This is a genomic window from Larkinella humicola, from assembly GCF_008727875.1.
Classification (GTDB): Bacteria; Bacteroidota; Bacteroidia; order Cytophagales; family Spirosomataceae; genus Larkinella; species Larkinella humicola.
This window is the reverse complement of record NZ_VTWS01000001.1, coordinates 1,844,627-1,887,790: the sequence shown is the minus strand read 5'-3', so window position 1 is coordinate 1,887,790 and position 43,164 is coordinate 1,844,627. Positions and strand designations below refer to the sequence as shown.

34 protein-coding genes (1 of these 34 running past the window's edge) are annotated in these 43,164 nt (G+C 51.4%); 16 read left to right on the top strand and 18 right to left on the bottom strand.

Annotated elements, in window-relative coordinates; translation table 11 throughout:
• Window positions 1-113 precede the first annotated feature (113 nt).
• The 3 genes from F0P93_RS08045 to F0P93_RS08035 are packed head-to-tail and all read right to left on the bottom strand — an operon-like array spanning window position 114 to window position 4,855.
• Window positions 114-1,763 carry a M1 family metallopeptidase gene (locus F0P93_RS08045; protein ID WP_150875799.1) on the bottom strand — a complete coding sequence of 550 codons (1,650 nt, stop codon included), beginning with the start codon at window positions 1,761-1,763 and terminating at the stop codon, window positions 114-116.
• A 39-nt stretch (window positions 1,764-1,802) separates the two neighbouring features.
• The gene (locus F0P93_RS08040; protein WP_150875798.1) at window positions 1,803-3,986 is read right to left on the bottom strand and encodes a S9 family peptidase; all 2,184 of its coding nucleotides are present in this window, start codon (window positions 3,984-3,986) and stop codon (window positions 1,803-1,805) included.
• Window positions 3,987-3,991: 5 nt separating this feature from the next.
• Window positions 3,992-4,855 carry an AraC family transcriptional regulator gene (locus F0P93_RS08035; RefSeq protein ID WP_150875797.1) on the bottom strand — a complete coding sequence of 288 codons (864 nt, stop codon included), beginning with the start codon at window positions 4,853-4,855 and terminating at the stop codon, window positions 3,992-3,994.
• Between the two features lie 326 nt (window positions 4,856-5,181).
• Between F0P93_RS08035 and F0P93_RS08030 the strand changes: the two genes are divergently transcribed.
• The 12 genes from F0P93_RS08030 to F0P93_RS07975 all read left to right on the top strand — a co-directional run bounded on the left by F0P93_RS08030 (window position 5,182) and on the right by F0P93_RS07975 (window position 20,955).
• Complete coding sequence (locus F0P93_RS08030; RefSeq protein WP_150875796.1) at window positions 5,182-6,093, top strand: dihydrodipicolinate synthase family protein; 912 nt, start codon at window positions 5,182-5,184, stop codon at window positions 6,091-6,093.
• Window positions 6,094-6,105: 12 nt separating this feature from the next.
• Window positions 6,106-7,107, top strand: coding sequence for a 4-hydroxyproline epimerase (locus F0P93_RS08025; RefSeq protein ID WP_150875795.1), 1,002 nt, complete (start codon window positions 6,106-6,108; stop codon window positions 7,105-7,107).
• On the top strand, window positions 7,104-8,351 hold the full coding sequence (locus F0P93_RS08020) for an NAD(P)/FAD-dependent oxidoreductase (protein ID WP_150875794.1): 1,248 nt from the start codon (window positions 7,104-7,106) through the stop codon (window positions 8,349-8,351). The genes F0P93_RS08025 and F0P93_RS08020 overlap by 4 nt, the downstream gene beginning before the upstream one ends.
• Window positions 8,352-8,574: 223 nt before the next feature.
• Window positions 8,575-8,895 carry a hypothetical protein gene (locus F0P93_RS08015; RefSeq protein ID WP_150875793.1) on the top strand — a complete coding sequence of 107 codons (321 nt, stop codon included), beginning with the start codon at window positions 8,575-8,577 and terminating at the stop codon, window positions 8,893-8,895.
• A gap of 426 nt (window positions 8,896-9,321) precedes the next feature.
• Complete coding sequence (locus tag F0P93_RS08010; protein WP_150875792.1) at window positions 9,322-10,461, top strand: FIST signal transduction protein; 1,140 nt, start codon at window positions 9,322-9,324, stop codon at window positions 10,459-10,461.
• A 4-nt stretch (window positions 10,462-10,465) separates the two neighbouring features.
• Window positions 10,466-11,989: an ATP-binding protein gene (locus tag F0P93_RS08005; RefSeq protein ID WP_150875791.1), complete on the top strand. Its 1,524-nt coding sequence runs from the start codon at window positions 10,466-10,468 to the stop codon at window positions 11,987-11,989.
• A gap of 49 nt (window positions 11,990-12,038) precedes the next feature.
• On the top strand, window positions 12,039-12,413 hold the full coding sequence (locus F0P93_RS08000) for an Hpt domain-containing protein (protein WP_150875790.1): 375 nt from the start codon (window positions 12,039-12,041) through the stop codon (window positions 12,411-12,413).
• Window positions 12,414-12,727: 314 nt separating this feature from the next.
• Complete coding sequence (locus F0P93_RS07995) at window positions 12,728-13,150, top strand: response regulator transcription factor (protein ID WP_150875789.1); 423 nt, start codon at window positions 12,728-12,730, stop codon at window positions 13,148-13,150.
• A gap of 23 nt (window positions 13,151-13,173) precedes the next feature.
• Window positions 13,174-14,343: a sugar transferase gene (locus tag F0P93_RS07990; protein ID WP_150875788.1), complete on the top strand. Its 1,170-nt coding sequence runs from the start codon at window positions 13,174-13,176 to the stop codon at window positions 14,341-14,343.
• Complete coding sequence (locus F0P93_RS07985; protein WP_150875787.1) at window positions 14,322-15,275, top strand: glycosyltransferase family 2 protein; 954 nt, start codon at window positions 14,322-14,324, stop codon at window positions 15,273-15,275. Before F0P93_RS07990 ends, F0P93_RS07985 begins: the two co-directional genes overlap by 22 nt.
• 9 nt (window positions 15,276-15,284) lie before the next feature.
• Window positions 15,285-16,496, top strand: a complete 1,212-nt coding sequence (locus tag F0P93_RS07980; RefSeq protein ID WP_150875786.1) for a glycosyltransferase family 2 protein — start codon at window positions 15,285-15,287, stop codon at window positions 16,494-16,496.
• 637 nt (window positions 16,497-17,133) lie between these two features.
• The gene (locus F0P93_RS07975) at window positions 17,134-20,955 is read left to right on the top strand and encodes a carbohydrate-binding protein (protein ID WP_150875785.1); all 3,822 of its coding nucleotides are present in this window, start codon (window positions 17,134-17,136) and stop codon (window positions 20,953-20,955) included.
• Between the two features lie 110 nt (window positions 20,956-21,065).
• Here the strand turns inward: F0P93_RS07975 and F0P93_RS07970 are convergent, their stop codons facing one another.
• The 10 genes from F0P93_RS07970 to F0P93_RS07925 form a co-directional block, all read right to left on the bottom strand.
• Complete coding sequence (locus tag F0P93_RS07970) at window positions 21,066-22,190, bottom strand: NHL repeat-containing protein (protein WP_150875784.1); 1,125 nt, start codon at window positions 22,188-22,190, stop codon at window positions 21,066-21,068.
• Window positions 22,191-22,321: 131 nt separating this feature from the next.
• Window positions 22,322-23,098, bottom strand: coding sequence for a glycosyltransferase (locus F0P93_RS07965; protein WP_150875783.1), 777 nt, complete (start codon window positions 23,096-23,098; stop codon window positions 22,322-22,324).
• A gap of 49 nt (window positions 23,099-23,147) precedes the next feature.
• Window positions 23,148-23,933 (bottom strand): glycosyltransferase, encoded by a 786-nt coding sequence (locus F0P93_RS07960; protein WP_150875782.1) that lies wholly within the window; start codon window positions 23,931-23,933, stop codon window positions 23,148-23,150.
• A gap of 51 nt (window positions 23,934-23,984) precedes the next feature.
• Window positions 23,985-25,292 carry a T9SS type B sorting domain-containing protein gene (locus F0P93_RS07955; RefSeq protein WP_150875781.1) on the bottom strand — a complete coding sequence of 436 codons (1,308 nt, stop codon included), beginning with the start codon at window positions 25,290-25,292 and terminating at the stop codon, window positions 23,985-23,987.
• A 15-nt stretch (window positions 25,293-25,307) separates the two neighbouring features.
• Window positions 25,308-26,213, bottom strand: a complete 906-nt coding sequence (locus F0P93_RS07950; RefSeq protein ID WP_150875780.1) for a glycosyltransferase family 2 protein — start codon at window positions 26,211-26,213, stop codon at window positions 25,308-25,310.
• 24 nt (window positions 26,214-26,237) lie between these two features.
• Window positions 26,238-27,074: a PKD domain-containing protein gene (locus tag F0P93_RS07945; RefSeq protein WP_150875779.1), complete on the bottom strand. Its 837-nt coding sequence runs from the start codon at window positions 27,072-27,074 to the stop codon at window positions 26,238-26,240.
• Between the two features lie 41 nt (window positions 27,075-27,115).
• A complete protein-coding gene (locus F0P93_RS07940; protein WP_150875778.1) occupies window positions 27,116-28,240 on the bottom strand; it encodes an acyltransferase family protein in 1,125 nt (374 codons plus the stop codon).
• Window positions 28,241-28,259: 19 nt separating this feature from the next.
• Window positions 28,260-29,696: an MOP flippase family protein gene (locus F0P93_RS07935; RefSeq protein ID WP_150875777.1), complete on the bottom strand. Its 1,437-nt coding sequence runs from the start codon at window positions 29,694-29,696 to the stop codon at window positions 28,260-28,262.
• A gap of 16 nt (window positions 29,697-29,712) precedes the next feature.
• Window positions 29,713-31,941, bottom strand: coding sequence for a GumC family protein (locus F0P93_RS07930; protein WP_150875776.1), 2,229 nt, complete (start codon window positions 31,939-31,941; stop codon window positions 29,713-29,715).
• A gap of 14 nt (window positions 31,942-31,955) precedes the next feature.
• Entirely contained in the window at window positions 31,956-32,717 is a 762-nt protein-coding gene (locus F0P93_RS07925; RefSeq protein ID WP_225309399.1) for a TolC family protein, read from the bottom strand.
• Between the two features lie 548 nt (window positions 32,718-33,265).
• On the opposite strand from F0P93_RS07925, the gene F0P93_RS07920 reads away from it, so the two are divergent.
• Entirely contained in the window at window positions 33,266-34,489 is a 1,224-nt protein-coding gene (locus tag F0P93_RS07920) for a glycosyltransferase (protein WP_150875775.1), read from the top strand.
• 18 nt (window positions 34,490-34,507) lie between these two features.
• Window positions 34,508-35,128, top strand: a complete 621-nt coding sequence (locus F0P93_RS07915; RefSeq protein WP_150875774.1) for an acyltransferase — start codon at window positions 34,508-34,510, stop codon at window positions 35,126-35,128.
• Between the two features lie 5 nt (window positions 35,129-35,133).
• On the opposite strand, the gene F0P93_RS07910 is transcribed toward F0P93_RS07915, so the two are convergent.
• From F0P93_RS07910 to F0P93_RS07890, 5 genes are all read right to left on the bottom strand, one after another.
• Window positions 35,134-36,000: a beta-1,6-N-acetylglucosaminyltransferase gene (locus F0P93_RS07910; protein WP_225309398.1), complete on the bottom strand. Its 867-nt coding sequence runs from the start codon at window positions 35,998-36,000 to the stop codon at window positions 35,134-35,136.
• Window positions 36,001-37,716 carry a GMC oxidoreductase gene (locus F0P93_RS07905; RefSeq protein WP_150875773.1) on the bottom strand — a complete coding sequence of 572 codons (1,716 nt, stop codon included), beginning with the start codon at window positions 37,714-37,716 and terminating at the stop codon, window positions 36,001-36,003. It abuts the gene before it with no gap.
• Between the two features lie 13 nt (window positions 37,717-37,729).
• On the bottom strand, window positions 37,730-38,302 hold the full coding sequence (locus F0P93_RS07900; protein ID WP_150875772.1) for a gluconate 2-dehydrogenase subunit 3 family protein: 573 nt from the start codon (window positions 38,300-38,302) through the stop codon (window positions 37,730-37,732).
• A 129-nt stretch (window positions 38,303-38,431) separates the two neighbouring features.
• On the bottom strand, window positions 38,432-39,865 hold the full coding sequence (locus F0P93_RS07895) for an O-antigen ligase family protein (protein WP_150875771.1): 1,434 nt from the start codon (window positions 39,863-39,865) through the stop codon (window positions 38,432-38,434).
• A gap of 41 nt (window positions 39,866-39,906) precedes the next feature.
• Window positions 39,907-41,085, bottom strand: coding sequence for an acyltransferase family protein (locus F0P93_RS07890; protein WP_150875770.1), 1,179 nt, complete (start codon window positions 41,083-41,085; stop codon window positions 39,907-39,909).
• A gap of 550 nt (window positions 41,086-41,635) precedes the next feature.
• Between F0P93_RS07890 and F0P93_RS07885 the strand changes: the two genes are divergently transcribed.
• Window positions 41,636-42,085: a response regulator transcription factor gene (locus F0P93_RS07885; RefSeq protein ID WP_150875769.1), complete on the top strand. Its 450-nt coding sequence runs from the start codon at window positions 41,636-41,638 to the stop codon at window positions 42,083-42,085.
• Window positions 42,086-42,360: 275 nt separating this feature from the next.
• On the top strand, window positions 42,361-43,164 hold the 5' portion of the coding sequence (locus tag F0P93_RS07880) for a glycosyltransferase family 2 protein (protein ID WP_150875768.1). The gene runs 384 nt beyond the window's last position; the window shows 804 of its 1,188 coding nt (coding positions 1-804); it begins with the start codon at window positions 42,361-42,363; its stop codon lies off the right edge, out of view.

The window sequence follows — 43,164 nt, the reverse complement described above, 5'->3', positions numbered from 1 at the left end:
CGATGGTACTGGAGTCACTTCCGGGAGAGTAGGTTGCCGCCACCACAGATTACAAAAGCTCCCCGCACCAGCGGGGAGCTTTTTTTATGACCTATGTATCGTTTTTTTAGGCGTCATTTTGATTGCTGGACAAACACATAATAAGCAGGATCACTGGTTAACAAATTGATTCCTGAAATGGGTAATGTCTGCCATTGCGTAGTCGGGTTGAGCTTCTCAATAGGGCCAGCATTATTTAAACACACTTTTAACGGCATATTAAATCCTTGGATACAATTTGTCCAGCGGTATTGGATCTTGTTTTTAATCAATTTATACTCCAACGTGGGAATACGTTTATCGCGCAGGTATTGGTCAAATACCTTCTGTAAATCGATACCGGATTGTTGGATAATGTATTCCTCGATTTGTTTCCCATCAACCGTCTGGTGGTAAAATCGCTGGTTAAGACCCCTCAGAATTCCCCGCCACTTCGTATCATCACCGATAATTTGCCGGATTGTATGCAACATATTTCCGCCCTTATAGTACATATCCCCTGAACCTGAGTGGTTTACATGGTAGGTTCCAACGATGGGTCGGTCATTTCGAATGAGCGCCCGGGTACCCATTACATAGGCCGATCCTGCCTCTTTTCCATAATAAAATTCCGTATAGAGGTTCTCGGAGTAATTGGTAAAACTCTCGTGTACCCACATGTCGGCAACATCCCGGTAAGTAATGTTATTGGCAAACCACTCGTGACCAGATTCGTGGATGATGATGAAATCCCAGAGAAGTCCAAAACCGGTTCCCGACAAATCGCGTCCTAAATACCCGTTCCGAAAACGATTGCCGTACGTCACCGAACTTTGATGCTCCATTCCTAAATACGGTGTTTCGACAAGTTTGTAACCATCTTCGTAAAATGGGTACGGTCCAAACCAATGCTCAAATGCTATCAGCATGGGTTTCGCTTGTTGGAATTGCCGACGGGCCGAATCGGCATGTTCGGGCAGGGCGTAAAAATCCAGGGTCAATCGCCCCTTTTCACCCTGAAGCGTATCCGCCCAGTGCACATAATTGCCAATGTTGACGTTGACACCGTAATTACTGATCGGGTTACTCACAAACCAGTCGAAAGTGCGGCTCCCATCTTCGTGGTCGGTCACCCGGCGCAAACGGCCATTGGAAATATCCTGTAATCCGTTGGGTACGGTGATGCTGATAAGCATGCTGTCGGGTTCGTCGTACATGTGATCTTTGCAGGGCCACCACGCACTGGCACCCAATCCCTGGCAAGCTGTGGCAATAAACCATTGCCCGGTTTTATCCCGTTTCCAGACAAAGCCGCCATCCCAGGGCGCGCGTTTGGCTACCCGCGGTTTTCCGGCATAGTGAACCACCAGCGACTCGGTTTGCCCAATTTCCTGCTTTTTCTGAAGCGTTATAAAGTAGGCATTTCCATCTTGCCTGAAAGCCAATTCCTTCCCTTCCTGAACAATTTTCTGAATTTTAAGGGGACGTTGTAAATCAACTTGCAGCGTCTGGTCGGGTTTTAAAACCCGGTAATAAATGGTTGTGCTGCCACTGATCGCACTGTCCGCCGGATTGATTTTTACCTGAAGATGATAATACGCCAGGTCCCACCAGATCCGTTCCGGGGTAATGGAACCGCGTAAGGTGTCATCGTGTGTAAACGCATATTTTTGGGCTTGAACCGCTAAGGAAAAAAACAGAGCTGCCAGCAGGAGCCCAGTGGATTTAGAGAGTTGATGAATCATGTCGTATTCCATTCGGAGTTAAATCATTTATATCCGCACTCAGTGTGGCCCCGGAGGGCAGTGTTCTAGCAAATACCGGGTGTATAGACTGCGGAGGTGACGGCTGGTGCCTTCGCCTTCCGAAATACTATGCGTCCGGTTTGGATAGGGCATCACCTGAAAGTATTTGTTGTGTTTAATGAGTTCATTGATAAGGACTTCGGCGTTGGAATAATGCACATTGTCGTCACCCGTTCCGTGAATATAAAGGAGATTCCCGCGTAGATTTTTGGCGTAGGTGATGGGTGAACCGGCCACAAAATCTTCCCGGTTTTCCTGGGGTAAGCCCATATACCGCTCCTGGTAGATGTTATCGTAGAACAATTGATTGCCCACAGCCGCCACGGCAATGCCGGTTTTATAGATGTCGGGATACTGAAACAGCAGGTGAAGCGTGGTTGCGCCACCGCCACTCCAACCCCAGACGGCGACCCGGCTGGTATCCAGATAGGCGTGTTGTTCGAATAGTTTTTTAGCCCCCATCGCCTGATCCCGAACGTTGATCCGCCCGATCTGCCGGTAGATGGCTTTACGCCAGGCGGCTCCCTTCAGAGCCGGAGTTCCCCGGTTATCCAGGGCAACGTAGCAATAGCCTGCTTTGGCCATATCGCCGTCAAACTGCGCATTGCTGCCCGCCGAAAAGACGTCGCTGGTCGTGGTGGTTGCCGGTTCGCCATAGACATAAAAAACAACCGGATATTTTTTGGTACTGTCGAAATTTTCGGGTTTTCGCATCCAGCCGTCCAGCGAAATGCCGTCGGCGGTTTGAACTTTGAAAAACTCCACATTCCGGGGTGATTGGGGGCTGGAAGCGGAGCTGGGAGACGCACGAACGACCTGATTGTCGGACAAGCGAATCCAGTTTGTTACCATCGGTGTCTGGTGACTATTGAACGTATGCTGGGCATATCGACCACCGGGGGCGATGTCGTAGGCATGGGTTCCCGGCTCATTGGCGGGCGAAATCCGCTCCGGTTTTCCTTTGCCATCCATCTTCGCACGGTACAAATACCGCTGAGTGGGATTGGTGGGGGAAGCCATGAAATAGATGTATTGGTTTCGCTCGTCGATGTAATTGAGGTTGGCAATGTCATAGGAACCGGGCGTGAGCAACAGTTCTTTTTTGCCGTCGCGACTGATCCGATACAGATGCCGCCAGCCGTCTTTTTCGGAAACCCAAATATACGATTTTCCACCGTCCAGCCACTCCCAACCGGCGGGATTGCCCCGGTTCCAACTCTCCTTCGTATCAATCCAGGTGTCACTGGTTTCGCGGTGAATCGGCGTTACAGAGCCATTGTCGGGTTGCGCTACAAAAAGAATACTCTGGTTTTGTTTTCGGGTTAATTGCTGGATAATCAGCTCGTTCGAGTAGGGAAACCACTCCATTCGGACGAGGTAATGCTGCCGGGGATCGCCCGGAATGGGCAGCCAGCGCGTTGGCCCGCCGGTGGCCGTAACGACTCCGATGCGAACCGGAGAGGGTGACTCCCCGACTTTTGGGTACTCGACCGGAATGACACGGGAGTAAACCGAATCCGTCGTATTGAGCATCAAATAGTCGCGAATCGTGCTGGCGTCGACCTGCCAATAGGCAATTTGCTTGCTGTCCGGGCTCCATCGAAAACCGTCGCGGCAGCCGAACTCCTCTTCGTACGCCCAGTCAAACGTGCCGTTGATGCGTTTGCGGGTGCCGTCGGTGGTCAGTGGGGTGGTTTGTCCAGTCGCCACATCTTCCACGAACAGATTGTTTTTGCTTACATATGCTACCTTGGTTCCGTCAGGCGACAGCTTGGCGTAGAGCAGCGATTGACCCGGCTGGACTTTTCCCACCTGCCGCAATCGATTACTATTCCGATCGAGCAGATAATAATCGCCCCGGGTGTTGTAGCGCCAGACCCGGGCGGTATTGGTGAAAATAAGCACCTGTGAAGAATCGCGGCTGAACGCCAACTGGGCCACTGTCAGCGGTTTCGATGCGCCGGTTGGGGTGAGTTGTACCCTGGAAATCAGGGGGATTGCCTTCCCGGAAACCACGTCGGTTTGCAGAACCGCTTCCGGGGTAACGGTCAGATAGGCGTTTCCGTCGGAAGTCCATCGAACGCCCTGAAACTGCGCCCTTGCAGCTTGAAAACTGGTAAAGAAAAAGAGAATAAGGAGAAGTTTTCTGAAAATCAGTCTCATATTTTTTAGAAAATGGCTTTGATGTATTGGCCCGGCGTCAGGCTCGTAATGAGCTTAAATTGACGGTTAAAATTCGACAAATTCGTGTAGCCACACGAAAAAGCAATCTGGCTGATCGGAAGTTTCGATTCCTGCAACAAACGGCAGGCGTGTTCGATCCGGACTTCATTCAGCAATTGCGAAAACGTTTTTCGGGTATGAAGACGAAAAAACCGGCAAAACGCGCTTTCGGTCAGGTGAGCCTGAGCCGCCACTTCTTCCAGGGTGATAGGCGAAGCGTAGTGGTTTAGAATGTAGGTAAATACATTGTCGAGCCGCTGGTGATCGTCGGGACGGCGGGGTTGTTCGTAGGCCGTCATCGACAGCATTTCCCGTCTCGAATCGGTCGCCATGCAATCCAAAACCGTTAAAAGCGCCATCAGTTGCTCGAAAGGACGAAGGGTGTGCAGTTCTTCCATGCAATGCGTGGTTGAAACCGGCTCGTTAAAACGAATCCGAACGCCATGTCGGGCTTCCTGAAAAAGCTGGCTGAGGTGGTTCAATTCGGGCATACCGAAAAACGGTTCTTTCAGGTGCTCCGGACGAAGATAGACAGAATACGACAAGGCCCGTTGAGCGGTTTTTGCGGAAAAATAAGCCGGATCGTTGCGAAATACATGCGGTAGATTGGCCCCCAAAAGCAATAAATCGTAGGGGCGGAATCGGTCGATGCGGTCGCCGATAACCTGTGTACCCACGCTTTCCTTGATTAACGTCAATTGCAGTTCGGGATGGAAATGAAGCCGGTCGTAAAAATGAGACCCATCATCGACCTGAACCCGAAACGAGCGATCGGCCACGGTGGGGATTCGGAACAGCAGCGGTTTCATTGGAAAGCCGGGAAAAAAAGATGGCAGGAGTGAAAACGGGGGCGCGGTGACGGCTGCTTCTGCGTGGAGAGGAGTGTCGAAAGCATAGCGATTTAAAATGGATTAAGTGATGAATAGAGACGGTGATGCAAAACAAAGTAGCGATAATTTTCGAAATTGATACAGAATTGGTTGGTTAATTTCTAATTGTACCATAAAGTGGAAAAAAAAGTATCAGAATCAATCAATCTCTATGAAGTGAGCCATTCGTTATTTTGCCAAATTTGTTCTATCTGAAGCGTGCAGGTGGCACGTATTCCATTCAAGTCCGATCAATCCCTGATATTATGGCTATCTCCGTACCCTGGAAAGGGGTTTATCCCGCCCTGCTCACGCCTTTTACGGCCGACGACGAACTCGACTTGCCGCTGTTCGCCAGAAACATCCTGGCTCATCTCGATGCCGGTGTTCACGGTTTGATCATCGCCGGTTCACTGGGCGAGGTCAGTACGCTGACCGGCCCCGAGAAGCTTTCTTTGCTCGAAAAGGCGCTGGAAACTACCAATAACCGGGTTCCGGTGATTATGAATGTGGCAGAAGCCTCCACGCGCGAAGCGGTTCGGGGGGCGCGGGAAGCCGAAGCCAACGGAGCCGATGGCCTGATGCTGTTGCCGCCGATGCGGTATTTTGCGGATTCCCGCGAAACCGTTGCGTTTTTCAAAACCATCGCGCAGGAAACTTCGCTGCCGATCATGATTTACAACAATCCGGTCGATTACAAAATCATGACCACTGTGGCCATGTTTGAGGAACTGGCGGTTTTGCCGAACATTCGGGCCGTGAAAGAATCGACGCGCGACCTGACCAACATCGCCCGGATGCGGAATGCCTTTGGCGACCGCTACAGTTTGCTGGGTGGGGTAGACACGCTGGCACTGGAAGCGCTGGTGTCGGGTGCCGATGGCTGGGTGGCCGGTTTGGTCGATGCCTTCCCGCAGGAAACGGTGGCCATTTATGAGCTGGTGAAAGCCGGTCGAATCGACGAAGCGATCCGGATTTACCGGTGGTTTATGCCCCTGCTGGAGCTGGATATTCAGCCGAAACTGGTGCAATACATCAAACTTGCCGCTACGGCCACCGGCATTGGTTCGGAATACGTTCGTGCCCCGCGGCTGACACTGGAGGGAGAAGAACGGGAACGGGTGCTGGGCATTATTGAAGCCGCTCTGGCGATCCGCCCCGAACTGCAAACGGTGTAGTCGTCTCTCCGTATGAGCTATAATTTTTATTGCATCGACGCCCACACCTGCGGGAATCCCGTTCGGGTGGTCACCGGTGGGAGTATTCCGCACCTTGTAGGGGCGACGATGAGTGCAAAACGGCAGCATTTTCTGCGCGATTACGACTGGATTCGGAAGAGTCTGATGTTCGAACCGCGTGGCCACGATATGATGTCAGGCAGCATTCTGTATCCGCCCAGCGACCCCGCCAACGATGTGGGTGTGCTGTTTATCGAAACGTCGGGCTGTTTGCCGATGTGTGGTCACGGCACCATCGGAACCGTGACAGTGGCCATCGAGCAGGGGCTGGTTGTGCCGAAAACACCGGGCGTCCTGAACCTGGAAGTTCCCGCCGGGCTGGTTCGGGCCGAATACCGGCAGGAGGGGCGAAAGGTAAAATCGGTCAAAATTACCAACGTCAAGTCGTATCTGGCGGCCGAAGGGCTGACGGTCGATTGTCCGGATTTGGGAACCCTGACGGTCGATGTCGCGTACGGCGGTAACTTTTACGCCATTGTGGACCCACAGCCCAATTTCGCCGGTTTACAGCATTTCAAGGCAGAACAACTCATTGCCTGGGCGCGGGTGATGCGGGAACGGATGAACGAACAGTATGCGTTTGTGCATCCCGAAAACCCGACCATCAACGGGCTGAGCCACGTTCTGTGGACGGGCGAACCGCTGGCGGCAACATCCACGGCCCGCAATGCGGTTTTCTACGGCGACAAAGCCATCGACCGCTCGCCCTGCGGCACCGGCACGTCGGCCCGGCTGGCGCAGTGGCATGCCAAAGGCTGGCTGAAACCGGATCAGGATTTTGTGCACGAGAGTATTATCGGCTCCATTTTTACGGGCCGAATCGAGCAGGAAACGGAGTTGTCCGGAAAAACCGCCATTGTGCCGAGCATTGAAGGCTGGGCCATTATTCACGGCTTCAATCATATTATTCTGGATGAAGACGATCCTTACGTTCATGGTTTTCAGGTAATATGAGACACATTGGTATTATTGGTGGTGGCATAATCGGCTTATGTTCAGCGTATTATCTGGACAAGGCGGGTTATAAGGTAACGGTTTTCGACCAGAACACGCTGACGGACGGCTGTTCGTTCGGCAATGCCGGGATGATTGTGCCGAGTCACATCATCCCGCTGGCGCAGCCGGGCATGATGGCCAAAGGCATGCGGATGCTGCTGCGGTCGACCAGTCCGTTTTACATCAAACCCCGTCTGAGTGCCGATCTTCTGCGCTGGGGCTGGCTCTTCTACAAACATTCGACGCCCGAACACGTCGAGCGGGCGATTCCGGCGCTGCGTGACATTAGCTTGCTGAGCAAAAAACTGTATCAGGAACTCGCCCGGACCGATGGCCTGTCGTTTGGCTGGAAGGAAGACGGGCTCCTGATGTTGTATAAAACCGCTGCTGCTGAACACGAGATGGCGGAGGAAGCGGAGGTGGCCAACCGCGCCGGCATCGAAGCACTGCAGTTATCGGGCGCGCAGGTTCAGGACCTGGAGCCGGAAGCCCGGGTGGACGTCCGGGGGGCGGTGTATTACCCCGGCGATGCCCATTTGAACCCCGGTCAGTTCATTCGCTCGCTGGTGGCGTATTTAAAAACGAGGGGCGTCACGCTGCTGGAAAACCAATCGGTGAGCGGTTTTGGCCGGTCGGGTTCCCGGATTACTTCCGTCAAAACGGTTACAGCCGAACACCCCGTTGACGAAGTGGTCCTTGCCGCCGGTGCCTGGTCACCGTCTTTGATGCGGTTGCTGGGGATTTCGCTGCCGCTGCAGGGTGGCAAAGGCTACAGTTTCATGCTGCGAAACCAGCGTCCGAACATCCGGGTTCCGGCCATTATGCTGGAAGCCCGCGCCACGGCCACGCCGATGGGCGCGGACCTGCGGTTTGCCGGTACGCTCGAAGTAGCCGGGACTGATTTGTCTGTTAACATGAATCGGGTGCGGGGCATTGTCAATTCCATCCAAAACTACTACCCCGACCTGCCGGCCCAACTGCCGGACGTGTCGAAGGTCTGGAGCGGACTGCGGCCCTGTTCGCCCGACGGATTGCCGTATATTGGCCGGGTGTCGGGCTTTGAAAATCTGACCTTAGCGACCGGACATGGAATGATGGGGGTGAGTCTGGGACCCGCTTCGGGTAAACTGGTGGCCGATTGTCTCGGCAACCGCACACCGGCGATGGAACTGCATCCATTCAATCCGGACCGGTTTCGTTAAAAAAGTGGGGGCAGAAGCAAAAGGGGCATCTGTTTCTGCCCAAATTGGTTCGACACAGAATAAAAAAGGTCAAAATCATAGATAAATAGGTGGGTTTATACCGTTAGTGAATAAATGGTGACAAAGACGGTAAAAAAAAGTAACTTTCACGATCCAATTCACTTGCCGTATTTGAAATAAACCCTCTACTTTTGTGTGTTCGTGATTTTACCGATCCCATACCATGAAAATCAGCCCGCCACAAGTTGGCCGATACTATTACGTCGGAAATGAACCGACGCTGTTTACTGAAAAATTGTTGCGGGAAATCCTGCCGCACCACCGTCCTCAACCCATTCGGTTGACCAAGCAATGGTTGACCTCATTCGGTTTTCGTCCCGATGCCGCCCGTCACTTCTGGTTTTTTCAGGATCTGAAATTAGTCCCTGGTCTCAATTGCTGGCTGTGCGTCAGCAGCCGTCGGTATCTGCACTATGTTCACGAATTGCAGGAATGTTTTGCCGACATCTACCAGACCGAGCTGCCTCTGGAAACGCAGTCGTAGTGAGTACAAACCCCTACGTTTTAGCCGCCCGGTATCTGCTGACCGGACTATACCGAAGAAATTAAATAAATCCTCAATTTTTGTACAAAAATTAGCACGATATTTGCGCGGTGGTTGTCTGACAATTACAGGTTGTCCTGTTTGATTCCCCTCTTTTTTACGGAATGCTTCTGCTTCAAACCGTTGGCGCTGTTTCAGGGATAGCCATGCCTTACCGGAGCAAAATTGACTGCATTGTAGTGGTAAAAAGTGAATAAAAGAGACAGGCCGGTTTTGGAAAACAGAATTAATCAAAAACATATTCGCACTTATTTAGCCATAAGTTACCATTTAGTACACTATTTGTAGGGAGAACTACTTACGTATTCTGTTCTTTCGCTGGTTCAGAATCCGCGTACCCGCCTAACTTTTTACCATCATACACGAATGAAACTGAATCAATCCGTTTTTAAAAACCAGGGGTGGTCGTCCTTGTCGGAAACGCCGGGTTTTGTGGCTGATAATGCCCAGTTAGTTTTGGCATTTGGTGAACGGTTTTTATTGGAAAAATTAAATGTATACGATCAGCTCCGCGAGCGGTACCCGACGGCCGACATCGTGATCAATTCCACGGCTGGCGAAATTTACCTCGATAAAGTTCACGATGAATCGGTTATTGCAACCGCCATTGAGTTTGATAAAACGCGGGTTCGAACGGTGCAGATCGACATTCGTAAACACACGGAAAGTTATCAGGCGGGGGAAAAAATCGCCCGGGAACTGGACGAACCCGATCTGGCGGCTATTTTTCTGATTTCCGATGGAAGCTGGGTGAACGGCAGTGACCTGACCGAAGCACTCAATCAATTGCTGAAACGACACATTCCCATTTCGGGGGGGCTGGCCGGTGATGCCGCCCGGTTTGAACGGACGCTCGTGGGCCTGAACCAAGATCCGGCTGCGGGTAAAATCGTTGGAATCGGGTTTTACGGGACGGAACTCAAAATAGGACATGGATCGATGGGCGGCTGGGATGTTTTCGGGCCGGAACGCGAAGTAACCAAAGCAACCTACAATGTGTTGTACCAGATCGACGGCAAACACGCGCTGGATTTATACAAGGAGTATCTGGGCAAATACGCTGAAAGTCTGCCCTCGGCGGCCCTGCTTTTCCCGCTGTCCATTCGGGCTACGGCCGGGTCGGAGCCGCTGGTGCGCACCATTCTGGCCATCGATGAAGAAGCCAAAAGCATGACGTTTGCGGGCGAGATGCCCGAAAAGGCCCTCGTTCGGTTTATGACAGCAAACTTCGACCGGCTGATCGACGCGTCGGCTGAGGCTGCACACACGTCACTCCATCAGCTCAACTTTGCGCCCGAACTGGCGATCCTGATTAGCTGTGTGGGTCGAAAGCTGGTGTTGGGGCAGCGAACCGACGAGGAAGTTGAAGCTGCCCGCGAAGTGTTCGGAACCGATGCCGTGATGACGGGTTTTTATTCCTACGGGGAAATTTCTCCTTTGCAGTCCAACTCCCGCTGCCAACTACACAACCAAACGATGACCGTGACGGTCTTTTCCGAAAATTGACGCTATGGACACCACGAATTTCCATAAACTGCTGGCCCGACAAATCAATAAGCACCTGACGGAGGAGTGTCTGCAGCATGAACGGTTTCAGCAGTTTGTCAAGGCGGTCAATGAATCGTATCTAAACTTTGACCGCGATAAGGAATTGTTCGAGCATTCGTCATTTCTCAACGAGCGGGAGTATGCCACGATCAACCAGAAGCTCAAGGAGGAAATTAGCCAGCGCCGGCAATCGGAAGAAAAACTGATCGAAGCCATCCAGTCGATGGAAATCCCGGAAGGAGATGAAATGCCGGAATTTGGCCCCGAGAATCTGGTTTCACTGGTCGATTTTCTGCAAAAACAGATTGAACACCGCAAACAAATCGAGCTTGAACTGCGGTCGGCAAAGGAAGTTGCGGAGAATGCCACTCTGGCAAAATCGGAATTTCTGTCCATGATGAGCCACGAAATCCGGACACCACTCAACGGCATTGTCGGCATGACGTACCTGATGAGCCAGGAAGAAGTGCCGCCTGCCCTGGCCGAAAACCTCAAAACGCTGCAATTTTCGATTGAACACCTGCACGCGCTCATCAACGACATCCTGGATTTTAGTAAGATCGAAGCCGGAAAAGTGGAACTTGAAGAAACCAATTTTGACTTTAAACACCTGGTTTCCAATATCAAACGCGCCCACCAGTTCAAAGCCGAGGAAAACGGAACCCGCATCAAACTGATGGTGGATGACGACATTCCGGATTCGCTGATTGGGGATTCGCTGCGGATCGGGCAGGTATTGTCCAACCTGGTTTCCAACGCCATCAAGTTCACCAAAAAAGGCACGATTACCATCGAACTGTCGCTGCTCCAGAAAGACGACGAAGTGGCTTCCATTTATGTTTCGGTGCAGGATACCGGAATCGGGATTGCGCCCGAAAAACAGCAGGCTATTTTTGAGATGTTTACCCAGGCCAATTCGGCCACGACCCGGCAATTTGGCGGAACCGGGCTGGGTCTGGTGATTACCCGGCGATTGCTGGAACTGCACGACAGCAAGATCGAAGTGGAAAGCGAGGAAGGGAAAGGGGCGAAATTTTATTTTACCCTCGATTTGCGCATCAGCTCGGCCGTCAAACAAGCCTACGTTCTTCCCGATGCCATCAACGACCAGACTCTGAAAGGCGTTCGGGTGTTGTTGGTGGAAGATTATCCGGTCAATGTAAAAGTTGCGCTCAAATTCCTGAGCCGCTGGGGCGTTTTGGTGGACGTAGCCGAAAATGGGCAGATTGGGGTCGAAAAATTTCTGGCGGGTTCCTACGACCTCATTCTGATGGACCTTCAGATGCCGGTGATGGATGGGTATACGTCGACGCAGCACATTCGGGAAACCGACGCAAAAATTCCGGTGATTGCCCTAACTGCTTCGGCCACGTATAGCAACCGCGACCGCGCCATTCATGCGGGCATCAACGATTACGTGACCAAACCGTTCAATCCCAACGATTTGTTTCAAAAAATTGCCAAGTATTGCCAGCGGCTTAACTAACAAATACCGGAAAACCGGACCCACCGTAACGCATCCTATTTTGGTAGACATGACCCATTCCGCCGACAAGGGTATTGAGCAACTGGACCGCGCCCGTCTGTTGCAACTATATGAAGACGATACTGAAACCCTGATTTCATCGATCGAAATGTTTCTGGATGAGGTCGTTCCGGCTTTTCAGGTGTTGGAAAACCTGATTGAAAAGCAGGAGTGGACGGGTGTCACCGCAATGACCCACCAGTTGCGGCCCTGGCTGGGCATGGTAGGACTCACCGGTCTGGAACAACAATTGGAGGCTATAGAACGGCTGACAAAGGAAAACCCGCATTATGAAATGATCCAAAATGCCTATCGTAACTTCATCGAAAATCTGGAACATATGCAACCGGTATTGAAAACCGAATTGCAGCAATTGACAAAATAAGAAGGATAATAGAACGACCTGTTCATATGCCGTTATGGATCTGGTTGATATGCAGATACTCAGACTAGGTACTATTAAATTTCGATTAAATTTAGTCTATTCTTTCAAAACAGGGCAATTTCTCTTCGACCAGGCACTTATTTATCAGACAAAATTTAACTGAGTTTTTATTTGTAGTATGGTTTTTGTTACTACTTCGTATTGTTAGTATACGGTGATGAGTACTGATGCTTTTAATGGTTAAATTTGTTAAATTTGAATAACTACCTGTTGCAGACTTATTCTAGTGTGCAGTTACGATTAGTAGACGATTTATGGAAAACCAATACCATGTTCTTGTTGTAGAGGACGATATGTACATTCGTAAAGTACTTCGCCATACATTGAAAGCGGAGTTTGAGGTCACGACGCTGAACAATGGGATTGAAGCGATGGACTGGCTGGAAGCGGGCAACCCGGTCGACATTATCATCACTGACTTGCAGATGCCGTATTTGAGCGGGCAGGATCTGATCCGGACCATTCGGGCCAGTTCGTTGCTGACGCAGGTGCCTATCATCGTGTTGTCGACCTTCACCGATAGTGCGACCAAAATAGCCTGTCTGGAGCAGGGGGCCGATGACTACATGATCAAACCTTTTAACCCGCTGGAAGTCAAGGCAAAGATCAACGCGATCATGCGTCGAAGGGGCAGTCCGCAGCCGACCTCCACGTCTGGAAACAAACCGACTTTCTGATTCTTTTCTAGCCTTCCATTTGTATGCTGACGGTTTTAGCGAACGGAACAACGTTTCGGGTTTTATACGTTGAAGATGACCCTCAGATGGCCGCTGATTTTAGCCAGGCGTTTGGTGAAACGGCATCCATTACGGTAGTGACCAGCCTGGAGCAGGCTCTTTTCTGTCTGGAAGCCGAACCCGGCATCGACCTGGTGGTTTTCAACGACCGGCTGAACAGCACCTCGTTCCTGAATGCCATTCGGGCCAATCCGCGTTCCGGAAAGCTGTCCACCATTCTGCTCACGGGCGATTCTCCCATTGACCTGACGGTCGAACCGTTTCGGGGCCGCGTCATCGATGTCTATCATTATGGCTATTCCGAAGCGGCTTTCCAGACCCGGTTATCGTACCTGGTTCGGAAAAAACAGTATGCCGAAACCGGCGGAAATGCTCACAAGCCCGTTCAGGTTCGGATGCCAATCGGAAAACGGATTTTTGACATCGTTCTGTCGTTTTTCCTGCTTTTGATGATTTCTCCCCTGCTGCTGGTGGTTGCCATCCTGGTGAAACTCGACTCCAAAGGGCCTATTTTCTACGGTTCGAAGCGGGTTGGTATGGGATACAAGGTGTTCAATATGTACAAATTCCGGACCATGCGCACGGATGCCGACCAGATGCTGGCGAGCATGGCGTCCAAAAACATGTACAACGTCGCGAAAGTGGAGGAGGCAACGGATCAGCTCTGCGACACCTGCCAACTGGCCGGAACCGGGTGCCAGCAACCGCTTTTTCTGGACGATAAACAGGTTTGCGAAAAAGTCCATTTCCGCGCTGAAAAAGCCAAGGCCATGTTTTCGAAGTTTAAGGAAGACCCCCGCGTGACACGGCTCGGCAAGGTGCTGCGCAACACGAGCATTGACGAACTGCCGCAGTTTTACAACATTCTCCGGGGGGATATGTCGTTTGTTGGCAACCGGCCGCTGCCGCCCTACGAAGCCGAGAAACTAACGGCTGCGGGCTATGCCCGGCGGTTTGCGGCCCCGGCTGGCCTAACGGGACTCTGGCAGGTGACCAAACGCGGAGGAGCGGCTGTTTCGGACCAGGAACGCATCCAGCTCGATGTGCTTTACGCCAAAAAATACTCGTTCAAAACGGACCTGATGATTGTGATACGAACCCTGAAGGCGGTATGGCAAAAGGAGAACGTGTAGCCAGCGTGCCACTGATTTCGCTGATTACGATCAATTACAACCAGGCCGTGGTGACCTGCGAACTGTTGGAGTCGACCCGGCGGTTGAAATACCCCCGCTTTGAGATCATTGTGGTGGACAATGCGTCCGCTGAAGACCCTACTGAACGCATCCGGCAGGGGAATTACCCGAACGTGAAGGTCGTGGTCAGCCCCGAAAACCTCGGTTTTTCGGGTGGTAACAACCTCGGAATGCAACACGCCAAGGGCGATTATTTCTTTTTCCTCAACAACGACACGGAAGTGACGCCGGACTTGCTCGATCAGTTGCTGGCACCCTTCGAAACCGACCCGACGATTGGCATTACCTGCCCCAAAATCCGGTTTTACGACCATCCGACAATCATTCAGTACGCGGGGTATTATCCGCTAAACCGCTATACCGGCCGCACCTGGTCGATTGGGCTGGGCGAAACCGACCGCGGGCAACACGACCAGTCCGGGCCAACGGCTTTTGCCCACGGAGCCGCCATGATGGTGAGCCGCCGGGCCGTGGAGGAGGGGGGCGCAATGGACGAATCGTTCTTTCTGTATTACGAAGAACTGGATTGGTCGATGCAGATTCAGCGGGCCGGTTTTCAGATCTACTACCAGGCTTCGGCCCTGATTTACCACAAAGAGTCGATTAGCGTGGGAAAAACCAACCCAATAAAAGTGTATTATCATACGCGAAACCGGCTGTTGTTCATGCGCAGAAACGTAAGCGGTTTTCCTCTGTTTTTTTTCTGCATCTACTATTTCAGCTTTGCCCTGACCAAAGCGGCTTTTCTCTACGCCATCAAGCGGCAGAAAAACTACCTTATCGCGCTGAAAAACGCGGTTCTCTGGCACTTCAGCAACAAAATCCACCAACCGGCCAAAGACGTTCTGCCGCGCGTGGTGGCGACTACTTAACAAATCACTATGGAAATTTTTCTGGTTGTCTGCGCAGGACTCGTGGTGTATACGTACGTCGGATACGGTATGCTGGTGTGGCTTTTGGTGAAAATCCGGGGGCGTCGGCCCGCCTTGAAAACCGATGCGGTTTTTGCGCCCGATGTTACGCTGATCGTCCCGGCCTACAACGAACTGTCGTGTTTGCCCGACAAGGTGGCGAACTCCTTTGCGCAGCACTATCCCGCCGATAAGCTTCATTTTCTGTTCGTTACGGAAGGATCAACCGATGGTTCGGCGGACTTCCTGCGCTCGAAATACGGCAACCGGATAGCGATCATGGAAGGCACGGAACGCCGGGGCAAGGTGGCCGCCATGAACCGCGCCATGCTGCAGGTGAAAACCCCACTGGCCATTTTTACGGACGCCAACACCATTCTGAACCCGGAAGCCGTACAGAATCTGGTCCGCCATTTTCGGGACCCGAAGGTGGGAGCGGTGGCCGGTGAAAAGCGGATTCTGACCAACGACAGCGAGTCCGCGGCCGGTTCGGGCGAAGGACTTTACTGGAAATACGAATCGTTCCTGAAACGCCTGGACTCCGATTTGCACACCATCGTCGGTGCGGCCGGTGAGTTGTTTTCGGTACGGACGGCCTTGTATGAGCCGGTTGAAACCGACACCATTCTGGATGATTTCATCATTTCGCTCCGTATTGCCGGTCAGGGATACCGCGTTGCCTACGAGCCGGATGCCTACGCAATGGAACGCCCGTCGTTTTCGATTGTGGATGAGCAGAAACGAAAAGTCCGGATTGCGGCCGGTGGTTTTCAGTCCATTGTCCGGCTGACCTACCTGCTGAATATTTTTCGCTATGGCTGGCTGACGTTCGAGTATGTGTCGCACCGGGCGATGCGCTGGGCCGTGGCGCCCCTGTGTTTGCCCCTGATTTTTCTGGCCAACGCCTGGCTGGCTATTCGGGAGCTGGGGATTGCGCCGTCGGGCCAGTATGGCTGGACGGTTTTGTTCATACTTCAATGTATTTTCTATGCGGCTGCCTGGGTTGGATATCGACTGGAAAAGAAGAATTTACGCTGGAAACTACTCTTCGTTCCGTTTTACTTCACCTTCATGAATGTCTGTGCGCTGGCTGGTTTAGTTCGGTATTTAAAAGGTAACCAATCGGGCACATGGGAGAAGGTTCGACGCGCCGGTGAAGTCGAGCGTACCTACGGGTTGTAGCTTACAAATATTGTTCGTCAATTAGGCATAGTCTCAGCAATGAAAGCCGGTAATCACGATCCGATTACCGGCTTTTTAAAGTATAAAAATTCCAATACGACGCTTTTTACCTCAATTGTTCTTTTAAGTAGATCGTTTAATCGCCATCATTCAGGCGACACTGACTGCGCATTATTACTTACCTTTCGGTTCGTGTTGAGTAACCCGTTCGGTATCCTTCGAACGGGTCTTTAGTCTCCAGAAAAAAAGCCTGAAGCTTCCTCTTCCCTTTTTTCAATTCTCCTCTGGTACGGGTATCCGGTCCGCGTATTTTTTGAGCACCCAAAAAAATCTGAAAAATGTAGAAAATAGTTGAAAGAATTTGCAAAAATAATTTCCCATTTCTGTGATTTTATTTTTAGAATCTAAAGCGATACTGTTCTTGGTATTTAAATCAACTACTTAAAATTTGCAAAAATATTTTCATGTCTGATAATCGTGCAAGCTCTTTTCATGATAAAAATCATTGAACTATAATGCTGATTCTGAGGTATATTTGATTGAAAGTGTTAGATTAAGTAGTAATTTTTCTGTTCTTAATCCACTTCCATTCTGTCAAACTTTATAGTTCATAACACATCCATTTCAGCAAGTAACTATGAAAAAAACTGTACTGACGCTTCTCTGTTTCATCACATCAATTGTACTTTTTGCGCAGACGGAAGAACGCATCCGGTTTGTGTCCGTGACGCCGAGTGAAGAAACGGGCCAGGATTATTCACCCTGGTTAAACGACAACACCGACAGTTTGGTGGCTCAGGCCTGGACGAATAACTTCAAGTGGGTGGATGTGACGCTGAAACTGGAAAAGAAAGCCCTCATCAGCCGACTGTCTTTTTTCGACGCGGAAGGGGTGTTTTCCGACAAACCGGCGTCGATTTATGCCGTGAACGGCACCGAGAAAATTCTGCTTGGTACGTTTGAAGGACCCACCTACATGACCTGGATCGACATGCCACTGGCTCAGGCGGTTTTTGCCGACGCCATTGTGATTCATAAATACAGCAACAACATTCCGCAAAAGATCAAAGCGTTTGGTCGGCCCATCACGGCCTTATCCGCTTTTACGCCCGTTCCGGGCCGGGTGGAAGCCGAGAGCTTTGCGGGAATGAACGGTATTCAAACCGAAAATACGGCGGATGCGGGCGGTGGCCAGAATGTTGGCTGGATCGATGACAACGATTGGATGGACTACCACGTCAAGGTGGCATCCGCCGGGGTATACACCCTTAAATTCCGGATTGCCAACGGATGGGGGAACGGGCAAATTGAACTGAAGACCTTCAATGGCACGGTGTTGACGACGCTCAGCGTTCCGCAAACCGGGGGCTTGCAGGCCTGGCAAACCATTTCGACAACGGCTTATCTGAACGCGGGAGAGCAGATTCTACGGTTGAAAGCGGTGGCGGGCAACTGGAATTTTAACTGGTTTCAGGTCGAGGGCGCACTACCGGTACCCGGCAAAATTGAAGCGGAAACGTTTTCCGGCATGAGTGGTATTCAAACCGAAACGACATCGGACGCGGGTGGTGGGCTGAATGTAGGTCGCATCGACGACAACGACTGGCTGGACTACAACGTCAACGTGGCGTCGGCCGGCCCATACGCCTTTCATTTCCGCGTTGCGAAACAATATGGTGATGGCAAAATTGAAGTGAGAACCGCTGCGGGAACGGTATTGACCACGGTAGACATCCCGTATACCGGCGGCTGGCAAAGTTTTTCGACGGTGAGCGGCACGGCTACTTTGCCCGCCGGAAACCAGATTTTACGCATTTACGCCGTGAAGGGCGACTGGAATTTTAATTGGGTCGATGTGCAGACAACCGCACCCGTGGCGGTGCCGTCGGTGATTACCTTTGCTGCTTTGTCGGACAAAACCGTCGGCGACGCGCCGTTCAATCTAACGGCCAGCAGCAACAACACCGAAACCGCCATTACCTTCGCTTCGTCCAATTCGGCGGTGGTTTCCGTTTCCAATTCAACCGGTTCCTGGAAAGCGACCGTGACCGGCGCGGGGACGGCAACGATTACGGCTTCTCAAACCGGCAATGCGAACTTCATTGCGGCCAGCAACGTGACGAGAACGCTCGTGGTTCAGCCTGCTCCAACGACGCCCCCAACCTCTTCCACCGCCGTTAAAATTCCGATTGAGGCCAAGCGCTGGTACCAGCTCAACAACGTCAATAATGGCCTGGAAGGGTTGTTCGATGGCGTGACGAACGTGGATGTCAACACGGGGTATGGCAAGGTCCTCAGCAACTTCGATGCCTATTATCCGCTGCAACCCGGAGAAACTATGACCATCGAAAGCATCAAGTTTTTTGATGGCTCCGGCATGATGACCGATAATCCGATGACGCTGTCGGTCATTACCGATCAGTGGCAGATCATCCCGATTGCGACCTTTACGGGGCAGGAATACAACGGTTGGGTGGGGCCGTATCCGACCCGGCCAACGACCGGTGACGCCAAATTCAGGCTGGATGTGCCCATCAGCAATGCCCGGTATCTGGTACTGAATGCGTGGTGGGGCTATCCGACCGAAATGGAATTGTATGGCAGCTATACGCCGACCACGGTTCCGGTAACACCGATTCCGCAGAAGTCCATTCAGTTGAAAAGTATGTTCGGTGCCAACGCTTTCGAGTGGGATTTTGAAGATGGACGCAACCCGGACATCATCGACGAGACGAAAATGAAAGCCGTCAAAACCTTCCGGGGCATTCGGCATTACATGGATTGGGAGAAACTGGAAGCCAACGAAGGCAAGTTTACCTACAACCCGACCCACAGCGGAGGCTGGAATTACGACGCCATTTATGAACGCTGCAAAGCCGAAGGCATCGAGGTGCTGGCCTGTCTGAAAACCCTGCCGGGCTGGATGCTGGCGACGTATCCGGAAGATCAGCGGGATTCGGAAAATGTGCCGCTGCGCTTCGGGAGTGATTTCACCAACCCGGCTTCGTACATCGATCAGGCCAAAGTCGCGTTTCAGTACATGGCCCGGTATGGCTCCAACCCGAATGTAAATCCGGCACTGGTCAGTGTGAACAGCACTCCGCGCTGGACCGGCGATCCTGTCAATACGGTGAAAATCGGGTTGGGATTGATCAAGTACATCGAGTGCGACAACGAACGCGACAAATGGTGGAAAGGCCGCAAAGGGTACCAGACCGCCCGCGAATATGCAGCCAACCTGTCGGCTTTCTACGATGGTCACAAAAACACCATGGGACCGGGCGTTGGGGTCAAAAACGCCGATCCGAACGTGAAAGTGGTGATTGGCGGGATGGCTTCGGCCTATGCCGGACCCGACTACCTGCTGGGCATGATCGACTGGTGCAAGCAATACCGGGGCTACAAACCCGATGGTACCGTCAACCTGTGCTGGGATGTGATCAACTACCATTTGTATCCCGACAATTCCAATTCGTCACAAAGCGGGACCTCCTCGCGGGGCGCGGCTCCCGAGATTTCTTCGGCGGTGAGTGTCGTACAGAAATTTGTGGAAGCGGCTCACAAGTACGCGTATGATATGCCGGTTTGGGTCACCGAAACGGGGTATGACGCCAACCAGGGCAGTCCGCTGAAAGCCATTCCGATCGGCGACAAAAACGAATACCAGACCCAGGCCGACTGGATTTTGCGGACGGCGTTGTTCTACGCCCGGTCGGGGGTGGAGCGGGTTTTCTTCTACCAGATGTATGATGATAACTTCCTGAATCCAACGCAGTTTGGTTCCTCCGGTCTGATTAACCAGGACTTTACGCGCAAACCGGCTGCTGACTTTATTTTCCAGGCCAACAAGCTGTTGGGGGAGTATACCTACAAACAGACAATCAGCACCAATCCGATTGTCGACCGGTATGAATACCAAGGCAAATCGGCCTACGTGCTGGTGGTGCCGGATGAAGTGGGCCGGACGGCGTCGTATACATTGAATTTGGGAACGGCGGTTCACGCCAAAGTCTACACGCCCAAAATGGGACGGGACACGGCTGACGTTCAGACGATTCCAACGGTTGCCGGCAAGGTGACGTTAACCGTGACGGAAACCCCGATTTTTGTGATTGCTTCCGATCAGGTGGTGACGTCAGCCACGTCGACCACCGCAACGGCCCGGCTGGGTTCGGCAGAATTGACAGACCAGTCGCTGAACCAATCGGTTCGGGTATATCCCAATCCGTCCGTTGATGTTGTTACAGTCGATGTGGCCAATGAAAACGCCGGACCCGTCGAAATCAACGTGTTCAGCGGCAGCATGGGAACCCTGCACAAGCAGGTGAATGGGGTGAAATCGTCGGGCGGTTATTCGCGCGAAATCAACGTGTCGACCCTGCCGGTGGGGATGTACATTCTCGAAATCAAACAGGGCACCGAGCGGACCTTTCGAAAAGTGTTGAAAGCGAATAAATAGGGCGGTTTTGTGGGGTAACGGGCGGGCTTCAGCCGTTCATTACCTGATCATAACCAGTGTGTTCAGCGGTACCGGAATCACCCGGTACCGCTTCTTTTTGCGCTGCCCGTTTAGTTCCAGCGAATGGTTGCCTTGCGGATGCAGTGGTTGAACTTGTCGAGAATAAATACGTCTCCTTTCTGATTGACGGCTATTCCGAAGATGCCGTGTGAGAACCCGGGGCGGTTTTCGGCATAATCGGTAGATACGGTGTTATGAGAGAGGCTGTACACATACTCATCCGGCGTGACGACATCCAGTGATCCCCCCGTGTCGTCCACGATGAATAACTGCCTGCTGGCCGGGTCATAGTGGGTTCGGTACGGCTGGAAAACGGTTGCCTGACTACGCGGGCAATCCTTGCCATAGCCAGTGCCGAAATTGATGTAGGTGGATACCGTTCCGTCGGGCGTAATTTTTCGCACTCGCCGGTTTCCCCAATCGGGCACATAGACGTTGCCGGCTTCGTCGAGGGTCAGGTCTTCGAAGGTGCAGAATTCGGCCTGTTTCCCCTGGCCGTCGCCGTAGTTGCAAAGGGCTGTATTGACCGGAGCTTTTCCGGCCAGCGTCGTAACGGTGCTGGTGCTTAGGTTCACTTTCCGAACGCAATAATTCAGCGCATCGGCGATGTACAGATTCCCGGTTATGTCCATCGCAATGCCTCTCGGTGAATAGAATTTTGCCGTAGCCAGCGGGCCGTCTTCGTAGCCATTCAGGCCGGAACCACCATTCAGGCGTGTTGCCTTCCCATCGGCACTGATTCGGAAAATGCCGCTGGCAACGCCCTGTGCATCACCACTTTCGATGGCATACAGCGTCACTCCATCTCTAGGATCGACACAGATGTCGGTGATGGAATACAGTCCTTTCGTGAAAGTGGTGACGTTTCCGGCCGGGTCGATCCTGCGAATTACGCTGCCGCCCGTGTAGCTATACCGCTGGTCGATGACGTAGAGATTCTCATTCTTGTCCACCGTCATTTGCGAGGGGTAACTGAACCGGGCTGCTGTACCCTTTCCATCCAGATTGCCGGCTTTCGTATCGCCCCCCACAACGGTGGTGATGGTAACGGAAGGCCGGCGTTTCCCCCCCGACGACGAATGGTTCGGCGCGGGATCATCAGTTTTCGGGGTCGTACAGGCCAAAGCCAGGCCCGTCAGCAGGGTAAAGCTGAAGCGGTAAGTCGTTGATTTCATGGAGCTTGTTGTTTACAAGGATTCGAAGCTCCAAAGTTGCCAATCAATTTCTTACTTCCCAACCGCGGATTCGTTGAAACGAAAAAAGCCGCTGGTGAAGCGGCCGGATGGTTCATTGAAGAGGATAGCGGTCAGGAAAACAGCAGATCGTAATTGTACTTAACCTGGCGATACAGGGCGCGCCCCCAGACGACGAAGAAATTGGTATTCTCGTGTTTCCAGTTGCTGCGGGTAACCGTACTCGGTTCATCGTCGGAGTTCTTCTGTTCGAACATGGCATTAAAATCCGTCAGGAAAACGCCTTTTCCTTTGTTTTTGATAAACGAAAGACACATTCGGTACTCGGTTTTATCAGACTTGATGCCTTCCACATACCGGCCAAATTTATCCAGAAACGAGCTTCGTCGCAGGTGCGGATGGTCGCTGTAGTAGTAGATTTTGGTATAGTTGGTATACCACGGTTTGTAGTGCATGTGGGAAAAACCGTTTTTGAAAGGCGTCAGATACGGATACGGATAGTAGGCGTAGAACCGGACAATGTCCAGCTCCTTGTCCTGATTCATCATCGCCAGGGCGTCCTTGAAATAGGCCGCAAAGGTGGGCTTGGGAATAAAATCCTCCTGAACATACAGTGTATACGGCGTCTTGACGGCTTCCTGTCCCTTGTTAATGTTGTTGGCCAGTCCTTTATTCTGCGGGGTGGTAATGAGCCGAAATGTGTAGTGTTTTTTTAGGTCACGAATGGCCTGTAAATGCTCTTTTTTACTGCCATCGTCGGAAACTACAATGTCATCAAACGAACAGTTTAACGCTTTAAAGGTACGCAATAAACGTTCCAGAGAACCGCTGCGGTTGTAATGCGTGATCAATAGCGTGACGTCTGAAAAGTGCGTTGAGTGGGAATCCATAGGCTCAGTATTTACGGTGGGTAACTCGATTCGGTGTGGAGAAAACGGTTCACTCTTTCAACAGGGCTAATTCGAACGTATTTTTAAGAAGCCGGTATTTTAAATACCACCAGCGGGCGAAAAGCAGGAACGGATTGGTGCTTTCCCGCCAGCTTGCGCGGTAAAATGTACTTGGTTCGCTGGCGGAATTTTTCTGATCGAATACCGTCGTAAATTCGTTAAAAAACAGCCCTTTCCCTTTTTTCTGAATCACGGAAAGACACATCTGGAATTCGGTGACATTGACATCTTTTCCTTCCACATACCGTCCGAATTTTTGCAGGAAATTACTCCGTCTTAAATGGGGGTGATCGCTGTACAGATAAAATTTCAGGTGATTGGCATACCAGGGGCCGGGTTTGTAAACCATGCGTGAAAAGCCTTTGCCATACGGTTCGAGATAGGGGTAGGCAAAGTAGGCGTAAAACCGGACGAGGTCGAGGTCTTTCTCCTGATTCATGATGTCCAGCGCGTCCCTGAAGTGGGTTGCAAACGCGGCTTTTGGCACAAAATCTTCCTGCACATACAGCGTATACGGTGTTTTGACGGCATCCTGCCCCTTGTTGATGTTGTTGCCCAGTCCCCGGTTTTTCGGCGTGGTAACGAGCTGAAAATCGTACCGCTTCGTCAACTCGGTGAGGGCGTTAACGTGTTCCGGCTTGCTGCCGTCGTCCGAAACCACCACACCGTCGAAGGAACAGTTCAGGTCTTGAAAGGCCTTTAATAACCGCTCCAGCGAACCGCTGCGGTTGTAATGAGTGACCAGTAAGGTAACGCCCGGAAAGTGATTTTCCATAGTTTTAAAGTAAGTTGAATCGTTGCGATCAGCGCCTGTAAAAACCGTCTTTCAGCGCAATAGCAGTACCTGACCGGTTTTTATATACGCGCTGGTTTTCTGGTTGGGTTCAACCGACTGATACGTTATTTTCCAGGGATAAACGCCTTCCATACACGGCTTTTCCTGGTACATTCCGTCCCATCGGGGTCCGTTGGTGTCGGTTTTAAAAATGACACTGCCCCACCGGTTAAAAATTTCTAATTCAAACGATACGTTGTCTTCGTGGTAAATAGCCAGGACATCATTAATCCCATCCTGATTGGGCGTAAAGGAATCGGGTACATAAATTTTAGGACCCCGACATTCCGACGCCCGAATCGGTGTAATGCTTAACGCATTGGACACGGTTTTGCAGGACGTATTCAGCTCCGTGATCGCATTCGGAAATTGCGTACACACCAGGCGGTAATACCGTTTGTCGGCGTACGTAACCGGAATCACGTACGTTGAGCCCGTTGCGTTGGGAATCGCTTCCCACCTCACACTATCCCTGCTTTCCTGCCATTGATACACCGGTTTGTCATAACCAGGGCCCAGCGACGAGGTCACCAACTGCGTTGTATTCGCGCAAACAGCCAGGTTTGAACCGGCGTTGCCGCTGTGGCTAATCCGGAGCAGCGGGTGGCAGGGTCGAAACTGAATGTCGTCCAGTGCCAGGTCGTTGCCGCAACCGCCCGGCCCGTTGTTGATCAGCTTCACCACCACCGTGTTGCCATCCGCTGGCATCGTGAACAAAATCGAATAGCGAATCCAGGTGGGCGTCATGGATCGCCCGATGGCACCCGTGTTGATCACCTGAATGCTGCTGCCGTCGGCCCGTTCAATTTTCATGGTGATGTTCGGGTCCAGCGGTACCGGCTCGATCGGATTGCAGCCATTGGCCCGGATAGGATTCATCAAATTCAGAACCCAAACCGAAAATTCGTACGTAATGCCCTGACACAGACCCGGAACCGGCTGACTGTAAAACTCACCGGCTTCATAAGACGCATTCACAATGGCCATCACCCCATTGTTGTCATCCGGCGTATGATCTTCTTCTACCGTGTGCCAGGTCGAACCGTAGCAGTGGGTCGAATTCGCCAGGATGTATTCACCGTCACCTGGACAACGATCGGCTACAAACTGATACGTCGTTTTGCCCGTTTCCAGGGGCGTGACCACGCTGCTGCCAAACGTCTCGTTGATAATGGCCTCCCCTAAAACGCCGTTGCAGGACTGCGCAAAACCGGTCGTTAGCAAACCCATACCCAGGAGCATCAGCAGGATGGTTTTGCGAAATAGCATCTGTCCTGCCGCCGTCCGATCAGTAACCATAAAACGGGATTCGGATCAGGACGGGGTGGTGCCGGACGCCGAAAAGGGCAGTCTCAAATCGCGGAACGCCTGCCGGACACGGGTCGTAAAGGCTTTGGTGAGGCTGCCGTCGGCGATCAGCCGCCGGTCGCTCGTCCAGACCCGCGCATTCGGATCGGTGACCCGAACCGTACGGCCTTTTCCCTGCTGTTGCAACGACAGCGACATCCAGCCGTCTTCACACTTCCCGGAGGGCGGGGGTTTGATCCCGGCGGCCACCAACTCGGCCACCGAGCCTTCGCGGCCGCTATCCAGCGCAAAACCGCCCACCGCCAGGGCGTCGGCCCGGCGAAAAGCAAAGTTGAACCCATAGACATTCATGAACACCTTGTCGCGGTTTCGAATGTTGTTGACGAGCTGCGCCGTTTTTTCGTAGCCCCACAAGGCCAGCCGCGACGATTTCTGACTCGGCAAAAACGAATACAGCCCGTAGGTACAGGCAATGTCCGGATTGTGCAGGGGCGCCGTAATGGCCTCCGCCCAGCCCGAGGGATACAGACAATCCGCATCCGCATTGGCCATGTAGGTTCCCCGGGCTGCTTCCAGACCGGCCTGCCGGGCAAACGCCACACCGGGCCGGCGTTCGATAATGGAACGAACCCCGCACTTGTCGAGCAGTTCCTGCGTACGGTCGGATGAGTTGTTGTTCACCACCAGCAGTTCTGCCGAATGGGAAAGTTTCTGATCGGCCAGCGACGATAGCGTGTGCAATAAGTTAGCCTCTTCGTTGTAAGCCGGAATGACGATGGAAATCTCCGGTTTATCGACGGTGTATTGGGCCAGCCGGGAGCGTAACTCCTTGAGTTGTCCCGAAGTAACACTTTCCGGATAATAAACAAATGAATGTTTAGAAAGCCAGTCTGGTAAAAGTAGATTGCTCACGGGCTTACAGGTTGAAGTTCTGACTTATTGAGCTAACAATTTCATGCGGCACTCGCCATTTTTAACCGTAATCACACCCGACCACGAACGGCTCTTCGACTGGGCATAAAAGCTGTAATTTCCGTCGGTATTCTGGAACGTAACATTACCATCCAACCCGCAGGAGGTGGGGACTCCGGAGCTCTGAACAGTATTGATAACACCCTGCATGGCGTTCGCAACGTAGACTTCAATATCGGAGCCGTCGCCCCGGCCATTGGTGTAGAACATTACACTGCCTGAGGTCGGGATTCCGGTGATCGAAACGCTTTTGGAAACCTCGTCGGTGCTGTTTCCATTCTTGGCAATTAACCGCGCGGAAAAAATGCCGTTGGCTTTAAATTCGATGATCGGATTGGCGTCGGTCGAGGCCTGTCCGTCGCCAAATTCCCATTGGTAACGGTCAGCATTCACGGATTTATTGGTGAACTGGATGCGGCTGGCCGAACCACTAACCGGTGCAAAGTCAAAACCGGCCGTGACGTATTTTACCAAACCGCCAATTTCGATGCTGTTGGAAACCTGGTCTTCTCCGACGTCATTTTTGGCCGTCAGCACAATCGTATAGGTACCGTCGGTTTTGTATTCGATTTCCGGCGCTTCATCCGTCGAAGCACGCCCGTCGCCAAATAGCCACTGATACCGTTTGGCATTGAGCGACTTGTTGGTCAGCTTTATTTTTCCCGGCGATCCGGTTACTTTTTCAACCGAAAAATCAGCAACGGGTTGGGGCGTAATTGTGGGCTGACAACTGATCGCAATGAATACGAGTGGGATCAGATACACAACGGAGTTGATGATAAAATTTGACCTTATTTTCATGAATACTTTCTTTTGACTTCTCTTTCTCTAAACGATTTTTGTTAACTTATTTTTGAAACCACCTTCTTTTTTCCAAACGAAACGGCCTTAATTCCTTTGTTGAAACGCATTTCTATGTGGTGATAGGTCCATTGTGACACGATATAGATCAGGTAATAATTTAAGAAAATCAGATAGACATAGGCCGAAGGAGGGAGCTTGAGCAACCGGATAAAAATCACATTAAACAGACTTAATAACAGCGTATGCGTCATGTAAATAGAATAACTGTATGTTCCAATGTTTTTTAAGACGTTCGATTTTTTTAATAGAGCCGAAAGGAGGCCCCGTTCGAATGAAAAGGTCAAAATGGCAATGAAAAAAATCAGTTCATAAACGAATCCAATTGCTTTTAATTCTTTTCCAAAATAAATCATGGCGGCCAGAACCAGCATTGACAGGATTTCAACTATTGAAAAGAATCCTGATTTTAGGGTAACCAATACCGGATAAAACCGATTGAAAACGTAGTAGCACAACGAACCGGTAAAAAAGCCGATGACTCCTCTTAAAAAACCGTAGTCGAAGCTATAATTGATTTCATACCGACCCGTTATTACGACCAGAATAAAGAGTGCCAGAATCGGCAGTAAACCCAAAAAAAGGTATTTCAGCGCTTGCAACCCGGTTTTGAACAGCACCACCAGCACGGCACCAAAAAGCAGGTAGGAAACCATTTCTGCACTGATCGACCAGCTTGGAATATTCCAGCTCACGTCGTGGACACCCGGCATTTTAACCGAATTCAGCAGGAAGAGGGAGGTGAAAAAGGTAAAGAGACTATTGCTTTCGTTAAATGGCTGATTGATGTGAATATAACTTGAAAAGTAGAGCTTGATATTTTCGATAATGACGAAACAGATCAGTAAAATAAAATGCAATGGATAGATTCGAAGCAAGCGCTTTTTGATAAAGGTTCCGAACTCAGCTCCGGTCGCCATGGTGGGGTAACTATACGTGATGACAAAACCGCTTAATACGAAAAAGAAATCGACAAACATGTCCGAGTTATCAACAAAAGAATTGTTGAGTAAGGGCGTGTCGGCAAAGGGTGATGCATGAAACAGGACCACCATTGAAGCAAAAATGCCCCGGAATATATCGAGAACCTGGAATCGATGTTTCATGAATGGATTCTGGTCGGTTTTACAACGATTGTCGGAATGTTCTGATTTCTGGCAGGGTTACTTTATACCGCAACGTCAGGGTTAAATAAATCAACCCGCCAATGGCAACTTCCGCTATGGTATTGAGCACCCCGGCATAACCGACAAAATATTTATAAGCAAAAATCATCAACACCATCAAGGCACAGAAACTAAGCGGTTTGATGATGTTCGCTAAAAATTCTTTTATAAAATTTCCGATGAGCGAATGAGCGATGTAAAAATTCAGAATTAAACTGATGAAGGTGGTCGTCAGATACGAAAAAGCAATGCCCGTCACGTGCCAGTATTTCCCGAAGAAATAGAGCAACGGCACCTTGATCACCAGGGTAGCCAGGTTTAAGTAGAACAGCAGATTGGGTTTTCCTTTCGTGAAGGCCAGGGTGAACAGCGGATGGGCCAGACAGCCAAAAAAACTTTGAAAAACAAAGATCTTAATCAGTGGAATGGTGTTGTCCCAGCCCGGCCCGTAAAACAGCGGAACAACGCTTTCGGCGGTGATGTATAAACCGGCCAGTAACGGCAGATTCAGGTAACTGATAATATCCAGAATTTTCAAATACGAGTTTTTTAATTCCAGATCATTGCCCTTCATCTTGGCCAAGACCGGATAGGCAACCTGCAAAATAATGGGATTCAGTTTGTTGATGGGAAAAACCGCCAGTTGATACGCGATGGTGTAATAACCCAGGGACGTTACACCCAGCAAACTGCCAACGATAATGTTATCCGCATTCCCCTGGATAAAACCGATTAAACCGTCACCGACATTGAACAACCCAAACCGGAGATGCTCTTTAATGATGCTGAGGTTGAAATAAAGCGAAGGAATAAAATACTTTAAACCGAGGATAATGGACAGGGCTGTTCGGACGACGTGCATGATCAGATACCCAATGATCAGGGACGTTTCGGCAAAACCGTTATAGGCCATGGCGATGGCAATGGACGTACCGGTAAAGGTGCCAATGATTTCAATGATGGCGACCGATTTAAATTGCAGTTCTTTCTGGAGAATGAACAGATAAATCTGGCCTAAATAATTAATAATGAAATAAAAAGATGCCAGTTTAATGACTTTGTCCAGCCTGGGTTCGTGGTAAAACGACACGACGAGCGGGGAGCTGAAATAGACGATCAGGAAGACGGTTCCTCCCAGTAATAAACCCATAAAGTACAGGGTTGAAAGTACTTTGGGGTCGCTTTCCTGCTTGGAAATAATGGAGTTGGAAAAGCCTAGATTGCTGAAAATGAAAAAGAAATTGATGATCAGCGTGCTGACACTGACCACCCCAAAAATAGACGGTTCCAGAATTCGGGCCAGAATGGAAACCTGCAGAAACTGGAACACCGTCGAAATTACGGTGGAAATTGTGATCCATTTCCCGCCACTGATGGCCTGTTGTTTCGTACTCATGTTCCTTTAAAATCGGCTACGATAGTTTTCCGTATTGAAGCGTCCGCTGGTTTTCCAATGAACGGAGGGTGCGCTGTACCTCCAGTGAGTGTTCGGGCTGAACCGGTCTTTGCTGGGCATCGGCCTTGCTGGGGGCGTCGATGTAACTGCCGTCGACCCGGTTCAAAACCGTTACGACCGTGTGAGTGGCAATTTTCAGGTACATCTCCAGCACTTTCCGCTCTGTTCGGGCCCAAATGCTGTTGACGTCCGTCACCAGAATCGAAACCGTGCTTTGGTCGATCAGATAAACCGGGATCGGACTGCTAATGAGCGCCGGTATTTCCAGAATAATCCGGTCGAATTGAGAAGCATCGAATTTGGTTTGTTCGTCGAACAGGTACTCAATTTCCGTGACATTCATCAGGTCCGAGCGCCGGGTGTAGGGAAAAAACGTAACGCCTTCCTGCTCCACTTTCTGCTGCTCGTCGTTCAGGCGCGGATAACAATAGGCAACCTGCTGGCCGGCTTCGGCATACATCCGGCCGAGGCTGTTGGCCACCCAGGTTTTTCCCTGTTTTGAGCGCACACTGAACAGCGTGATCAGGGGCGGATACGGTTTTGTCGCGGTGGTTTTGATGATCTCGAAATTGATCGCATTGCACAACTGCTCGAACATGCTCAGGGCCGTTCGGCCGGCTTTGGAGTCGATCGTGAACTTGCTCACCTTCGGGAAAACAGCGGCAACGGGTCGCCCGATCAGCGACTCGGCCTGCTCCGGCGAACTGATCCGGCGGTCGATCCAGAACCGGATGGCGGTCAACAGCAGGGCAATGAACAAGCCCACGCCGAAGCCGAGCGCAATAAAGAGCCACCGTTTGGATTGCGCATCGTACGGAAAGTTGGGCGCATCCAGCGTAGTCAGCGCGCCATCCACTGAGATGTCCTGGCGGTGTGTAATGGCCTGATTCAGATACTGAACCGAAGTCAGGTAATCTTTTTCTGCCAACGTTAAATCCCGATTCAACTGCCGCAGTTCGGATTCCAGTGGGCTGTATTCATCCGTTTTGGTCTGGTATTCACCCATGCGGGCTTTGTATACCTCAAGCCGGGCCGACGATTCCTCAAAGTCGATGACTTTCTCGAGCCACTCGTTCAGCAGCGTACGTTGCGGAATGGATTCGGGCGTACTTTCAGCCGCCGTGTAGTTGCGGGCGGTTACTTTCAGGGCTTCCGATGCCTGCTCGACCCGGGTTTGCAAACGGGTAACGACGTTTTGCGGCTGTCCATACGCCTGTGCGTTGACCAACTGATTCTGGGCATCAGTCAACTCGGCCTGTTTCGCTTTCAGATCACTGCTGGCGAGCAACATCGGACCCAGTTGTCCCAAACGCTTGTTGAGTGCATCCATGGAAGCCTTGGCGGCTTTGTTGGTCATCAGCTCCTTGTTGTAGTCGCCGGAAAACAGCTCCCGTGAAGCCGCGACGTTTTTCGACTCCTCCTCGAAGTTCAGCAATTTATGCTGGACACTGAAGGCCCTAAGTTTGTTTTCGGCATCATCCAACCGCTTCTTCGACGCTTTCGCTTGTTCTTCGTAGTAACTGACGACCGAGTTCGTTTCGGCGGTTTTCAGAGTCGTATACCGTTTGTTCAGAATGGCAATGGCATAACTCAGGGTTTGCTGCGCTATGGCGGGATCATACGATTCATACTCCAGATCGAGCATGTCGCTGGGGCTACGGCGGGTGGCTTTCAGTTTTTTGCCAATCGTCGAAATCGAACAGTAGGCGTACGATTTCAGCAGGATGTATTGTACGGGATTGTCCGTGGAACTGCGCGAGAGGCTGTCGATCCGGGCGTGCAATGTAGCCTCATCCGCGTTTTTAGTGAGGGAGAGCCGCAAGGGTTCTGGGATGTGCAGACGAAGTTCCTGGAAAGCGGGCAGTGACTGGATTTTTCCGTCCGGCTTGTCGAGCGGCAGGTGTCGGGTCAGCAAATCCACCCCAATCTGACGCAGGGTTTCCTTGGAGTTGAGGGTAGTCAGCAAGTTTTCAAAAGCAGCCGCTGAGTGGTCGATAAAACCGGCCTGCTGATCCGAAAGCAGCGAATAGCCGGACGCCAGCCCCGTGTAGAGCGTTGCCTGGGATTTAAAAACCCGGGGGTCATCTTTCGTAAAAAAATAGACTGAACCCGCCGTCAGAACAGGAATCAGAATAAACCAGAGCGCATGCTGTTTTAATAGACGCAGGAAGACCCGTGGTGTCATTGATGAGAGTGAAGTTATTTACGTTTTAGCTGTTGAATCGGAACACCCACTGTTGCTTCGAGGTAGAAGACGTTTTTCAGGAATTCACCTCGTGCCTGTTCGGCAATGGACTTTGTTTGGGCATAGCCATTGCTAGCCGTGGCCATACTTTTCGGATCGATGCGCCCCTGTTGAGAGTCGGCTTCGGCAATCCGGTAAACCGCAAAAGCCGCCTGTTCGTCCTGAATCCGGATTTTTAACACCCGCTGCGAGGTCATCAAATCCTGATAAATGGTAACCAGGTCTTTTTTTAATTGCAGCTCTGCGATTTCTTTTTTGATTACGGCTGACTGATAATTAGCGCGGGCCTGCCGGATTTTGTGACCTCTGCCAAACAGGTCATACAGACTGATCTGAAGCCCGACGCCCGTCCGGTAGCCATTGGCAATCTGTCCCAGCGCATCGGCCCCGAAGGAGGTATTCGATAGAATGGCCTGGTTTCCAAAGGAATAATTGGTAAAACCGGTTGCCGACTCCAGAATCTGTATTTTAGAAAGTTTGTAATCCGCATTTTGGGTAATGATGGACTCATTTTCCAGCCGGATCAGCGGAGAGCGGGCGAGGGCCAGTTTGTAGATTTCTTCAAAAGGCAGCAGTTGTGTGGACAGGTCCTGGGTAATGTCGAGGTAGAGGGTATCATTCGGTGCCGAAACGGCCTGACCAGCGGGCGTTTGGGTGGTGGGAACCGTCGTTTGACCGAAAAGCAGAGGGTGTATAAATAGACATAAGAAAGGCAATATGATACCCTTTCGATGTGTATTGAATACTAAATTTAATAATCTGGATGTCATCACGAAGGATCGGCCGGTAGAAGGTCGCATGGTATAATTAACAGAATACTGGTAGCAAAAACAGTACCATTCTGTGGTTGCGGGATTTGTATTACATCCGCAAGCATAAAGTAGGGATTTCTGTTAACTAATTGTTTTTCTTTATATTGTAAGGGAATGGTTCTGCGTATACACGCAGAGTGACCCCGGTAATATTTATTTCGAAAATGATTTGAGCCTGTTCCAGTTTAAATTATCAGACAAATATTCAGGCGCGCAAGTCTCCTGAAAATCAAGCATACTATTTGCTCTGTCCTTCCGGGAAAGAGATTGGTGAAGATGTTGTTTATCAGACACAATTAAAGATTATTTGCTTCTGCCCCTAAATCCCCTAGAGTGGAATTTTTGCATCTGGGCAATTCGACGACCAAGCCCCCTTTAGGGGATTTAGGGGCAGAAGCAAATGTCAAAACTAAAGATCATCGAGAAAGTCTAATCAGGTATCCTTCAGAATCATGAATAAGTTGTCTGGCAGAACGAATTTTGTCATCACATCCCGGCAGCCCTGGGAGGAAAAGCAGTTGGGCAGCAACATTCGGGACATGGCCCGAACCTTGTCCGAACACCATTCGGTGCTGTTTGTCAACGAACCGCTGGACTGGTCGGCGCGGCTTTCCAAAAAATCGGGCCGGGCGCAGCGACGCGACGAATTTGTGGCCGAAAACCAGGGCAAACACCTGTTTCAGGCCGAACCGAACCTCTGGGTGTTGTCGCCCCAATCGTTGCTGGGCTCCTTTAACTGGTTGCCCGACACGCCCCTCTACGATTGGGCCAACCGCTACAACGGCACGGTTTTGTCGAACGAAATCAAGCTGGCCGTAAAGGAGTTAGGTTGGAAATCCTTTGTTCTGATCAATGACAACGACATGCTTCAGGGCTTTTACCTGAAGGAATTGCTCAAACCGGCGGTCTATGTCTATTACCTGCGGGACAATTTTTTGGCGGTCGATTTCTGGAAGCGGCACGGCGAACGGCTGGAACCGCTGCTGATGAGTAAGGTCGATCTGGTGGCCAGTAATTCGCTCTACCTCGCCAACCAGGCGGCCCGGTACAACCCGCGTTCGGTGTATGTGGGGCAGGGCTGCGACCTGAAAATGTTCGATCCGGCGGCCATCCACGAAATACCGGCCGACATGGCTGCGATTCCTTATCCCCGCATTGGCTACGCCGGCGCGCTCACCGGTTTGCGGCTGGATGGTGGTCTGATCGAAACCGTAGCTCGCCAACGGCCTGACTGGCAGGTGGTTCTGATTGGCGCCACCGACGACTCGTTCCCCACCGAACGGTTGAAAGCCCTGCCCAATGTGACGTTTCTGGGCTCCAAATCGCCCCATCAGATTCCGGCCTATCTGGCGGCTATGGACGTATTGATCAATCCACAGGTCCTGAACGAAGTGACCATCGGGAATTATCCGCGCAAAATTGACGAATACCTGGCGATGGGAAAACCGGTCGTTGCCGGTAAAACGGAAACGATGGCGTTGTTTGATCAACACGTTTACCTGGCCGAAAACGCAGAGCAATTTGTTGCCCGCATCGCCGACGTTCTGAATGGTAAAATCCTGTCGTCGCCCGACGAACGGATTGCCTTTGCCTGGGAGCATACCTGGGCCAATTCGGTGGGGGCCTTAACCGATGCCATTGATCAACTGCTTGTCTCTCAGCCCCAAACCATCTGATTCGTTTCTGAAAACCGTATGAAAGCGTTCATCGACCGCAACCCCCGGCTAAAACACCTGATCCACTGGCTGTTGATCCCCCGGCATGAGGCCCGGCCCCGGCGGTGGGTGAGCTGGTTCGTGAATCCGTTCATTCACAAACGGCACCGGACGTCGATGATCCGGTCGTCGGTGCGGCTCGATGTGCTGCCTTTCAGCCCCTTCGCGCTGGGTTCGCACAGTGTGATCGAAGCATTCAGTGTGATCAACAACGGTGTGGGACCGGTTTTGATTGGGGATCGGTGTACGGTCGGCATTGGGTCGGTGGTGATCGGGCCGGTGACGATCGGGACGGATGTGATCATTGCCCAGCACGTCGTACTGTCGGGCCTGAACCATTCCTACGAAGACGTGAGCCGGTCGATTCGGGAGCAGCCCGTCGTTACCCGGCCAATTGTGATTGAAGATGAATGCTGGATTGGCGCCAATGCCGTCATTACGGCGGGGGTCACCATCGGTCGGCATTCGGTGGTGGCGGGGGGAAGTGTCGTGACGCGGAACGTTCCGCCGTATTCCGTGGTAGGTGGCAATCCGGCCCGCTTGCTGAAGCAGTATGACCCGGTCGAAAAAACGTGGACAAAACCGGCGGTTCAGGTCTGAATACGTCAGCGTTTCAGCAACGAAGCGTCCAGAATGTCCATGATTTCGGGTTCCGTCGTGCTGTTGAATTTTCGGGCGAAGAGCTTCCCGGAGTTCCGCAGGGCGGTTTCATCCGCCACCGTCAGCGTTTTTGGGCTCGCGTTTCCTTCCGACCAGTCGATGTAGCGCAGGTTCTCGTTGCGCATCGCCGGTTTGAAAGCGGAATTATACAGAATGGTTTGAAAAATCAGTTCGTCGGCCCCCCAGGTCATTTTAAAAAAGCGGACGACCTGCGGATGTTCCCGGAGATACAGCAAAATGTAACGAACCGCGCCTAAAGTAATCGTAAACCATTGAGAACGACCCACAAAGGTTAGGTTTTCCGGCGCTTTCCGGTTGGGTAATACCGCATTCAGCAGCTTTTCGACCGCGTATTTTCCGGTAAAAGAATAATTGATGAGGTGGTATTTTTTCACCCGGGGCAGAGCCTCGTGCCATTCGTAATCCACCGACAAAAACTCCATGAACTGCGTTCCGGCGTTTTCTTTCAAAAAATCATGGATAAAACCGGGCGGTCTGAGCGGATAATCCTGGCCACTCAGCAGATTGATGTAGGCATACGGAATGCCGGAAGCAACGATTTCTTCAAACCCGTTCAGGGTGGCCTGAACAATGCTGTAGGCTCCCCAAAACACCTTTTCCCGTTTTCGGATGAAGAAAACATTCAGGTTTTTCCGCATTTTCAGGAACGGCGTCAGATCGGTTTTTTCGTCAATGTGAATGTAAAAATCCGCATTGGGGTGCTGCAATGACTGAATCAGGCGGCTGAGTTGCTCGGGTTGTCCGTGGGCCAGAATCAAATGGGCCAGTTTCAGGCGGTCGTTCGCTATCATCTACAGATTTAATTTCTTCAGTTCAGAAACCGCATGGGCGCAGGCGCGGGCCGTCAGCGCCATGTAGGTCAGCGACGGATTCTGGCAGGCCGACGAAGTCATGCAACTGCCGTCGGTAATATACACATTTTTGACATCGTGCATCTGGTTGAAGGCATTGAGCACCGACGTTTTGGGGTCGCGGCCCATCCGGGCGGTTCCCATTTCGTGAATGGCAGAACCCGGCGGCTGGTCAAAATAGAATTTTTCCACCTTTTTGAAGCCGGCTTTTTCGAGCATTTCTGCCGCGCTGTTTTTAATGTCAGATCGCATGTTGATCTCGTTTTCGCGGTACTTAAAATTAATTCGCACGAGCGGTAAGCCCCATTGGTCGCGCTCCTCCGGATCAATGGTCACCCGGTTGTCGTCGTAGGGGAGGGTTTCGCCCCAGGCCCCCATCACCACGTTCCAGGGGCCGGGCTTCGCGAGGGTGGCTTTCAGCGATTCGCCAAAACCGCTGGTGCCCCGGTATAACTCTCCCCACTCGGCCCGTTCGCCCCGGCCCTGGTAGCCAAACCCGCGCAGGTAGTCTTTGCTCCGGGTCTCGGGACTAATGTTTCGGAAGCGGGGAACGTAAAAACCGGTGGGTCTCCGACCGCTATAGTATTGATCCTGAAAGCCTTCAAACTCGCCCTGTGCCCCTCCCATCATGAAATGGTCCATCAGATTCCGCCCGACCTGATCACTCGAATTGCCCAGTCCGTTGGGAAACCGGCTCGAAACGGAGTTCAGCAAAATCGAGGCTGTGGCAATCGTTGAGGCATTCAGGAAAATAATCCGGGCAAAATAATCGGTCACTTCGTTCGTGTGGGCGTCGATCACCCGCACGCCGGTCGCCCGGTTTTTGTGTTCGTCATACAGCACTTCGGCGACGATGGAATCCGGCCGTAACGTCAGGTTCCCCGTATGAGCTGCTGCGGGTAATGTGCCCGAATTACTGCTGAAATACCCGCCGAATGGGCAGCCCCGGTTGCATAGGTTCCGGTGTTGGCAGGGGCCACGCCCGTTCCAGCCACGCGTGAGGTTCGCAACCCGGCCAATGGTAAGAATCCGGTCGTTGTAGTGACGGCGAATCTGCTGTTTCAGGTGGGTTTCCACGCAGTTCAGCTCCATGGGGGGCAAGAACTGGCTGTCTGGTAAATGGGGGAGTCCTTCGGCCTGACCGCTGATGCCGATAAATTTCTCGACGTAATCGTACCAGGGTTCAATTTCCCGGTAGCGAATGGGCCAGTCGACGCCAATGCCGTCTTTGGCATTGGCTTCAAAATCCAGTTCGCCGAGCCGGTAGCACTGCCGCGCCCAGGTGAGCGACCGCCCGCCCACCTGGTAACCCCGGATCCAGGAAAACGGTTTTTCCTGGATGTAGGGGTGCTCCTGGTCGTTGACAAAAAAATGTTTGGTGGCTTCGTTATAGACCGGACAACTGCTTTGAACCGGACTCTGCCGCCGGTCCTGCAACACGGTGCTAAGCCGGTACGGGAATTCCCAGGCGTTTTTCTCGGAGGTGGGGTAGTCGGTGATGTGCTCGACGTTCCGGCCCCGTTCCAGCACCAGCGTTTTCAGGCCCTGCTCGCAGAGTTCCTTGGCGGCCCAGCCACCACTGATGCCGGAACCGACGACAATGGCATCGAAAGTATACAATTCTTTTCCGTTGTTTTTAACAGGAATGGGGGTCATGGAAAGGTCGTGGTTAGCGGATGGCCCAGGATTTTTGTCCGGCAAAAAGCGGAATACAACCGGTGTAGTGGCCAGGCGTAAAAACATAGGCCAGCCCTTGGGTTGCGCCGGTCATCGACGTGTAATACCCGACGCAGGTGTATTCTTTCAGGGTGGTAAAAAACGAATTGCCAATCAGTTTCCGCTCCACTTTTCCGGGAATTCCCTCAAACGGTTTTCCGTCTTTTTCGAAATGCCGCATCACCTCGTTTTGCTCCTGCCGGGAGCATCTTATGTACGGTTTTCCAAACCGGCTGATGCTGTAAGGATCGACGGCTTTCAGGCCTTCGATGAAGCGGTTCTGGGAAACTTTCAGCGTGTTTTCCAGCACCATTTTCAGGATGAAATCAGGTACCCCGGCGGCAATGGCGCCCGGCGTATCGGTGGCCGGAATAATCGTTTCAGCCAAAGCCGCCAGGAGTTCTTTCTGGCTGTGGATGAACACCAGATCGGGATTTTTGTACCAGGAAATCCACTTGAAGCCCTTGAAGGCTACACTGCCAGCTCCCAAAAGGGTGATCCCCAGAATGGCTTGGCGACGTTTCATAGAGGTTGAGGAATAAGGATTAAAAGTATAGGTATTCGGTATTCGGTTTTCGGTGGCTGACGCAGGCTACCGGTCGGGTTTGTAACAGCGTTAGCCACCGAAAACCGAAAACCGAAAACCGTAAGCCGCCTAGCTCTTGTCCCACCGATTGCAGGTGGTGAACAGGAGTGCGTTGATGAACAGCATGGAACTGGTGGGGAACTGACCCAGAACCGGGTTGGAATACCCCATGACGGCGATGCCGACAAAAACTGCCACCAGGCCCCGCATCGTGGAGGTGAGCCAGGGGTCTTTCAGGTGCCAGACCCGGTAAACCCCAATCGAAATCAGCGCGATCAGCATCATAATGTACAGAACCATGCCCACCCGGCCGGTTTCGATCCACAGCTCGACATACCAGCTATCCGGCGAAATCTGGGCGGCCCAGTGGTTGGGCGAAAACCGCTGACCTGTATCGAGTGAGGTTCCTATGCCCGCACCGAATGGTAAGTCTTTCAGGTAATTAGCCAGTTTTTGCTGGTTTTTCAACCGCAGCAGAAACGACGGATCTTCCAGCGGATTCAGGGCCGTTCGCATGCGTTGAATCTGGTAATTTCCACTGCCGGCGTTGGTATATTTCAGGACAAAAAGCAGGGGAGCTGCCACGCAGATCCCAATGGCAATTTTGACCAGGTCCCGCTTCATGAAGAGATAAAAACCGTAGCCGGCAATCAGCACAAAAAGGGCGCTGCGCGTTCCCGAAACGGCGTAGCCCCAGAAATAGACCAGGAGCAGGAACAGGTACCCCAGCTTGCGCGGCAACGTTTCGGATTCAAAACTCCAGATAAAGCAGAGGAGCGAAACGGCGGCCATTTCGGCCCCAAACTGCGAGGCATCGGTGTAAAACGAGAAACTGCGCAGGTGACCAAACAGGATGTGCGTCGAAGCGGCTCCCGAGTTGAGCCAGATCATCTCGTTGGTGGTCAGGCCAATGTATTGCTGCTTGAACGCCCAGAGGGCCGCCAGAAAGGACCAGATGAGCCAGGTTCGAAGAATAATCAGGATATCGCCCCGCGTCAGGTCGATGACCAGCATGGTGCAGGTGACAATGAAAAAATGCAGGGAAAAGGAGCGGGCGTGAAAAAACCAGGCGGCCCGGTAGGGCGATTCCGGATTAAAGATTTCCAGCACCGTGTAAAAAAACCAGATTCCGACGAGGTAAAAAGCCGGATGATGCAACCGTTTCCACGACAATCGCCGGTTGTTCACGATCAGACTCAGCACGGTAAGTCCGAGAATGCCGTCGATAATCATCCCGAAGGGGATGCTGACGGGCAGAAAGCGGGCGAGGGCATTGACCAGAAAACTGAGCTGCACATAGACCAGAAAACCGAATTTGGGCTCGGCCAGCACACCTCCCACCAGAAGAAGCCCGAGCGGTAGGATGATAATGACCGCCGATCCGAGAATTCCTAGTCTGGCAATTAGGAAACCGGAAGCTACGGCAATGAGGGTTCCAAGCAGGCTGAATAACCAGAAGTTCTTCTGTATGGTGTACGATAAGGAAGCGGTCTGATTGCCCATTTTTGCGAATTAGAACCCCCGGCAGGGCGCTCACGGTACGGTTATTTGGTGTTGGTCAGGGTCGGTTGGATAGCGTCGGTAGCGCCGGGCGAATTGACAACCGGCTCGGCAATATTGTCGCCACTGACAACTTTGGAATACTTGATTTTAGCCTTGATAAACCGGCGTTCAAACCATTCGTAGGAGGCCGCAGCCAGGAGAATGGTCAGCAGAATGCTGGCACTGTAGAGCAGCCAGTTGTTGCCCGGAAAAACGGGTTGCAGCAGTTTGAAAGCGATTAAAATCGCGATCATGTGGTACATATAGATGCCGAACGAAATCTTGCCGAGGTAATGTAAAACCGGGTGTTCGAGTTTGATGAGTGTCTGTTTATTGGCGGCCAGGTTGAGAATGATCACCGCAAACAGACAGGCATACGTTTCCTGGTGCAGATACGGGATTTCAACTCCCCGAACGATCATGAAAGCCGTCAGCAGGTAAACGGCGGCTTGCAACCAGCGGTTGAACAGCACGCGGAGAATGCCTTCCCGGCGGTAGAAAAGTGCCCAGGCAATCACCCCGCCAATGGCCATGCAATCCACGTTGAAGCTGTTCCAGAATTTTGCTACAAAGCTGATAGCCTGGTGGGTGACGCCACTGGAAGTTAGAAAGAGCAGCCCAAACTTGATCAGCAGGTAGACCACAATCGTGCCTAAGGCCACCCGCAGCGGATGGCCCACCTTTTTCATGAGCAAAGGCCAGAAGGCGTAGAACTGCTCCTCCACCCCAATCGACCAGGTTTGGTTGATGTGGGGTACGGGCGTGGCTACCAGGTTGGGCAGAATAACAATGAACAGGATGACTTTGACCAGGAAACTTCTGTGCAGTAAATCAGAATAAATCGGAATGTCAAAAAACGGGATGTGGGGCAGCACGAACAAGCCTAAAACCACGATCAGGTAATACAGCGGCCAGATTCTGAGCACCCGTCGCAGGTAAAAATGGCGGATTGCAATCGTGCCCGTAACCGCTCTTTCCTGCAAAAGCAGGTAGGTAATTAAAAAACCGCTCAGGACAAAAAACAGCACGACACCCAGCTTCCCGATCAGATCGACGAAGGGCAGGTGCCAGTAGTTATCGACTTTGAAAATAAGCTTGATTTGTTCAATGTGGTGAATGATCACCCAAAGAGCAGCGATGAATCGTAAGCCGTTTAAATTAGGGAAGTAGACTGCTCGCATGGTACCGATTGTGTTCACTGGCTACCATTGAAAAACAGCCATAATCTGTCAGAAGTAGCCTTGAACACCAATCACATATCGTGCCAAGTGTGTCTGGTAATTTGGAGATTCTGCACATTGTAGGTTGCCTAAGGTAGAAATACGGTAACATTCCCGATCTAATGCCGGACAGAGGTTCATTTTCTGTCGGGGCCTTTGCAGGGAGCATGATTATTTTCTCATCTTGCAAAAATAATTACACATTTTTGTTTTTACTTAAAATTAGGTATTCTATATTTGTCCTGCTGTTTGGTAATGTTGGTGGGCAGAAAGAGAATGATACTGTATGTTTTTGATTTAATCATTTAATAGACAGGGTATTATTATCAATTTTTGCTTGTTGAATGCAAAAGCCTTAACGATTGTACTCAAATTTCCATGACCGATATTTGTCATTTAATTGACCAGTAAAGAATGCTAAAATAAGTGTTTTTACTTATTATTTTCTGTAATACCGTACTTTGTCAGTCCTTGAGCTTGTATTCTGATTGAAGAAAAAAAACAACGTGCTATGAAATTCCCGAAAGTAAACCTGTTGATTATAGAGAGTAATCGTTTCCTGGTTCGGATCCTGCTGGAGACACTTGCTGATGAATTTAATGTGATTGTGGCCTCTAATGGGAATGAAGCCATGAATCTGCTCGAAAAAGGCCTTTCTACTGATTTCATTGTCACCGACCTGAAAGTGCCGAAGGTGGACGGTTTGGAATTGATCCAACTCGTTCGGAAGAGTAGCCGCTACCATTCGCTTCCCATTCTGGCCCTGTCGGGTTCTGAAGACAGCAATACCCGCATTCGGTGTCTGGAAAATGGCGCTGATGATTGCATGACAAAACCGTTCAATCCGCTCGAATTGCAGGCCAAAATCCGGGCGATGCTCCGCAGGGTTTCAATTCCCTTTTCGCGACCCGTGGTTGGTGCCGCTCCTTATTATGCCCAGGCCGTGCCCGTACGGGCTTGATAATTATTTCTATTACCAGACATTAATTTCTCTGTCCTACTGATTGAAAGTAGACTCCTGAAAAGTACTCAGCGCAAGGCCAAATGGAAATCTTTGGGTTGAGAACACGCTTAACTGATTAAATGGTATATTATTTGCTGTCAGATCGGCATGAATCTGATGGTTAGAAAGAGGAAGACCGCCGTAGAAAAAACAGCCGTATCCTGGGTGAAGCGAAAATTATCAGACAAATTGACGAGCAGAATTGGTTTGTACAGTGATAATTTTACCGAATCATGGATTTTGTAGGGTATCTGATTTTTCTGCCGGTCGGTCTTTACCTCGGATTTAACATTCTGTATCTTCTTGTTTGTGCCCTGGCAGGCTGGTTTGGCGGAGACGACAGCGAACCCGAGACCAAAACCACGACCCGCACCCGCCGAATTGCCGTTCTGGTACCCGCCTACAAAGAGGATAAAGTCATTCTGGACTCGGTTCAGGCCAATCTTCAACAGACGTATCCCGCTGATTCCTACGACATTTACGTGATTGCCGACTCGTTTCGCGCCGAGACCTTGCAGCAACTTGCCCAATTTCCCGTCAAGGTTCTGGTGGTGAGTTTTGAAGAATCGACGGTTCAGAAATCACTGACAAAAGCCCTTGAACTTCTTCCGGAACAGATCTACGACATAGTGCTCGTTTCTGATGCCGACAACCACATGGCACCCGATTTTCTGCACCGGATCAACCAGGCGTTCGACTGCGGCTGGCGGGCGGTTCAGGGCCACCGGGTGGCTAAAAACACCAATACCAGCGTGGCGGTTTTGGACGCCATGAATGAAGAAGTCAACAACCACCTGTTTCGGGGTGGGCAGCGGGCGCTGGGCTTCTCGGCATCGCTGATTGGGTCAGGCATGGCGTTTGAACCCGAAACGATGAAGCGGGCCATGGGCCAGATTCGCTCGGTCGGGGGCTACGACAAAGAGCTGGAAATGTTGCTGTTGACCGAAGATATTGAGATCGCATACCTGAAACAAGCCCTGATTTACGACGAGAAGGTGCAGAATCTGGAAGTGTTCGAACGCCAGCGTACCCGTTGG

Excerpts from the sequence above, each read along its gene's own strand:
- F0P93_RS08045 (WP_150875799.1), bottom strand. The coding sequence starts at position 1,763 with ATGATTCATCAACTCTCTAAATCCACTGGGCTCCTGCTGGCAGCTCTG.
- F0P93_RS08040 (WP_150875798.1), bottom strand. The coding sequence starts at position 3,986 with ATGAGACTGATTTTCAGAAAACTTCTCCTTATTCTCTTTTTCTTTACC.
- F0P93_RS08035 (WP_150875797.1), bottom strand. The coding sequence starts at position 4,855 with ATGAAACCGCTGCTGTTCCGAATCCCCACCGTGGCCGATCGCTCGTTT.
- F0P93_RS08030 (WP_150875796.1), top strand. The coding sequence starts at position 5,182 with ATGGCTATCTCCGTACCCTGGAAAGGGGTTTATCCCGCCCTGCTCACG.
- F0P93_RS08025 (WP_150875795.1), top strand. The coding sequence starts at position 6,106 with ATGAGCTATAATTTTTATTGCATCGACGCCCACACCTGCGGGAATCCC.
- F0P93_RS08020 (WP_150875794.1), top strand. The coding sequence starts at position 7,104 with ATGAGACACATTGGTATTATTGGTGGTGGCATAATCGGCTTATGTTCA.
- F0P93_RS08015 (WP_150875793.1), top strand. The coding sequence starts at position 8,575 with ATGAAAATCAGCCCGCCACAAGTTGGCCGATACTATTACGTCGGAAAT.
- F0P93_RS08010 (WP_150875792.1), top strand. The coding sequence starts at position 9,322 with ATGAAACTGAATCAATCCGTTTTTAAAAACCAGGGGTGGTCGTCCTTG.
- F0P93_RS08005 (WP_150875791.1), top strand. The coding sequence starts at position 10,466 with ATGGACACCACGAATTTCCATAAACTGCTGGCCCGACAAATCAATAAG.
- F0P93_RS08000 (WP_150875790.1), top strand. The coding sequence starts at position 12,039 with ATGACCCATTCCGCCGACAAGGGTATTGAGCAACTGGACCGCGCCCGT.
- F0P93_RS07995 (WP_150875789.1), top strand. The coding sequence starts at position 12,728 with ATGGAAAACCAATACCATGTTCTTGTTGTAGAGGACGATATGTACATT.
- F0P93_RS07990 (WP_150875788.1), top strand. The coding sequence starts at position 13,174 with ATGCTGACGGTTTTAGCGAACGGAACAACGTTTCGGGTTTTATACGTT.
- F0P93_RS07985 (WP_150875787.1), top strand. The coding sequence starts at position 14,322 with ATGGCAAAAGGAGAACGTGTAGCCAGCGTGCCACTGATTTCGCTGATT.
- F0P93_RS07980 (WP_150875786.1), top strand. The coding sequence starts at position 15,285 with ATGGAAATTTTTCTGGTTGTCTGCGCAGGACTCGTGGTGTATACGTAC.
- F0P93_RS07975 (WP_150875785.1), top strand. The coding sequence starts at position 17,134 with ATGAAAAAAACTGTACTGACGCTTCTCTGTTTCATCACATCAATTGTA.
- F0P93_RS07970 (WP_150875784.1), bottom strand. The coding sequence starts at position 22,190 with ATGAAATCAACGACTTACCGCTTCAGCTTTACCCTGCTGACGGGCCTG.
- F0P93_RS07965 (WP_150875783.1), bottom strand. The coding sequence starts at position 23,098 with ATGGATTCCCACTCAACGCACTTTTCAGACGTCACGCTATTGATCACG.
- F0P93_RS07960 (WP_150875782.1), bottom strand. The coding sequence starts at position 23,933 with ATGGAAAATCACTTTCCGGGCGTTACCTTACTGGTCACTCATTACAAC.
- F0P93_RS07955 (WP_150875781.1), bottom strand. The coding sequence starts at position 25,292 with ATGGTTACTGATCGGACGGCGGCAGGACAGATGCTATTTCGCAAAACC.
- F0P93_RS07945 (WP_150875779.1), bottom strand. The coding sequence starts at position 27,074 with ATGAAAATAAGGTCAAATTTTATCATCAACTCCGTTGTGTATCTGATC.
- F0P93_RS07940 (WP_150875778.1), bottom strand. The coding sequence starts at position 28,240 with ATGAAACATCGATTCCAGGTTCTCGATATATTCCGGGGCATTTTTGCT.
- F0P93_RS07935 (WP_150875777.1), bottom strand. The coding sequence starts at position 29,696 with ATGAGTACGAAACAACAGGCCATCAGTGGCGGGAAATGGATCACAATT.
- F0P93_RS07930 (WP_150875776.1), bottom strand. The coding sequence starts at position 31,941 with ATGACACCACGGGTCTTCCTGCGTCTATTAAAACAGCATGCGCTCTGG.
- F0P93_RS07920 (WP_150875775.1), top strand. The coding sequence starts at position 33,266 with ATGAATAAGTTGTCTGGCAGAACGAATTTTGTCATCACATCCCGGCAG.
- F0P93_RS07915 (WP_150875774.1), top strand. The coding sequence starts at position 34,508 with ATGAAAGCGTTCATCGACCGCAACCCCCGGCTAAAACACCTGATCCAC.
- F0P93_RS07910 (WP_225309398.1), bottom strand. The coding sequence starts at position 36,000 with ATGATAGCGAACGACCGCCTGAAACTGGCCCATTTGATTCTGGCCCAC.
- F0P93_RS07905 (WP_150875773.1), bottom strand. The coding sequence starts at position 37,716 with ATGACCCCCATTCCTGTTAAAAACAACGGAAAAGAATTGTATACTTTC.
- F0P93_RS07900 (WP_150875772.1), bottom strand. The coding sequence starts at position 38,302 with ATGAAACGTCGCCAAGCCATTCTGGGGATCACCCTTTTGGGAGCTGGC.
- F0P93_RS07895 (WP_150875771.1), bottom strand. The coding sequence starts at position 39,865 with ATGGGCAATCAGACCGCTTCCTTATCGTACACCATACAGAAGAACTTC.
- F0P93_RS07890 (WP_150875770.1), bottom strand. The coding sequence starts at position 41,085 with ATGCGAGCAGTCTACTTCCCTAATTTAAACGGCTTACGATTCATCGCT.
- F0P93_RS07885 (WP_150875769.1), top strand. The coding sequence starts at position 41,636 with ATGAAATTCCCGAAAGTAAACCTGTTGATTATAGAGAGTAATCGTTTC.